A 57,671-nucleotide genomic window follows, 5' to 3' on the forward strand; every position below is an offset into this window, starting at 1 on the left:
ACCGCCGTGAACGTGTCCGGGACCGTGACGTGCGATCCGCCGGACGAATGAGCTGACGGTGCGGCGCTCACCGCGCGCGACCGGACGTCGCGCCGGGTCGTCGCTCGCGCCGGGCGCCGCAGCGCGCGCCGGGTCGTGCCCGCGCCGGGCCCGCGAGCCCGGCCGTTCGTACCCACGGGAGCGAGCGCGGCCACAAACGACGACGAGGCGAAGCCGATACGGCCCCGCCTCGTGTCGTGCAGCGAGCTACGTGAGGTCTGGCGAGCTCACCAGCCGCGGTGACCGCCACGGCGCGGCCCACCGCCGCCCCCGCCGCCCCCACCACCGAAGCCGCCGCGACCGCCGCCGCCGCCGCCACCGAAGCCGCCACGGCCACCGCCGCCGCCGCCACCGGGAGCGCGCTCACGGGCCTCGTTGACCACGAGCGGACGCCCGCCCATGTTGTGGCCGTTGAGGTTGGTCATGGCTTCCTGCGCGTTCTCGTCGGGCATCTCGACGAAGCCGAAGCCTCGCGAACGCCCCGTCTCGCGATCCATGAGCACGGAGGCTGAGTTGACCTCTCCGTACTGCTCGAACAACTGACGCAACTCATCATCACCGGTCGAATAGGGGAGGTTCCCCACATACAGGCGCATTCGCGCACTCCAGACTTCCGAGACTACTTCAAACGCGCAGACGGGACCGCTCTCGGAACCAGTTCACTGCCAGCGCTGACTCCCTCGCCCGAACCACTCGGTGGAGGGATCTATCGAACGGCGATGATACCACCGTCGAGCCAGCCGCAGCGATGATCTTGCGGATTTCTCGACACTCGCCGCCCGCTTGTCCGTCTAACCCCCCGTGACCGATCCACAGGCCCCCAGCCACCCCTCAACCCAAACACGACCCGGACAACTCCGCCCCGCCCGGGTCGCGCGCAAGGTCGTCGTCCTGAGCGTCGGGATCGTCATCCTCGCCGTGGGCGCCGCCATCTCCCCCCTTCCGGGACCGGGCTTTACGATCCTCGGCCCCCTCGGGCTCGCGATCCTCGCCACCGAGTTCGCCTGGGCGAAACGCCTCCTCAAAAACTTCGACGACCGCACCGCCTTCCTCGACAAGCCCTGGCTCGCCTCCCCCTGGACGGTCGCCCTCCTCATCCCCCTCATCGCCGGGTTCTGGATCGCCGCCTACCTCGTCGCCAAGGCCAACCCCGAGCACGCCAGCACCACCTGGATGCTGTCGGGCCTCCTCTTCCTCCCCATCTCCGGCCTCGCGACCGTCATCGCCCTGACCGCCAGACGCCGCTGGCTCGCGCGAAAGAACGCGTGATCTGACCCCCCTCCCGCTCGCGGGAGGGGCAGGGGGAGGGTCTTCTCACCCGCGCCCTCCGCGCGTTGAACATCCCTCTTGCTTCCCCCTCCCCACCCCCCTTCCATTCCCCCCGTGGACATCCTCTGCAACCCGTTCGCCCTCGTCGGCGGCTTCGACCAGCACCCCTCGCTGCTCTGGGCCTACGCCGGCTTCCTCGCGCTCATCGCCGTCTTCCTCGCCCTCGACCTGGGCGTCTTCCACCGGCACGCCCATGTCGTCTCCTTCAAAGAGGCCGCGGTCTGGACCACCGTCTGGATCACCTGCGCGCTGCTCTTCAATGTCGGCGTCTACTTCCTCTACACCCACCATGTCTTCGACCTGGGGCTCGATGTCCCCGTGCTCGGCAGGCCCGGCGTCACCGAGACGCTCGACGGCGCCCGGGCCGCCAAACTCTTCTTCACCGGCTATGTCATCGAGAAATCGCTCTCGCTCGACAATGTGTTCGTCATCGCCGTCGTCTTCGCGTCGCTGGGCATCCCGCGCGAATACCAGCACCGCGTGCTGTTCTGGGGCATCCTCGGCGCGATCGTCTTCCGCGCGATCATGATCTTCGTGGGCGCCGCCCTCGTCGCGCGCTTCGCGTGGATCTCCTACCTCTTCGGCGCGATCCTCATCGGCACCGCCATCAAGATGGCCCTCGTCCGGTCAGACGCGCACGACCCCTCCACCAGCGTCGTCGTCCGGCTCTTCAAGAAGTTCTTCCCCCTCTCCGACCGCGTCGACGGCCAGCGCTTCTTCACCCACGAAAACGGCAAGCGCTTCGCCACCCCCCTGCTCCTCGCCCTCGTCCTCGTCGAGTTCACCGATGTGCTCTTCGCGATCGACTCGATCCCCGCGATCTTCGCGATCACCGCCGACCCGTTCCTCGTCCTCACCAGCAACATCTTCGCGATCCTGGGCCTCCGCGCCCTCTACTTCTGCCTGGCCGCGGCCATCACCTCGTTCCGCTACCTCAAGCCCGCCCTCGTGGTCGTGCTCCTCTTCGTGGGCGTCAAGATGATGCTGGTCCACACCGCATGGAAGATCCCCACCGATGTCTCGCTGGGCGTGATCCTGGGCACCCTGGCCGTCGGGGTGGCGGCGTCGCTGCTGCTGCGGAGAGACGAGAAGACGGGGGATGTGGGGGTGGGGGATGTGGAGGACATGCTAAAATAACCGCACGAGCGCACCAGCAATCAAACTCGCAACAATCCCGAGACCCAAGCCGGAAAAAAGCCACGCCCTAATCTGCGCACGCTTCGCGATTCGATGAATTTCTCTACCCCAGACAAACACATTTCTGGGAAACAGGAATTTGATTGCAATCGCGGCAAGACTTGCAGCAGGGGCCGAAGCGATTATGAACAAGATAAACAATAATGACGACCATCCGTACAACCGGGATCCTCTAATGTTAAGATGATAGATGCGATCATCAATCATTGCCTCAATCATGCGATGATGATCCCCCGCTTCGCGGGCCGACAGGAGCGATTGCACAATTACATCAACCTCGCCACGAACCATTCGAACTGCAAGCGAACCCAACAAAAGCACCATAAATGCAAGGAATCCTATGCCAATAAACACCCGGATTCCAAATTGCGTCGCGGCCGGGGGCCACCATGATATAATGTCCCGTTCAAGATAATCCGTGACTCGTCTAAGCAATGATTCAAGCTCAGCACGATGCTTGCCCTCGACCATCACACGAACCCCCGACACGGACCCAAGACTGATCTCAAACTTGGTGCCACCATCCATAGTCGCTAGCAATTCGATCTTCGTGATCCGGTCCGCGTTCCCGTTTTCAAGCCCAACAACATCGACTGCTTCGCCAAATTCAACAACACTATCATTCGCAAGATGAACACGATACTTTAATTCGTCCCCCGTGCCAAGATCGTCGCGAAAGAATTGATCAATCTTCTTGATCGCCTCGGCGTCGAGCCGAAATCCTCTCGAATACTTGCGCTCAAAATGTATACTTGTAGCCGCCATTGCAACCGCCTCCTTTGTAGTGAGCAGGCTTAGGGGGGGTCCTCGCCACCCAACTCGTCTGCCTGCCAACATATCAGGCCAAGACGGGTCAGGATTTTGCGTCCATGTATGACCCAACCAGTCGACCAATCACATGGGCTATAAGCGCCCCGGCAAACAAGGCCCCTAGCATTCCAACGAGTTTCAGCCCGGCACGGTACGCCTCAAGCTGGCGAATGCTCGATGCCGGAGCAAGGATCTCCACTCGGTTTTCCGCGACAACCTCGTCCGAGTTGACGAATACAATCGGTTTCACGCTGCTCAACAAACGGACCGACCACGCTGAACGCATCCAAGCATTTAGTCGAAATGCTTCTCCCGGCCGGAGATCGCCAAGTGAAATACGCTGATCTTTATCGACCGAGACGGGATCTTTCTGATGTCCATAAATGTAAGCCGGTGATTCGAAGATGATGCCTACATTGGACAACTTCTCCTTGCCGGTGTTGGTGATTACAACAGACGCTGCCTGGTATGTTCCATCTACACCCCTGAGTGCCGCAAGTTCTTTTTTAGTTCGCACCAGCCTCGCCAATATCATCAAATTATCCTGATTTTCGGGAAGAACTCCTCGCTTGGCGAACTCAATCCTCAGGTCATCGTCGTCGGCGTCGACGAGAGAGAAGGATGCTTCAAGAGTAGAATCTGTACCGCCGGCTTTGTTGCCAAGGGCATTCGCGATATCAAGAATACTTTTCTGCGCGCGATGATCCGAAACAATGTCCATATAACTGCCGACGGCCGGGGGGATGTCGAATGTGGCGGTCGAGACGCGAGCCTCCATCCTGTGTCGTGGCGTTGACCACAGCCCAGAGATCGCGGGCCCTAGAGCCAATAGCGCAACCCCCGCAATTATACTTGCAAGTACCATAACGCCAAGGTCTGAGACGAGTCGTCCCTGAGTTTTCAATGTAATACCCCTCGCTGTAGATAATAGTCGTCTATGTGAGCCTCCGCAGCATACAGCGCCCTCTTCTGCCTCTCAACCTCGGCTAGGAAGTACGGGTTCTCGCTCGCACCCACCTCGACCACCTCGACGCGCCGCCCGGCGAAGATCGTCTCCAGCGCGCGCATGAGCCCGAAGTACTCGCCGTCGAAGCCCCGCTTCACGCCCGCCTCGAACTCCACCAGAAAGTCCAGATCGCTCGTCGCCGGGTCGAACTCGCCCGTGGCCGCCGAGCCGAACAGCCACAGGTTCCGTACCCGGTGCCTCTCGCACGCGGCCCGGGTCTCCGCCAGCTTCTCGGTGACAACCTGCGCGATCATGGGATCACCTTAGCACAAGCCCCCCTCGGGGAAGAAGACCCTCCCCCTGCCCCCTCCCGCGAGCGGGAGGGGGTCCAGATTGGCCCCGCCTCCCTTCTTCTCCGGGCCTCTTCTCCCCCCTGCTCCCTACTCCCCGCTCCCTACTCCCTTCCGCTCACCATTCAGGCCCGCCCGTGTACCGCCCATACACATCCGCCAGCGCCTGCACCATCTCGCCCAGCGTGCAGTTCGCCTCGGCGCCGGCGACCAGCGCCGGCATCGTGTTCTCGTCCTTGCGCGCGGCCTGGCGAATGCCCTCGAGGGCGCGCTCGACCTCGGCCCCGTTGCGCTTGGCCTTGAACGCCGCGAGGCGCTTGACCTGCTCGGTCTCGACCTCGTCGGAGATGGTGAGGATGTCGATGGGCCGGTCCTCGCTCGAATCGGCGTAGGCGTTGACGCCCACGATGATGCGATCGCCCGCTTCGACCTCTTCGCTGAAGCGGTACGACGCCTCGGCGATCTGGCGACGGAAGTAGCCCTTGTTGATGCCCTCGACGACGCCGCCGTAGCCCCTGGGCCAGGCGCCGCCGCCCATGCGATCGATCTCGTCGATGAAGGCGAGGGCCTCTTCCTCGATCTTGTCGGTGAGGGCCTCGACGAACCACGAGCCGCCCAGCGGGTCGACGACGCGCGTGACGCCGGTCTCGTGGGCGAGGATCTGCTGCGTGCGCAGCGCGACCGTCACCGCCTGCTCGGTGGGCAGGCCCAGCGTCTCGTCCATCGAGTCGGTGTGGAGCGACTGGCACCCGCCCAGCACGCCGGCCATCGCCTGATAGGCGACGCGCACGATGTTGTTGAGGGGCTGCTGCTCGGTGAGCGAGCAGCCGGCGGTCTGGACATGGGTGCGCATGAACCACGAGCGCTCGTTCTTGGCGCCGTAGCGGTCGCGCATCATGCGGGCCCAGATGCGCCGCGCGGCGCGGAGTTTGCAGATCTCTTCGAAGAACTCGTTGTGGCTGTTGAAGAAGTAGGAGAGGCGCGGCGCGAACTCGTCGACATCCATCCCGCGCTTCATGCAGGCCTCGACATACTCCATGCCGTCGCGCAGCGTGAAGGCCAGCTCCTGGGCCGCGGTGCTGCCCGCCTCGCGGATGTGGTAGCCGCTGATCGACACGCTGTTCCAGCGCGGCACCTGGCGGCACTGGAACTCGATCGTGTCGACGACGAGTTTCACGCTCGCCTCGGGGGGATAGATGAACTCGTTCTGGGCGTGGAACTCTTTCAGGATGTCGTTCTGCAGGGTGCCGCCCAGCGTGTCCCACGAGATGCCTCGCTGCTTGGCCATCGCGAGGTACATCGCCCAGATGACGGCGGCGGGGCCGTTGATGGTCTGGCTGACGGTGACCTGATCGATGGGGATGTCGGCGTAGAGGCGGTGCATGTCCTCGATGGTGTCGATCGCGACGCCGCACTTGCCGACCTCGCCGGCGCTGAGGGCGTCGTCGCTGTCGCGCCCCATGAGGGTGGGCAGGTCGAAGGCCGTCGAGAGGCCGGTGTTGGCCTTGGTGCCGGCGCCCTGGCGGAGGATGTACTTGAAGCGCGCGTTGGTGTCGTCGGCGGAGCCGAAGCCGGCGAACTGGCGCATCGTCCACAGACGCGTGCGGTAGCCCTGGGGGAAGAGCCCTCGCGTGTAGGGGAACTGCCCGGGCGCGCCGATGTCGCGCTCGCTGTGCTTGAGCGATTCGGGCAGGCCGTCGCCCCCGAGGGCGGGCGGCCCGTAGACGGGATCAAGCACGAGCCCGGAGATCGTGACGGCGTGGGGATCGAGGTTGTCGAGCCCGGGGCCGGCGAAACGGGTCGAAGCGGAACCGTGGGGCATAGCGGTGGTCATGGCGTAGTTTAGACGGGGTGGGCGGGGCGCCGGGCGCGGGACGGCAGGGCTCCGAGGGAAGCGCATGTCCGGTGGAACGAGGGGGTTTGGGCAAAAAGACACGCGGGCCCCTCTCGGAGCCCGCGTGTTTCATTTCAGGATCGTGATCAGTGTTCACTCAGCGACGGCGGCGCGCGCCGACGAGCATGAGCCCGGCGCCGCCCATCAGGCCGGCGAGGGGGGCGGGGATGACCGCCCCTTCGAGCTCGAAGTTGGCGTGGTAGGTCTCGCCGCCGAAGAAGCTGACATTGATGTTGTCGGCGTAACCGAGGAAGTCGTTGTCCCAGCCGGAGCCGGCCTGGATAGACATCCCGACGACGACGCTGTCGGCGCTGAGGAGGGGGCTGCCGCCGAAGGTGGCGCCGTTGACCCAGTCCTCGAGGGTGACGCCGAACTGCTCGACGGCGCCGCCGGTGCGGAACATCCAGAAGTTGCCGGCGGTGGCGTCAACGGTGACCCACGAGTCGATGGGGACGCCGGGGCCGTTGCTCGGGTAGCCGTTGTAGGCGGCTTCCCACTTGAGGGTGACGCCCTGGCTGCCGTCGGCACTGCGCACGGCGAACTCAAGGGCCGGGGCGCGGAAGCCGGCGGTGGTCGTCGACGAGTCGACGAGGAAGTCGAACGAGATGCTGCCGGCGGCGAGCTGGCCCAGGGTGCCGAGGAAGGGCCCGGTCTGGAAGCGCGTCGAGCCGAAGGTGGCGGCGGCCTTGTCGCCCGACGCGCCGGTGCGCAGCTCGAGCGAGCCGTTGCCCGAGCGGGGGCGTGCGCCGGAGATCGTGGCGGAGCCATTGCCAGCGGTGCCCCACGCCGACCACCCGCCGGTGGTGCCGAGGTTGCTGATGTCCAGGTTGGTCACGTTGGCGGCCAGCGCAGACGCGCCGACCGTCGCGGCGAGAGCCGCGGCTGCAATCGTCATCTTCATCATCTCTCTCCTCGTTCCAGTGAGCACCCGGACGGACCCTTCACACAAGTCCGCCGGGAGACCGAAGATAGCAACACCCGAACCGGGGTCAATGGTTTTCCCGAAGAGGCAGGCAAAACACCCGGGATTGCCTCCGCCCGCACTCGCCAGACTGCGCAGGTTCACGCGCCGGCCCGGTTTGTGTCGCCCTCCGGTTCCGGCGACAATCCGGAACGATGATCTGGAACCCGCGCCCGTGAGCGACACGAATCACCGTCTGACCCTGATTTCCCCGGCGCGGATCGCGCTGATCTACGCCCTGTTCGCGGTGCTGTGGATCCTGCTGTCCGACCGGGCGTTGCACGTGATGGGGCTCGAGCCGGAACGCTCGAGCCGCATTCAGACGGTCAAGGGCGTTGTGTTCGTGCTCGGGTCGGCGGTTCTGCTGTTCGTGCTCACGCGCGCCGCGACCGGGCAGGCCCGGCGCGCCGAGCGCCTCGCGCAGGAGCACGACGAGCGGTACCGCGGGCTGGTGGAGACCTCTCCCGACGGGGTGTTCATCAGTTCGGACCGCAAGATCGTGTTCGTGAACCCAGCGTTTGCGCGGATGCTCGGCGCCGCCACCCCCGACGACCTCCTCGGGCGCGATGTCCTCTCGTTCATCCATCCCGACTATCACGAGATCGTGCGCGATCGGATCAGGCGACTGTACGAGAATCACGAGGCTGTTCCTCTGATCCAGGAACGCTTCCAGCACGCCGACGGGAGCTGGGTCCCGGTGGAAATCGCCGCGAGCCCCTTCACCTACGAGGGCCGGCCCGCTGCGCAGGTCGTGGTGCGCGATGTCTCGGAGCGCGCCCGCGCCGAACGCGCTCTGCGCGAGAGCGAGCATCGCTTCCGCAAGATGGCCGCCAACATCCCCGGCGCGATCTTTCGGTACATCCTCGCCCCCGACGGGACGGATCGGCTCGACTACATGAGCCCAGGGTGCCTCGCGATCTGGGAGGCCGATGCGGAGGAGATCGGCAAGAGCGCCTCCCTGCTGTGGGAGGTGATCGACGCGGACTATGTCGAAGGGATGAAGGAGTCGGTCGAGTTGTCGGCGACCACCGGCCAGCCCTGGTCGTTCGCGTGGCGCATCACGACGCGAGCGGGGACGCGCAAGTGGCTTCAGGGATTCGGGCATCCCGAGCGATTCCCCGACGGTTCCGTCGTGTGGGACAGCGTGATCTTCGATATCACCGAGAACAAGCAGGCGCAGGAAGCGATGCACGCGGCGGAGCGCCGGCTGAACTTCGTGCTGCAGAACAGCACAGACGGCTTCCTGATCATCGATTCCCGGTTCCTCATCCGCACCGCGAACCCCGCCTTCGACCGCATGGTCGGGCAGCCGGCGGGTTCGTCGGTTGGGAAAGGCCTTTTCGAGGTGCTGCCCAAGTCCGTCGATTCGATGTGGAAACGACTCTTTCAAGCCGTGATCGAGACGGGCAAGGCAGAGCGGGTCGAGAGTTACTGCGAAGTGCTCGAGAAATGGTTCGACGCTCGCGTCAGCCCCGCGCAGGACGGGTTGGCCATCTTCCTCAGCGACATCACCGATCGCAAACGCGCCGAGCAGCGCCAGCAGCTGATGATGCGCGAGCTCGACCATCGCGTGAAGAACAACCTCGCGGCGGTCCTCGCGATCACCGAGAGCTCGCTGCGCGACGCCGACTCGCTCGATCAGTTCTCCAAGTCCTTCGTCGGGCGCATCCGCGCCATGGCCGCCATGCACTCCCTGCTCGCGGAGCAGCGCTGGGAGGGCGTGGGGCTCCTCAGCATGCTCCACAAGGTCGTCGCTCCGTACGCGACCGACCATTCTCCCAACCGGATCTCGATGACCGGGCCCGATCTGCTGCTGCCCAGCAACGCCGCCCCGGCGATCTGCATGACCGTCCACGAGCTCGCCACCAACGCCGCCAAGCACGGGGCGCTCTCCTCGGAACACGGGCGCGTCGAGATCGCCTGGGAATTCGACCCGAACTCACGCGATTTCCGCTTCCGCTGGGCCGAGCGGGCCGGGCCCCCGGTCCCCGAGAACATCGAGCCCGGCTTCGGCATGGACCTCCTCCAAGGCGTCGTCCCCTACGAGCTCGACGGCGAGACCACCGTCCGCTTTACACGCGAGGGACTCGAAGCGACAATCTTCGTACCAGGCGCCTCGATGCGCGCGGCGGCAGTGATCTCGCACCCAACGCCGGAGGCATCGAGCTAACCATGGCCTGCTTCAGCATCGAACAACTCAACCCCCTCCGAGGCATGCGACTCCTCCTCGTCGAGGACGACTTCCTCATCGCCCAGTCCATCAAGAGGATGCTCGAGGACTTCGGCTGCGAGGTCGTCGGCCCCGTCCCCTCCCTCGACGAAGCCACGCGCATCGCCTCGTCCCCCGAGGTCGAGGGCGCCGTGCTCGATGTCAACATCAAGGGGGGCAACTCCGGAGTGATCGCCCGCGCCCTCGAGCGGCGCGGCGCCCCCTACCTCTTCATCACCGGGTACACCAGCCCGCCGCTCAACGAGGTCGATCTGCTCGACCGCACGCGCTTGCTCAAGCCCATCGACCAGAACACGCTGCGATCGGCCCTGCTCACCGAGTTCTTCCCCGAGAACTGAGCGGAGCGATTACTTCTTCGCGTACTCGAACACGCCGCGACCGGACTTGTCGCCAAGACGCCCCGCCGTCACGAACTGGCGCAGCAGGGGGCACGGGCGGTAGCGCTCGCTGTTGAGCCCCTCGGCCAGAACATCCATGATGTGCGCGCAGGTGTCGAGGCCGATGAAGTCGGCCAGGCGCAGCGGGCCCATGGGGAAGTTGCAGCCGAGTTTCATGATGCCGTCGATCGCCTCGGGCTCGGCGACGCCCTCCATCAGCGCGTAGAACGCCTCGTTGATCATGGGCATCAGCACGCGGTTGCTCACGAAGCCGGCGCGATCGTTGGCCTTGAGGGGCGTCTTGCCGAACGCCTCGCTCAACTTGATCGTGCGCTCGACGACCTCGTCGCTCGTCTGCAGGCCCTTGATGACCTCGACCAGCCCCATCACGGGCACGGGGTAGAAGAAGTGCATGCCGACCACGCGCGACGCAGCGCCGCCGGTCGCCGCGGCGATCTCGGTGATGCTGATCGAACTCGTGTTCGTCGCGAGCACCACGCGTTCGTCGGTGAAGAGCGCGGCGAGGTTCCGGAAGATCTCCTTCTTGACCTTCGCGTCCTCGACGACCGCTTCCACGACCCAATCGGCGCCCTTCATGCCGTCCATGGTCTCGACATAGGCGACGCGCTTCAGGGTCGCGTCGGCGTCTCCCTGGGACATCTTGCCCTTCTCGACGGCCCGCGCAAGGAGCTTCTGGTGCGTGGCGCGGCAGCGCTCGAGTTGCTGGGCCGACGCGTCGAACACGACCGCCTCGAACCCGGCGACGGCGGCGACCTGCGCGATCCCCCCGCCCATCTGCCCGCCGCCCACGACCGCAACCTTCTTCACGCCGACATCGGACATCGTTATGCTCTCCAAGCGCCGTTCGTTTGATTTGCAAACACATTGAGACTTGCAGACGAGGCAGATGATATGCAGCACTATCGGGTCACTGGGGCGAGCCGCGAATCCGGCCAGGATCTCGTCGTTGAAGTTGTAGCGCCGAGCCCTTCGGAAGCGGAGCGGATGGCACTTGTCAAAGGCGTTCTCGCCTCCAAGGTGGATGAAGTCTCACCCGCAAGCCATGCCAAGTCCTCTCACACGGGCCACCGCCTCAAGCGGTCACGCAGACACCCAATCGCCCTAGCCCGGCAGTGCCTACTGCTCGTCGCATGCGGCATCGAGGCGATACTCGTGGTCCACTCGTTGATTTTGCTTTACTTGCTAGCTGATTCGTTGATGCGCAGCCGGAAACATTACCACAGCACAACTACGTGGCTGTCAGAGAACTTGGCGGGGATTCCCAGTTTCTTGATCGCGATCGAGCTCGCTGCTGTCGCAGCCATCGCGATACTGATCACCCGAACAATCTCTCACCAAGGGATTCGCTCCCCCCTGTAGTCATACAGCCCCCCGCGCATGTCATCGGTGAGGTTCTCGATCACGCGGACGAGGCCCTCGGCGCTCTCCTTCGGGGTGATCGCGGCGTTCTCTCCGCCCATACGCGTCTGGACCCAGCCCGGGTGCAGGTTGACGACCATCACGCCGTCGGAAGCGAGGTCGAGGGAGGCGAGTTTGGCGAGCATGTTGAGGGCGGCCTTGCTGGCGCGATAGCCGTAGTAGCCGGCGCCGGTGGTGGCGATGCTGCTCATGATGGTGGAGATGTTGACGACCGTGCCGCCCTCGCCCGCGCTGCCCGCGCGGATGTTGGGCAGGAGGGCCTGCGTCACTCGCATGGGGCCGATGGCGTTGACGCGGAAGAAGGTCTCGAGCGCGTCGCAGTCGAGGTCGTCGAGCGTTCCCGGCTCGTCGCCGACGCCGGCGTTGTTGATGTGCAGGTCGATGGGCCTGTCGCCCAGCGTCCGCGCGAGAGCGCGCACGCTCTCCGGATCGGCGTGGTCGAGCCGCAGCGTCTCGGACGCGGCGGCCTTGAGTTCGGAAGCGTCGTCGGGATCGCGAGCGGTCCCGATGACGGCGTATCCCCGTGAGCGGAGCGTGCGGACGAGTTCGAGCCCGATGCCGCGGTTGGCGCCGGTCACGAGCGCGGTGTGTGTGGCCGTGCTGGTCATGCTGACACCTTAGCCGGCGTCGTCGCGGCGGATGCACGCATCCAGTTGAAACCCGGGTTCAGACTGCCGGGCCCGACTTGCCCCTCACCAGGCCCATGACGAGCCCGACGAGGAACAGGATGAGGAAGATGAAGAACAGGATCTTCGCGATATCGGTGGCTGCGCCGGCGATGCCTCCGAAGCCGAAGATAGCGGCGATGATCGCGACGATGAAGAAAACGACTGCCCAGCGGAGCATGCGCGACTCCTTTCTTTGGCGTCGGATCGGCCCGGGCGCGTCGCCCGGCGCCGTGTGACGCATCAACAGAATTGTCGGTCTGCAAGATGAAGGCAGCGTCGGAGGGGGCATGAGCCCGGATTCATCTTGACGCGCGTGCGGGTTCGGCTGGAAGCGCCCCGCGCCGATCCGTGACCGGCGCGGGGCTGCGCAGGATTCATCGGTTCTGTGTCACGGCACGCGTCTGCGTCGCAGCGCGACGAGGCCGGCGAGCGACAGCAGCGCGCCGGCGCCGGGCGTGGGGAGCGAGATCGTGTCGATGCAGATGCGATCGAGGATGACGCCCGGCGCGAGGTCGAGCACGATCAGATCCCAGTCCGGGTTGGGGCGGATCTCCCAGTCCATGAAGTAGGTCGTCGGGCCGGTGAAGACCGGCTGCTGGGTGATGACGCCCGGCAGCGGGTCTGTCGAGTCGCCCTTGTAGCCCTCGACGAGCGAGACGAACGGGGGAACGGAGCCCTCGAACTCGATCTGGATGCGGATCCACTTGACGGGCTCCTGATCGACCCAGTTCTGGACCTTGAAGAAGATCTGCCCGCCGCTCTGCCCGGCCTGGAGCGCGCCGTCGGAGTTGTCGAAGCGCGGGATCCACGCCCAGTTGCCGCCGGAATCGACCTCGGCGTGGGTGGCGAAGCCGTCGAAGAGCGTCTCGCCGCCCGTGCCGCCGACCGTCTGCAGGATGTTGGGGGTGATGGACTGCAGGTTGTCGGGCTGCGTCTCGAACGCCCACTGCGCCCAGACGGAGAGGGGCTCGCCTCGCCAGATGGGCGGGCCGACCACGCACGCGGGATCGACCTGCGCCGACGCGCTCGACGCGAAACAGACCGCGCCGAGCGCCACGCTCGCGCGACGAACACAGGTAGCAGTCATTGCTACTCCTCCTTGGATGTGTGCATCCTTCCTGACCCGCACGCGTGACCCTGTGCGCAGGTCCTCTCTCGCGTGCGTTCCTTCACTGTACCAGATCACGCCCAAACAGCAAGAAAAATCCGATATGCACAAGCGTCTGTTAATCAGATACTTGCATCGATCAACACGAAAAAACCCCGGCGGTTGCCGGGGTCGGTCGTGGCTGTGTTGCGCGGGCGATGTCGCTCAGCGCTCGATGACCATCGCGACCGCGTTGCCGCCGCCCAGGCACAGGGCCGCGACGCCGCGCTTCTTGTCGAGACGGTTCATCTGGTGCACGAGGGTGGTGAGCACGCGCGCGCCCGACGCGCCGATGGGGTGGCCGAGCGCGACCGCGCCGCCGCAGACGTTGACCTTCTCGGGGTTGATCTCGGCGGCCTTCATGTTGGCGAGGGCCTGTGCCGCGAAGGCCTCGTTGATCTCGAAGAGGTCGACGTCGTTGACGGTCTTGCCGATCTTCGCGAGGGCGGCGGGGACGGCCTTGCCCGGCGCGGTGAAGAGGTCCTTGGGCGCGACGCCGGCGGTGCTGTACGACGCGATGCGCGCGAGGATCTTCAGACCGAGTTCGTTGGCCTTCTTCTCGGTCATGATGACCAGGGCCGCGGCGCCGTCGGAGATCTGGCTCGCGTTGCCGGCGGTGACGGAGCCGGCCTTGTCGAACGCGGGGCGGAGTTTGGCGAGGGTCTCGGCGCTGGTGTCGGCGCGGAAGCCCTCGTCGTGCTCGACGCCGCCCTGGCGCGACATGACCTGCTCGGCGCTGAGCGCGACGATCTCGTGCTTGAACCAGCCGTTCTTGGTCGCCTCGGCGGCGCGCAGGTTGGAGCGGACGGACCAGGCGTCCTGCTCGTCGCGCGTGATCTTGAACTGGCTGGCGGTGTGCTCGGCGGCGTTGCCCATGGGCCAGCACTCGAAGGCGCAGGTGAGCCCGTCGGCGGCCATGTGGTCGACGAGTTTGGCGTCGCCGTACTTGATCCCGGCGCGCGCGTAGACCATGTGGGGCGCGAGGGACATGGACTCGAGCCCGCCCGCGACGCCGGCGTCGATGTCGCCGGCCTTGATGGCCTGCGCGATGAGCATCGCGGCCTGGAGGCCCGAGCCGCAGACCTTGTTGACGGTCCAGCAGTTCATGGAGTCGGGCAGCCCGGCCTTGAGAGCGGCCTGGCGCGCCGGGTTCTGGCCCACGCCGGCCTGCAGGACGCAGCCCATGACCACTTCCTGGATGTGGTCTTTGGCGGCGGGGGCGTCGGCGAGGGCGCCCTCGATCGCGTACGAGCCGAGCACGGGCGAGGGGACCTTCGAGAGCCCCCCCATGAACTTGCCGATTGGGGTGCGCTTGGCGGCGACGATCACGGGCGTGCGGTCGGACATCTCTGGGCTGCTCCTCGATATGGATGGGGCGGTCGCGTCGGGCGCCCGCGGTCTAGGGTATGCCGGGACCCACCTTTCCTCGCAGCCGGTGATCGGAATGACACAGACAGAGCAGGCAGCCCGGGTCGGGCCCGTCGTGGAAGCGGTCGAGGCCACGATGACCCGAACACTGACCGAAATCGGCGTGCTGGCGCTGGGGGCGCTGATCGCGCTGGCGGCGCAGTTCGCGCTGCGCCGGGTGCTGACACAGGTCGCGAAGCGGACGCCCTTCGGGCTGGACAGCATCCTGATCCGGCATCTGGACTGGCCCACGCGCCTGCTGATCCCCACGCTGGTGATGCTCTCGATGAGCACGCCCATGGCGCTGGGCGGGTATGTCGGGGCGGTGCGCCACGCGCTGTCGCTGGCGCTGATCGGGGGCGTCGCGTGGGCGGTCGTGGCGGCGATCAACGCGCTCGAGGAGTTCCTGCTCTCACGCTACGACATGAGCGTGAGCGACAACCTGAACGCGCGCAGCAAGCACACGCAGTTGCGCGTCGTGGTGCGCACGATCGAGATCTTCGCGATCGTGGTGGCGATCGCGGTGATGCTGATGACCTTCCCTCGCGTGCGCGAGCTGGGCACGAGTCTGCTGGCGTCGGCCGGGCTGGCCGGGCTGGTGGTGGGCCTCTCGGCCCGGCCCCTGCTCGAGAACATCATCGCGGGCCTGCAGATCGCGCTGACCGAGCCGATCCGGCTGGACGATGTGGTGATCGTCTCCGGGGAATGGGGGCGGGTCGAAGAGATCACCGCGACCTATGTCGTGGTGCGGATCTGGGACCAGCGCCGTCTCATCGTGCCCCTGTCGCACTTCCTGACGAACCCCTTCCAGAACTGGACGCGCACGAGCGCCGAGATGCTGGGGACCGCGTTCCTCTTCCTGGATTATCGGGCGCCGATCGACGCGATCCGGGCCGAGCTGCAGCGCTTGTGCGACGCGAGCGACAAGTGGGACAAACGAGTGTGCGTCGTGCAGGTGACCGACACGAAGCAGCGCGAGATCGAGGTGCGTCTGCTGGTGTCGGCGGCGAACTCGGGGGACCTCTGGGACCTGCGCTGCGCCGTGCGCGAGGGCATCCTGACCTTCCTGCAGCGAGAGCACCCCGAGGCGCTGCCCACGACGAGGGTTGCGTGGGAAGATGGGAAGACCACGCTCCGAGAAGTCGAGCCGGGGCCCGATCATCCCCGGGGATGACCCGGGCAAAAAATCGAGCAGCGGACGGATAGGTCTTGACACCACCCCGGTCGGGGTGCGATGCTACATGCTCTTGTGGGAAAGGAGTCAGGCATGCACAGAACTGCTTTGAAGGCGTGCGCCGGTTTGGCGCTCGCGATGTCGTGCACGGCGCACGGCGATGTGATCAACGACTGGAACAGCGCCTACCGCGATGCGATCCGCGTCATGGGAGGCGGCCCGGGCCACATCTCGCGCATCGGCGCGATCATGAACGTGGCGATGTACGACGCGGTGAACTCGATCAACACGACGCACACCCAGTATCGCAACCGCATCGGCGGCTACGAGCAGGCGTCGATGGAGGCCGCGATCGCGCAGGCGGCGCACCGCGTGCTGAGCGCAACGGCGAGTCTGACGCCGGAACTGCAGACGCAGTACGACAACCTGCTCGCGTCGCACCTGAGCTCGATCGGCGACGCGAACGCGCGCAACCTGGGCATCGCGCTGGCGAATCAGATCGCCGACGACATGCTGCCCTGGTGCGACACGGACGGGTGGGACAACGAGATCAAGTACACGCCCGGCGCCGCCCCCGGGAACTGGAACCCCACCTTCCCGAACTTCAGCGACCCCTACGGCCCGCACTGGGGCAATGTCCGTCCCTGGACGATGGATCAGGGCGATCAGTTCCGCCCGCCCGAGGCGCCCGCGCTCACCAGCGAGCGCTACACGCAGGACTTCAACCAGGTGAAGGAACTCGGCGCGCGCAACAGCGCGACGCGCACCGCCGACCAGACCGAGATCGCCTATTTCTGGGCGAACGACATGGACGGCACCTTCAAGCCGCCGGGACACCTCAACTACATCACCCAGGTCGTCGCCGACGACCAGAACCTGTCCCTGCAGGACAAGGCGCGACTGTTCGCGATGGTCAGCGTCGCGATGGGCGACGCGGCGATCGTCGCGTGGGACGCCAAGTACAACACCGACATGGATCTGTGGCGCCCCATCGAGGGCATCCGGCGCGCCGACGAAGACGGCAACGCGGACACCATCTCCGACCCGACCTGGGAGGCCCTCGCGATGTACACGCCCCCCTTCCCGGCGTACACCTCGGGACACGCCACCTTCGCCGGCGTGCACGCCGGCGTGATGGCGGCCTTCTTCGGCTCAGACAACATCTCGTTCACCATCGGCACCGACGACCCGGACGCGATCGGCGTGCTGCGCTCGTTCGACTCGTTCAGCCAGGCGGCGTTCGAGAACGCGATCAGCCGCGTGTATCTGGGCGTGCACTGGTGGTTCGACGGCGAGTTCGGTCTCGAGAGCGGATACAACCTCGCCGACTGGATCTCGGCCAACTACTTCCAGCTGATCCCGGCGCCCGGCGCCACCCTCGCGCTGGGCGGGATGCTCGGCGTCGCGGCCCTGCGCCGACGCCGCTGACCCCCCTGTCCCCCTGAGACACCCCCTGCGCGGGCGAGGCATCCTCGCCCGCGCTTTCTTTTTTGCCGCGAGCCGGGGGTCGCCCCCTACCCTTGGTCCCTTCGTTTCACCCTGAGGAGAGCCCCATGCCCGCCGCCGAAGCCCCCGCCGCGCACGCGTTCCAGGTCACCGACACGCACATGATCCTCCCGGCCGACAGCAACCAGGCCCTGGGGATCGCGCGCTACGCGATCGATTTCGTGCGTGGGAAAGACGCGAAGGGCGCCCGCTTCGGGCAGCCGGACGACTCGGTGTTCGAGCGCGTCAACCTGTTCCACGTCGACGCCACCTTCTGCGGCCTGTCGGCGATCGCGCTGGGCACCAACGCCCCCACCGTGCTGCGCGCCGAGGCGCTCGAGTACCCCGACCCGAAAGGCGCGACGATCTTCGGAGACTCCACGCGCGTGAAGCCCGAGAAGGCGGTCGTCGCCAACTCGTCCGCGGTGCGCGAGTGGGACAGCAACGGGACGAACTTCGGCTACAACCCCGCGCTGGGGCACACCGCGGGCGAGTTCGGGCACAACGACTTCTACCCGGTGGCGATCGCCGCGGCCCAGACGATGGGGCTCGACGGCATGACGACGCTGCGCGGGCTGCTGGCGATCGACGAGATCCGCGGGCGTCTGGCCGAGGTGTTCTCGCTCAAGTCCTACAAGATCGACCACGTGGTGCACGGCGCGATCGCGTCGGCGGCGGTGTACGGCGCGATGACGGGCGCGACCGAAGAGCAGATCGAGAGCGCGATCGGCATGGTGGTGGCGCACTACATCCCGTGGCGCGCGATCCGGGCGGGCAAGCAGCTGAGCGACAGCAAGGGCGCGTCCGCCGCCATCAGCAGCGAGGTGGCGGTGCTGAGCGCGATGCGCTCGAAGCGCGGGTTCCTGGGGCCTCGCGACATCTTCCGCAACCCCGAGGCGATTTTCCGCTTCTTCGAGCCGACCACGCAGGGCAAGGAGCGCTGGAAGGAGATGGCGCCCGCGCCCTTCGACCTGCACCTGGGCCACAGCGGGGATGATTTCGCGGTGATGGGGATGCACTTCAAGCTGGGGCTGTATGAGCACCAGTCGGCAGGCGCGCTGCAGGGCGTGATCGATCTGGTGAGCAAGTCGCCCGAGCTGCTCAAGGGCGCCCCGGGCGAGAGCGTGAAGACGATCACCATCCTGGCGTACGAGCCGGCCTTCGGCATCATCGGCAACCCGATGAAGATGGACCCGAAGACGCGCCAGAGCGCCGACCACTCGATGGCGTACATCGTCGCGACGCTGCTGCGCAAGGCGTGCGAGTTCGCCGCGAAGAACGGCGGGTCGCTTCCTAAGGGGGGCGGCGCGCACGACGCGGTCTGGAAGGCGCTCATGCTCGAGCCGGCGGACTACAAGGAAGACGCGAGCGCGATCTTCAACCCGGTCACGCGCTCGATCATGCAGAAGATCCGCTTCGAGCACGGCGGCCCCGAGTACGACGCGAAGTACCCCGACGGCATCCCGACCTCGCTCAAGATGGAGGACGCTTCGGGCAAGGTGCACGACTCGGGGCTGGTCATGTACCCGGCCGGGCACGCGCGCAACACGACGGCGGACCTTCGCGACATCCTGCGTCACAAGTTCGCGCTGATGGCGCGTCTCTCGAGCGACTCCACCGAGGGGCTGGTCGAGCGGTTTGAGAACCTGGAGAAGATGAGCGCGTCGGACGTGGCGCACCTCAACGACTTCACACTGGCGAAGCGCGGGGGTTTCGGTTGATCGCTCCGGCGGCGCCGGTCCGGTAAGCGTCTGTTTGACACACATTTACGTGGTTTTTGACGACCTTCGGCGCTCGACTCCCTCGGTTTGGGTTGTACTCTGTCCCCAGCCGACGAGAGAGAGTGTTTCAGGAGATGGAGAGGGTCCCGGCGGGCCCGGCGTCGGCGAAAGGTCACCACGGAGAGAGGATTCCAATGGTTCGTACATTTGTTGCATGCGCGGCGATCGCCGCGTGCGCTGGCGGCGCGTCCGCCGCGACGATCAAGGCCAAGTACATGGGCCTCGGTCAGAACACCGGCACGTACAACATCTCGATGACGCACTCGCAGGGCACGATCTCGGCGAATGTGAACGCGGGCGCCCTCAAGCACCAGGTGCAGGGCGACTCGGAGCTGTTCGCTGGTCAGATGCTGCGCACGTTCTGCATCGACATCGCGCAGAACGTCGTCGGGCAGGTCAAGACCTACGACGTCGTCAGCGTCGCTTCGGCCCCCGAGCCCGACGCCCCGACGGGCGCGATCGGCACGATCCGCGCCGGCTACCTGCAGTCGCTCTACGCCAACGCGATCGAGGCTGGCCTCATCGACCGTCGCGGCAGCGCGACCGACGCGATGACCAACCAGCAGGCCGCGGCGTTCCAGCTCGTGGTCTGGGAGCTCGCGTTCGAGGACGCCGGCATCCTCTCCGCCGCCGTCGGCCTGGGGAACTACAAGGACCTGCTGAAGGTTGACGCCTTCAAGGTCACCAACAGCATCAACGCGACGGTCTTCAACATGACCGACCTGTTCTTCGGGTGGGCCTTCGCTGGCGATTCGCTCGGCGGGCTCCGCGCGATGGTCAGCGGGACGGCGCAGGACCAGCTGGTCATCATCCCGCTTCCGACCGGCGGCGCGCTCGCGCTCGCTGGCCTCGCCGGCGTCGCGATCCGTCGTCGTCGCTGAGGCAACCCAATCCCATTCACGCGTTCGCCATGACCTTGCGAACGCGTATGCCGCGGCGTGTCCTCCATGTACGAGGGCCCGCCGCGGCTTCTCTTTTGCCCCCCGGAACTTTCCATCCCATGATCAGGGCACCTTGATCCCGCCCAAACTTCTCCCAGATTCCCAGGGTAGTCCCCTAAACCACGCCCTCGTCATGACTTCTAGGGCATTCCCGAGTTATGGGATGCCACTTTGGGGTGTATGCTCTCGGCGCCGCTGAGTAAGAAATTTCTCGTGTGAGGAAGAGAGAGGCGCCCCCGCCTGACTCAGCGGGTCAGAGGATTGGAAAGGAACGGCAGATGAAACTCATGTGGATCGCCCTCGCGGCAGGCGCCGCGATCGCGACCGGGGCCTCGGCCTCGACGGTCATCGCGAAGTACGACAACGTGCTCTACAGCCGCGGCGGCACCTTCACCGTGCAGCTCGATCGCAACGGCGGCCCGGTCATCGGACCGTCGAATGTCGGCGCCGGCGGCCTGCAGCACACCTTCCGCAACGACTCGCAGCGGTTCGCCAATCAGACGCTGACGACCTTCTGCGTCGATCTCGGGCAGAACGTGGCCGGGTCCTACTCCACCTACAACGTCGGGACCGTCGCCGGTGCGCCGGTGCCGGCGTCGCCCGCTGGCCTCATCGGCGCCACCCGCGCCGGCTACCTGCAGTCGCTCTACTCCAACGCGGTCGGCGCTGGCCTCATCGACCTGCGCGGCAGCGTCATCACCAGCGCCATGTCCACCAACCAGGCCACGGCGTTCCAGCTCGTCGTCTGGGAGCTCGCGTTCGAAGACGAGGGGAACCTTCTGACGACCGCGATGAACGGCTACTCCCTCGCGAGTGTCTTCGGGGGCGGCGAGTTCACTGTGGCCGGCAATACCACCAGCAACACCAACTGGCTGAACTCGCTCGGAGCCGACGCGATCTTCGATCAGTTCTTCGGCTGGGCGTTCGCTGGAGACTCGTTCGGTCGCCTCGCGGCCATGACCAGCGGCATCCGTCAGGACCAGCTCATCATCATCCCGCTCCCCACCGGCGGCGCGCTCGCGCTCGCCGGCATCGCCGGCATCGCGATCCGTCGTCGTCGCTGAGCGACAACACGATCCCATTCGCGGCCGGCTCCCAAGAGCCGGCCGCAACCATCGCGGCGCGCCCTCCACGACAGAGGGCTCGCCGCGTTGTTCTTTGGTCGATCCGACGAAAAACCCCGGCAGTTGCCGGGGTTCTGGGGGTTCTCGCAATCTGGACACACCCGCTCAGCGCCGCCGGCGCAGGCCGAGCGCGAGGCCCGTCGCCAGCAGGCCCGCGCCGCCCGGGGTGGGGATGACGCGGAAGTTATCGATGTCGAAGCGGGCGTTGATGTCCTGACCCGCGAGCGACGCGGGGACATTGAAGCCGATCTGGATGTTGCCGATGTTGCTGAAGATCGACTGGTAGTTGCCGCTGCCGAACGAGATGATGTCGGGGCTGCCGGGGGTCAGGTCGACGACGATGGTGGTCCACTGGTTGGGCGCGATGACGGTCTGCGACTCGGTCGACGCGCCCGGGTTGTTCGCCGGGGTCGCGAAGCGCCCGGTGAGCGTGATCGCTTCGGAAAGGTTGTGGCGGATATCGAAGGAGACGCCCGTCACGCCGGCGGCGATCCAGTCGCCGACATACGCGCCGTTCGACGAGTTGAAGTTCGCCTGCGCGCGGATCACGGTGGGCGGGAAGCCGCCGACGCTCGTGCCCGAGAGGTTGAACACGCTCGACGCGTACGACGAGCCGTCGGGCCCGCCCGTGGAGAACCACTCAAGGACCGCGCCGCCGTTGAAGTTGCGCCAGTTGGCGGAGTCGGCGTCGAAGGTCTCGACGAAGCCGACGATCGACGCGCTCGAAGCGGACGCGAGCAGGACAGGGACGGCGAGCAGGGCCAGAGTGGAACGCATGGGTCTCTTCCTTCAACGGGGCGCAACAACAATTGAGACTGAGTCTCAGCATAGCGCCGTCCGGCTCGGGGCCGCAACTGTTTGACAGGAATAATTCCTGTGCAACAATCTGCGCGATCAGGCCGCCGGTACGGGGGGTTTGCGCGAGCGAGCAGCGTCGGTGACATCTTTCGGGCGCTCCCTACGATGGGCGATGCCCGAACAGAACACACCCGCGAGCGCCCCCGACCCGACGATTTTCTCCGCGACCCACGCCGCCATGCGTCTTCGCGACGCGATGAAGCAGCGCTGCGTCGCGCTGCCCGGCGCGTACAACGGGCTGGTGGCGCGCGCCGTCGCCGACGCCGGGTTCGAGGGCGCGTACATCTCGGGCGCCGCCGTCAGCGCGTGCGCCGGGTTGCCCGATGTCGGTCTTGTCTCGCTCGACCACTTCTGCCGCGTGATCCGCGAGGTGTTCCGCGCGTCGGGGCTGCCGATCATCGCCGACGCCGATACGGGGTTCGGCGAGGGCGAGATGGTGACGCGCGCCGTGCACGAGTACCACCACGCCGGCGCCGCCGGTCTGCACCTTGAGGACCAGGTGTTCCCGAAGCGCTGCGGGCACCTCGACGGCAAGGCGCTGGTCCCCACCGAGCACATGGTCGAGAAGGTGCGCCGGGCCGCCGACGCGCGCGACGCGTGCTCTGCAGGGGCGTTCATCGTCTGCGCGCGCACCGACGCGGCGGGCGTGCAGGGCGTCGACGCCGCGATCCAGCGGGCCAGGGCCTATGTCGGGGCCGGCGCCGACATGATCTTCCCCGAGGGCCTGCAGTCCGAGGCGGACTTCGCCAAGGTCGCCGACGCGCTCCGCCCCACCGGCTGCTTCCTGCTGGCGAACATGACCGAGTTCGGCAAGACCCCGATCATCCCCCTCAAGCGTTTCGGGGAGCTGGGCTACCACTGCGTGATCCACCCGGTGAGCACGCTGCGCAGCGCGATGGGCGAGGTCTCGCGGATGCTGGCGTCCCTGCGCGAGCACGGGGATGTGGGGGCCTCGCTGGGGCAGATGCAGAGCCGCGCCGACCTGTACGGGCTGCTCTCCTACACTCCCGGGCAGGAGTGGGTGTTCCCCGGGCCCCGCCCGTGGACGAACCCCTGACCCGCGCGCAGGACGCGAGCGAAACCGGCGACAGCCCCGGGCGATCCCTCAGCCCGACACGCCGCAGCGACACATCACACACCGACGACACGCACTCGACCAGGAGCACGATCCATGACCGCATCGACCGAGACCAAGCCCAAGCCCGCCGCTGTCCCCGGGGCCGGCCTCGAGGGGATGATCGCCGGCGACAGCGCTATCTGCTCGGTCGAGCAGGACGAGCTGATCTATCGCGGGTACACCATCGAGGACCTTGCGAACAACGCGACCTTCGAAGAGGTCGCCCACCTGCTGCTGATCGGGCACAAGCCCTCGCCCGCGGAACTCACCGCGTTCAAGAAGCAGCTCGTCGAGCAGCGCGCCCTGCCGAAGCTCGTCGTCGATGTCATCGAGAAGACCGCGCGCGAGCCCGCCGCCCACCCGATGGATGTGCTGCGCTCCGCGGTCTCCGTCCTTGCTCACCTCGACCCGCTGTGCCAGGACAACTCGCCCAAGGCCGAACTCGCCAAGTCGATCTCGCTGACCGCGAAGATCGCCACGATGATCGGGCACATCCAGAATGTGATCGACGGGCGCGACCTGATCCAGCCCGACCCCTCGCTCGACCACGCCGCCAACCTGTTCTTCATGATGAAGGGCGCCAAGCCCACCGCCGAGGAAGCCAAGATCCTCGATGTCTCGCTGATCCTCTACGCCGAGCACGACTTCAACGCGAGCACCTTCACCGGTCGCGTCATCGCGGCCACGCTCTCCGACCTGCACGGCGCCGTCACCGGCGCGATCGCGGCCCTCAAGGGCCCGCTCCACGGCGGCGCCAACGAGCAGGCCATGGAGATGCTCAAGGAGATCGGCTCGCTCGACAAGGTCGACTCCTTCATGGCCGACGCCTTCGCCACCAAGCGCAAGATCATGGGCTTCGGCCACCGCGTCTACAAGAACGGCGACCACCGCGCCGCCCTGCTCCACGCCCTCGGGCGCAAGTACGCCGAGAAGAAGGGCGGCGAGGCGCTCAAGTGGTTCGAGATCGGCGAGCGCACCCAGAAGATCATGAACGACCAGAAGCGCATCTTCCCCAACGTCGACTTCCCCTGCGGCATGACCTACTACGCGATGGGCATCCCCGTGCCCCAGTACACGCCCATCTTCGTCGCCGCGCGCATCACCGGCTGGGCCGCCCACATCATGGAGCAGCACCAGAACAACCGGCTCATCCGCCCGCTGAGCAACTACACGGGGCCTGCGATCCGCAAGTGGAACGGGTGAGCACCCTGCCAAAATCTCGCTGACAAAATCACAACCGCCCCGGTCACAAAGATCGGGGCGGCTGTCTTTCCCGCACGAGGAAAAATGACTCGTGGGTGGATGATGCTTTGTTGTCTCAGTGGAGGGTCAGAAGACCCTCCCCCTGCCCCCTCCCGCAAGCGGGAGGGGTGAAAGAAAGAACTCCCCTGCTGCCCGCTCCCGGCTCCCTCCCGTGTGCCTTATGCCCTGTGCCTCGTGCCTTCTCAGTGGCGCTTTCGACGGAACGCCACGATGCCGCCCATCGCGGCGAGGAGGCCGGCGCCGGGGGTGGGCACGGCGTCGACGCGCAGGGCGAAGAGCATGTCGTTGTAGTCGAAGTCGGACTTGTTCCTGAGGAAGATGTCTTCGACGCCGATGATGCTGTACGAGCCGTAGTCGGTGGCGACGCTGGAGTTGGTGCGGAAGAAGTCGACGCCGTCGGTGAGGTCGTTGCGCGCGAAGGAATCCTTCTGCGCGTTGCCGCTGCCCTTGGTGATGATGTACGCGAAGAAGAGGGAATCGCCGGCGTTGAACTGGCCGAGCCCGACGCTGGTGTTGGCCGGCGTGCCCTTGTTGCTGAAGACGAACTGGCCCAGGCCGAAGGCGTCGCTCGAGGCGGCGTAGGTGATCGTCTCGTCGCCGGATCCCTTGTGCCCGACGAAATACAGCGAGCCGGTGGCGCCCGCGTCCGAACTGAGGAACTTCGCGACGACCTCGCCGCGCTGGTTCATCTGGTACACATCGCCGCCTGCGATGCCGGCGTGGGCCGAGCCGGCGAAGGCGGCGAGGGCGAGGGTGGTGAGGCCGAGGTTCGTGCGGGTGTTCTTCATAGGTGACTCCGAGACCGTGCTCGCGTGCCCGCCAGCCGGCGCGTCTGCGTGGCCCGCGCGACCCGAACCCGACAGCCGGGCTCGACCCTCGCGCGGCGGACGCCGCCGGCGTGCGCTCCCCCGATGCACGCCTTCACCATGGAGTGTGCGAAACGCGCGGCGACGATCCAAACGACGCGCGGCGCGCGCGGTCGCTCTGCGCGGGCGCGGCGGATAACGCGCGCAGCGTGGGCCCGTGCGAGTGTGTCGTGGGTCGCGCGGTTATTCGGGCGCGGGGGCGGGGGCGGGGGCCGGGGCTGGCTTGTCGAACACCAGGGCGGTGTCGGCCGGGAGCTGTGTGACGCGGATCGCCTTCCAGCCCTTGAGCGAGCCGTCGTCGGCGTCGTAGCTGACGCGGAAGACGATCTCGACGATGTCGCCTACCGAGACGCCCTCGATGACCTCGGGGGTGGCCGGGGGGAAGGGCATCTGCATGGCGTTCATCCCGACGGGCGGCTGGTTGTGGTTGCGCTTCCAGCTGGGGATGGGCTCGTGGTAGACCTTGAAGTCGCTGGCCGGTCGGGCGGGGTCGGGGAGGTCGACGACGCGCCCACGCACGGTGAAGTCGGCGATGAGGCCCTCGTCCACCTCGGAAGCGACCTGGGACGAGTGCTTCCGGCAACCGGAGAGCGGGCTGAAAGCGACAACGCCGCCGGCCAGGAGGCCGACGGCGAGGATGTGGTTCGTCAGGTTCCGTGCCATGCCCGATCGTAGGTCGACCGGGGCCGGTGTCACGCCTTTTCGATCTTGAGGTACTCGGCGACCGAGTTGAGATCGGGGGCGAACTTGGGCAGGAAGGGCATGGTCCAGGTCTCGCCGGTCTCGGCGCGAACGATCTTGGCGGCGCGCTCGCGCACGCACCAGGGGCGACCGCCGCGAGAGCGGACGAGCAGGTTCTGCATGCGCTCGCGGTGGGCGCGGGTCATGGCGCGCTTCGAGGCCGGGTCGAGGCGCATGAGACGGACGAGCGTGCTCTCGGCGCCCTTGGACCGCGGCGACGCGGTGATCGTGCAGCGGATGTGCTGGCCGACGGAATAGGAAGCGGGAGTGATCGTGTCGGGCATGGGGCGCCTCTGGAGCGGGTCGTCGCGGGCCGAAGGGGGCTTCGGGTGTCGGGACGGCAGTGGGGGCTGGGTTCGATGACAACGCGACGGCGCAGCCCACCTGCGCGGCCGGCGTTTCGGGGAGGGTGACTGTAGCCCTCCCCGTCGCGTTGTCTAGACTCCCCCTGCCATGACCGACCCCACCAGCGGGGCCGCCGGTAACCCGGGCGGCCAGAACCAGCCAGTCTTCAAGTACGACCCCTCCCAGCCCCACCTGGTGAGACCCAAGCTGCGTGCCGTGCGCGGTTTCGGCGCTCAGCGCGAGGGCCAGCAGCTGCTGGGGCTGTCGGACGCCCGGCAGATCTCGGACAAGGTGGTCTTCACCGCCCCCGCCGCCCAGTTCATCCTCCCCCACCTCGACGGGGCCAACGACCTCGACACGGTCGTGAACAAGGTGAACGAGCAGGTCGCCTCGATGGCCGCCCAGCAGGGCGCCAAGGTGCAGGGCAAGCTCGAGCGCTCGTTCCTCGAGTTGTTCGTCGCCCAGCTCGACGACGCCGGCCTCCTCGAGGGCCCGTCCTTCGAAGCGATGCTCGTGAAGGTGCGCGAGCAGTTCGATTCGTCGAAGACGCTGCCCCCCAGCGTCACCGCCAACTTCGCCGACGTCCTCGCGATGCAGGAGCTGGGCCAGGACGCCAGCGAGTCGGCCAAGGCCGAGATCGGCGCGACGAAGATGCGCGAGCAGTTCGACCTGTGGATCGCCGAGGCGTTCAAGTCGGTCGACAACCCCTCGTTCGACCACCTCCCCGCCGCCGTCATCGCGCCGCACCTCGACTACGGGCGCGGGTGGATGAACTACGCCCATGTGTACGGGCGCATGCGCGTCGTCGATAAGCCCGATCGCGTGATCATCCTCGGGACCAACCACTTCGGCATGGGCACCGGCGTCGTCGGCTGCGACAAGGGCTTCGAGACGCCCCTGGGCGTCACGCCCCTCGCGGACGATGTGCTCGCGGCCCTGCGCCGGCGTCTGGGCGAGGACGGCGAGCGCCGTCTCCTCAAGGACAAGTACGACCACGAGCGCGAGCACTCCATCGAGTTGCAGGTCGCCTGGGTCCAGCATGTCTTCGGCCCCCCTGTCGGCGATGTCGAGGGCAAGCAGGTCCCCGTGTTCGCGGCCCTCGTCCACGACCCGGCGCGCAACAGCGGCCAGTCGTACGACGGCTACGGGCTCGACTTCGACCCCTTCGTCGAGGCGCTGCGCGCGACGATCGAGGAACTGCCCGGGCGCACGCTGGTGATCGCCTCCGCGGATCTCTCGCATGTCGGCCCGATGTTCGGCGATCGCACGCCCCTCCACGGCGACGAGGCCACCAACCCCCAGGGCATCGCGGCGCGCAACAGCGCGATCCAGCACGACCAGGCCATGCTCAAGCTCGTCAGCGAGGCCAAGCCCGACGAGCTCATCGCCAGCATGGCGTGGCAGGGCAACCCCACGCGCTGGTGCTCGATCGGCAACATGGCCGCGGCCATGAAGGTCGTCGGCGCGACGCCCGAGCGCACCAAGATGCTGAACTACCTCGCGGCGATGGACCAGCAGGGCATGGGCATGGTGTCGTGCATGGCCGCGGCGGTGGTGTGACGCCCTTCCAGATCCTGGCGATCGCCGGCGCTGTCGTGCTCGTGCCCATCGGCGCGATCTCGCTGGCGCGCTGTCGTCTGGGCGCGCGAGAGACCTTCGACGAAGCCGACCTGCCTCGCCTCCCTCGCGCGCTGGGCGGGGCGCACCTTTCGGTCAACACGCTGGCGCTGAGCGGGCTGGCGGCGCTGGCGACGGCCTACCACCTGCTGGCGCACGCGTTCGGCTGGGCGACGCTCAAGGCGCCGCTGTCGGTGGCGCTGGGGGTGGGCGCAGCGGTCGTGGCGCTCTCGGTCGCGACGGACGCGCTGACGCGCGAAGATCCCGACAACGAGGAGCCCCGCGCATGAAAGCGGTCGTGCAGCGCGTCTCACGGGCGCGCGTGTGGGTGGACGAGGGACCGGGCGCCGGGCACGACGAATCGATCGCGCGCGGGCTGATGGTCCTCGTGGGCGCAGAGCGGGGCGACGCGCCAGGCGCGTCGGACTGGCTCGCCGACAAGATCGCCAACCTTCGGATCTTCGAAGACGAGCAGGGCAAGATGAACCTCTCGGTCCTCGACCTGCACCCGAAGGGCGATGTCATGATCGTCTCGCAGTTCACCCTCGCCGGCGACGCGCGCAAGGGCAACCGGCCCTCGTTCGTGAACGCCGAAGCGCCGGACCTGGCAGCGCCCCTGGTCGATCGCGTCGCGGCGCGTCTGGAGTCCGTCCACCGGCTGAAGGTCGCGCGGGGCGTCTTCGGCGCGTCCATGCGCATCGAGCTGGTGAACGAGGGGCCGGTGACCATCCTCCTCGACCGGCCCCCCCCACCCGGTCCCGGCCAGCCCTGAGCCGCGGAAATACACTCCAGCCGATGACGACCCAGCACCCCGACACCCCGCACGCCCAGGTTTTGATCGTGGAGGACGAGCCCGACCACGCCGAGGTGATGGCCGAGGCGCTGCGCCGGCCCGGGCATGTCTGCACGATCGTCAACGATGTCCCCTCGGCGATGCAGGAGCTCAAGGGGGGCGTGTTCGACGTCATCGTGACCGACCTGCGGATGCCCAACTCGTCGGGGAAGCTGGGCGTCGCGCCGGACGGGGGCAACGCCGGGATGATCGTCCTCAAGCACGCGCGCCAACTCCAGCCCGACGCCGAGACGATCATGGTCACGGCGCACGGGGATGTGCCCACGGCGCGGGCCGCGTTCAAGGAGGGCGTCTTCGACTTCATCGAGAAGCCACTGGACCTCGAGCTCTTCCGCTCGCTCGTGAACCGCGCCGCCGAGACGGTGCTGCTGCGCCACCAGTCGGGCGAGCTCACCGAACTCGTGCAGCACGACGGGTTCGAGGGCATCATCGCCGGCAGCGAGCCGATGCGCCGCATCCTGCAGACGGTGAAGACCGTCGCGCAGGCGAACATCCCGGTGCTGATCACCGGCGAGAGCGGCACGGGCAAGGAGTTGATCGCGGCGGCGATCCACAAGAACTCGCCGCGCAAGGACAAGAAGTATGTGACCTTCAACTGCGCCGGCCAGAGCGAGAGTCTGCTCGAGGACGCGCTGTTCGGGCATGTGCGAGGCGCCTTCACCGGCGCCGACAAGGAACGCGAGGGCGTCTTCGAGTACGCCGACAAGGGCACGCTCTTCCTCGACGAGATCGGCGACATGCCCATGACCATGCAGGCCAAGCTCCTGCGCGTCCTCGAGAGCGGCGAGGTCGTCCGGCTGGGCTCCAACGCGCCGAAGCACACCGATGTCCGCTTCGTGAGCGCCACCAACAAGGACCTGCGCGGGTCCATCAAGGAAGGCGCCTTCCGCGAGGACCTGTTCTTCCGGATCAACGCGGCCCACATCCACCTGCCCCCCCTGCGCGAGCGGCGCGAGGACATCCCGCGCATCGTCCGCCACGCCGTGGCGCGATTCGCCGGGCAGATGCGCGCCAGCGAGCCGCCCCCGGAAGTGACCGACGCCGCGATGCTCCGGCTGACGGCGTACACCTGGCCGGGCAATGTGCGCCAGTTGCTCAACGTGGTGCAGAACATGACGGTGATGTGCCTGGGCGGGGGCGACTCGGCCGTCGATGTGCGCCACATCCCCGACGACATCCGAATCGGCGACGAGCACGAGGACGAGTCGGGTGATGGCTCCGGGGGCGCCGGGGGCTCCGGGGGAGCCGGGGTGGGGAGCGGTTCGCTCGCCGGCACGCCGCTGGAGCAACTCGAGAAGCGCGCGATCCGCGAGACGCTGCGCCTGACCGGGGGCAACCGCGAACAGGCGGCCAAGCTTCTGGGCATCGGGGAGCGCACGCTGTACCGGAAACTGAAGGAATACGGGCTGCGCTGAGGGTCGCTGGTCAGTGCTCGACCGTCGCGTACGCGCGGACGGGGAACGAGCCGAGCCCCTTCACCTTCGCCGGCGCCGCCGTGAAGCGGAAGCGTTTGCCCACGAGCGCCTCCACGCCGGTGAGGTTCTCGACGATGGGGATCTCGGCTTTCAGGAGGATGGTGTGGGCGGGTCGCGCGAGGTCGGCGAAGTCGTCGGCGTTGATGGAATCGATGCCGAAGAGGGCGGCGCCGGCGTCGCGCAAGGCCTCGGCCCCGTCGGCGCTGAGGGCCGGGTGGTTCCCGGCGCCGTAGCTCTGCGAACCCCAGTGCGCGTCCCATCCGGTCAGAAAAATCACGGCGCGCCCGCGCAGGTCCAGGCCCGCCAGGTCGTGCCGGTGGATGAGCGGTCTGTCGCGCAGCGGCAGGGTCTTGCGCACGTCGAAAAGCACGCCCGGAAGGTCGACGAGGCGCTCGAGCGGGAAGTCCCACGAGCCCGCCATGCCCTCGTGCCGGTGGTAGGGAAGATCGATGTAGGTCCCGGTGTTCTGAGGCAGTTCCACGCTCGCGATCTGGAAGGAAACGCCCGGTGAATAGCGGGACGCCGACTGCTCGCGCGTCCAGAGATCGGCGACGCGCACCGCCGGCAGACGCGGGTCGGTCGTCATGGCGTGGTGGATGACGTGGCTGAGATCGATGACTGTGGGCATGGGGGCATTGTCGTGCGAAACGGGGCGTCGTGCGCGCCGATCGGGAACGGTTTCGGCGCCCGACCAGGGGATGCGCGGGGCCGACGCCGGGAGGGGCTTGCCAACATTCCGTGGTCGCGCTTCACTTGACGCGCGACTTCTGGCATGATTCCATGCATGGAAGCATTGACCCTGACGCTCCTCGCGGGCGTCGCCCTCATTCTGGCATATGTGACCTACGGCCGGTGGTTGGCACGACTCTTCACGCTCCGAGAAGAGTCGACAACCCCGGCCGTTTCTCTGCGCGATGAGAAGGACTTCGTCCCCACGAAGAAGTCGATCGTCTTCGGGCACCACTTCACGAGCATCGCGGGAACGGGACCGATCGTCGGCCCGGCGATCGCCGTGATCTGGGGCTGGCTGCCCGCGATCCTGTGGGTGGTGTTCGGCTCGATCTTCATCGGGGCGGTGCACGACCTGGGCTCGCTGGTCGTCTCGCTGCGCAACAAGGGGCGCACCATCGGCGACATCGCGGGCGACCTGCTCGGCCCGCGCGTGCGGTACATCTTCCTGGGCGTGCTCATCATGGGGCTGTGGATCGTGCTCGCGGTCTTCGGGCTGGTGATCGCCGCGGTGCTGAAGCAATTCCCCGGCGCGATCGCGCCGTTCCTCTTCCAGATCCCCCTCGCGGTCGTGATCGGGGTTGTCGTCCACCGGCGCGGGAAGTCCATCCTCGGGCCTTCGCTGGCGGCTCTCATCCTTATGTACGCCAGCGTGGTGTGGGGCGACTTCGGCCCGCTGCACTCCTTCAACGAGTTCCTCGCGAGCCAGCCGACCTGGGTGTGGACCGTCGGGCTTCTGGCCTACGCGTATGTCGCGAGCGTGCTGCCGGTGTGGGTGCTGCTCCAGCCGCGGGACTACATCAACGCGCTGCAACTGCTGACGGCGCTGGCGCTGCTGGTCGCGGGCATCGCGGTAGCGGGGATCTTCGGGGGCCTGACGACGCCGATCGGCGACGCGGCGGCGCAGCGCGTGCCTCTGGAGATCGTCGCGCCGGTGGTGGACTGGAACCCGAGCGGCGCGCCGCCGCTGATCCCGATCCTGTTCATCACGATCGCCTGCGGCGCCATCAGCGGGTTCCACTGCCTGGTGGGCAGCGGGACGACGAGCAAGCAGTTGTCGTGCGAGACGCACGCGCGGGCGATCGGCTACGGCTCGATGCTGACCGAGGGGTTCCTCGCGGTGCTGGTGATCGTGGCGTGCGCGGCGGGGCTGGGGCTGGGGGTGCGCGCCCCGCTTGAGTGGGCGTGGGGCGGTCCCCGCTCCGCCGCTCCAGATGGCGTGGAACGCACATATATGATGAGTCAGTTGGACATCCCCGCGCCCGGATCAACACCTTCAAAACTCTTCACCCTACGGGTGTGGGAAGACTGGCAGAACAAGCCAACCTTCGAAGACGCGACACTGGTGCGGAGGGAAGCGTGGCTCTTCGAAAGCCCGCCCGAGGACTTGAAGATCGTCGGGCTCAGGGCCGCTGACTACAGGACGAGCCCTGTCACCGCGTTCGCGCCTTCGATCTTTGAAGCCACGGGGGACGACCCGGTGTTCTTTCTCAGCGATCTGCCCAGCGTGCTGAAGGAAGATTTCACCGCTGCGACATCTCTCGGCGCCGTCCGCGTCGACCCCGACAGCGCCACGGCGCACCTGCAGGGCCAACTCGCGTTCCTGAAACGCTACCAGTCCTGGTCCGCCGCCGGTTCGCTCTCCGCGATGGTCGGCGCGTTCGTCGACGGCGCCGCCAACCTGATCGCGTCGATGCGGATCCCTCGCGAGATGGCGGTGGCGCTGATGGGCGTGCTGGTGGCGTCGTTCGCGGGGACGACGATGGACACCGCCTGCCGCCTGCAGCGCTATGTCGTGCAGGAACTGGCGCGCGGGCTCCTGCCGCGGGTGAAGGGCCCGGCGTGCGGGCGCTGCGGCTACGACCTGCGCGGCGTCAACCGGACCGAGAACCAGTCCGTCCGCTGCCCGGAGTGCGGCGAGTCGGCGCGACTGATCGCCGAGGGCCAGAGCGAGCGGATGGCGCGTGTGGCGTCGCCCTTCAACCCGATGCGCTGGCTCGCGACCACGCACGGGGCGACCCTGTTCGCGGTGGCGACGGCGGCGATGCTGGCGGCGATGCCAGCGCCCGGGCAGTCGTGGTCGCTGGCGACCGCGGGAACGGGCGGCCTGATCCTGTGGCCGCTCTTCGGCGCCACCAACCAATTGCTCGCCGGGCTGGCGTTCGTGGTGATCGTCGCGTGGCTGCGCGCCACCGGGCGGAAACTGTGGTTCGTCCTCCCCCCGATGGCGCTGATGCTCGCCGTGCCGGCGTGGGCGATGGTCTGGCAGGCGTTCGTAGGCGACGACACGACGGCGTCGTGGCTCGCGCAGCGCAACTGGGCGCTGGTGGCGATCGCGTCGCTGGCGCTCGCGCTCGAAGCGTGGCTCGTCGTCGAGGCGCTCGTGCTGATGCGAACGGCGCGCCGCGCGAACGCGTGACGCGCGCACGGTGGAGAAGCTGTCGCGAGACGCTGCGCCGGAAAAAGAAAACCGCCGGACGAGGGCTCCGATCCCCGTCCGGCGGCGTGCCACGGCGAAGCCGCGGAAGACACTGCAGAGGCCCGCAAAGGCCCGCTCAGGTCGCGTCGATAGCGTAGCCGAACCGCTCCGGGGGTCAACGGAGGAGCCCAACCTTCCTCGGGAGAAAGTTGTAAGTCTATATTTTGCAGATATTTACACTATATGGCGGAAATACGCCATGTGGATCGACCATCGCGACCCCTATTAAAGGGATCCATCGGGCGAGCGCAGGAATCTCCTGATCGTCAGGTCATCGATCCGGGACTCGATGGCGTCGATCTGGTCGTCCAGATCGGCCGGGTGGGCCTCGGCTGGGGCGTCTTTCTTCAGCTCCCGGAGCGCCTTGGCCGCCGATTCGAGGGATTCGATATCCCCGGCGGCAGAGAGGATCTTCACCCGCTCAAGCACCGAACGCCAATGCGCCAGCTCCTCGGGGGTCGGGGGCGACGGCGGCGCGATCGCGGGGGTCTGGGAGACGACAGGGGTGGGGATCGCGCCCGTCGACGCCGGGTCGGCCTCCGGCGCCGCTGTGGCATCCCCCCGCACGCCCGGGCTGGCGGTGCGCGTCGCGGTGGCGGCCCATATCGCGACGCTCAGCAGGGCGGCGCACAGCGCAACGGTCGCCGCCGCGACGGCTTCGCGCCGGGCAGGGGATTGCTTGCCGGGGGCGCGTGAGCGCCCGGCCCGGGGACTCGGCGAAGATGCCTGCTGGCTCGGCTGGAAGAGATCGAAGACCTGGACGGGCGCTGAAGGCATCGCTGCCGGGACAGGCGCGTCCTCGAAAGGCCGCGCGTCGGGCGTCTGGACACCCGGTGGCTCCGTGCTCCGTGCGACATCGAGACCGAGCCAGTTCCGGTCCGGATCGACGAGAAACGACTGCCCGCAGGACTTGCAGTAGTGGTGCTCCTGCCGGGCCAGGGCCGCGCAGGCGTGACAGACGCCCAGCAGATGGGCGACGCCGCGGGTCTCACAGGCCTTCTGCCAGAACTGTCGGGTGGTGGGACCTCGCAGGACGGTCTCGCGCGTGACGCGGCCCCTGCGAATCAGCTGTCGGAGGGTTTCGATCGAGCATCCGGGGCGATGCGGGTTGTCCTCGTCGCGGATCTGCCAAGGCCCCATCGCGTTCTGGGTCGCGATGAGAGACAGGGGCTCGAACAGCCCGCGGCACTCGGAGCACTCCTCGGCCCCGGCTCGCTCGCGATGGCCGCAGTACGGGCAGACCTGCAAGGCCGACGCCGGAGAGGCCGGACGCGCGGGCCTGGCCTGCTCCTGCTCCTGCTTGGTGTCGGTCGCAATGGCGGCGGCGTCGTTCATCGCGGATTCTTCGCTCCCAAGGTGTCCGACGCGACTTCTCGCGTCCTGTGCGCTCCGCCTCGACCGGCGGGGGCGGTTTGACTCACGCCAGCGGCGCCCCTGTCATCACCCATGAACGATTCTCGGGCGTTTTCGCCGACCGGTTCACCACGCGGGCGTGTCTGTTGGATCCTGTTCGCAGGCGCGGGCCTCGCGGTTTGCTCCCTGGCCGGATGCGAGAGCGGATCGTCGAGCGCGCCGGCCGCGACCGGCCCTCGCCTGGCCACTCCGGCGTCCCAAGGGGCCGCGGGGGGCCCGGGCGCCGCACCCTCCACGACCGGCGCCCCGGCGCAGCGACCTGCGGCGATCGTGGCGGGAACGCCGATCGCGTGGGACGAGCTGCGCCCCGCGATGGTCGAAGCCGCAGGCGCCGCCGCCCTCGAAGAAGCCGCGCTGGACGCCCTCCTGCGCCAGGAACTCGCGGCGCGCGGCGTGCGCTGGTCGGACCTCGATATCGAGCGCGAGCGCTCGCAACTGCTCGCGCAGCTCCGCGAGAGCGCGCCGCGCTCCTCACGCCGCGCCGGCGAAGCCGACGCCGACTTCGCGGTGCGCCTCCTCGAAGAGCTCCGCGCCGTTCGCGGGCTGGGCCCGACGCGGTTCGAGGGGTACCTGCGGCGCAACGCCGCCCTGCGGCTGCTGGTCGCCGATCGCGTGACCACGAGCGACGCGACGCTGCGCCAGGCGTACACGCTGCGCTACGGCCCGCGCGTCACGGCGCGCCTGATCACGGCCCCCACGCTGGACCGCATCGTCGAAGCCGGCCAACGACTCGACGCCGGCGAGCCCTTCCCCGAGGTCGCGGCCCTGGTCTCGACCGACGAGAGCGCCTCTCGCGGCGGGCGCCTCGAGCCGATCAGTCTCGCCGACCCGACCTATCCCCAGTCGCTGCGCACCGCGCTGGGCGCCCTTCGCGACGGGGAGTGGTCCAACCCTATCTCCCTCGACAACGGCTTCGCGATCGTGCTGCGCGAGGGCGAACGCACGCCCCCCGATGCGCCGACGCTCGCGCAAGCGCGCGACGCCCTCGCCGACGAGACGAGGGCTCGCCAGGAGCGGATCCTGATGGGCGAGAAGGCCCGAGAACTGCTGACGGGCGCGAGGATCACGATCTTCGACGCCGGCCTGCAGCGCGCCTGGCGCCAGCGCGCCGGCGAATAACACGCCGGGCCGCGCAATTCCCCGAGGAATCACCGGGTTGTTCGACGGGCGCAAAGGCCGGGCGCCATCAGCCCGATCAGGGGTCTGTCCCGCTGTCACTTCACCCGGAAGGATGCTCGCGTGCGTGCTTTCTGGCGCCAACCGAGGGCCCAGGATGGGCCCAAGCTGCCGTCGATGCGCCTGGAATGGCAGGCGATCTTCTGCGCGCTGGCGTTGATGCTGTTCACCGTGGGCGCCATCAGCGCGCTGCAGGCGCGCGCCGGCGACCGCTGGGTCACCACCGAGCTGACCCGAGAGGCGCAGGACAACGCGCGCCTGTTCGTGCACAAGTTCGCCGAGATGACGCTCGCGTCCCACGACGCCGCCGCCGAGGCGCTGACGAAGATCACCTTCGAGGACCCGCACATCGCGTTCGTGCTCGTCACCGATCTGGAGGGTCGCGTCGTCGCCAAGCGCACGCGCGACCCGAGCGCCGCCGAGTCGCACCGGCTCGCGACGCGCTGCTGCGCGGGACGAGCCCCCTGCGAGACCTGCACGCTCGTGCCGATCGTGGGCGTCAACGAGCACGAGGGACGCGCCGCGACCGTCGCTCTCTGGAACGCCGACGGCACGGCGTTCGGCCACGCGACGCTGGGCATCATCGACCCCGCCTATACCGACGCGCGCCGCGACCTCGCGCGCGTCGCGCTCGTCGCGGGCCTTTCGGTCTGCGCCATCGCCACCCCCTTCGTCGCGATGGGCGCGCGCCGGCTCGCACTCCCGCTCCGCCGGCTCGCGCTCGCGGCGGAGCGCCTCGCCGACGGGCTGAGCCCCGAGCCCATCCCCCTCAAGGGCCCGCTCGAGATCGCGTCGGTCGCGCACTCGTTCAACCGCATGGCGTCCTCGCTCGAGGAGGCCAACGCCGCGATCCTCGCGATCAACGCCGACCTCGAGCACGCCGTCGAGCAGCGCACCGGCGAGCTGAACCGGCTCAACGAGCGCCTGCGCGTCGAGCTCGCCGAGCGCGCCCAGTTCTTCCGGACCATCAGCCACGACCTCGGGGCCCCGCTGCGCAACACCGCCGGGATGCTCGCCCTCCTGCGCCGAAAGCACGCGGAGCGCCTGCCCCCCGACGCGACCGAGCGCCTCGATCGCATCGGCGCGTGCATCGAGCTCGAGCTCGACATGATCCGCGACCTGCTCGAGGTCTCTCGCGTCGGCGCGACCGAGGAGCACCCCGAACGCGTCGAGTCCGAGTCCGTCGTCGACGAGCTGCGCGCGGCGTTCGAGCACGACCTGCGCTCCAAGCGCATCCAGCTCGTCGTGCGCCGGCCCCTGCCCACGCTCCACCTCGAGCGCGCACGCCTGCGCCAGGTCCTCCAGAACCTGCTCGACAACGCGATCAAGTACATGGGCGATTCGCCCAAGCGCTTCATCGACATCGTCGCCTGGACCGACGAGTCGGGCGCGACCTTCTGCGTCGCCGACACCGGGCCGGGCATCCCCCACGCAGAGCACGAGTCGATCTTCGACATGTTCCGCCGCGCGTCGACGGCGACTCCCGACATCAAGGGCTCGGGCGTCGGCCTCGCCGCCGTCAAGGGCATCGTCGAACGCTGGGGCGGGACCGTGCACCTCGACAGCGACCCGGGGCGCGGGTCGCGGTTCGTGTTCACCGTCCCCTCCGAGCGCGTGGTGACAACCGACGCGCCGGGGGCCGCGTCCGAGAACCGCGCGAGTTCGGGCGGACGCTGAGCGTCGCGCCGCCCGCGGCGCGCCGTCCAACAAGCCAACGACAAACCCGGGTTCAGACCGCGACCGCGTCCGCCGATCATCTCGGACGACGCCCACGGTTTCGGGCGTCCCCGCGACGAGGGGTCTCCTGACGCATGCCCGACGACCAGCACACAACCCCGCGCATCCTGCTCATCGAAGACGACCCGAACACCGCGGCGCTCGTCATGGAGGCGCTCTCGGACCACTTCGGGAGCCCCTGCGTGCACCACGTCGCACGCGTCGGGGGAATCGACGCGATCGACCTCTCCGACTTCGACCTTGCGCTGTGCGACTTCAACCTGCCCGACGGCACGGCGCTCGACGCGCTCAGCGTCATGCGCGAGCGCAGGCCCGGCATGCCCGTGATCGTCGTCACCGCCGAGAACAGGTCCGAGACGCTCCTCGACACCATCCGGCTCGGCGCCGCCGATTACCTGCTCAAGACCGCCGAGCTGGTCTCGACGATCCCGCTCGCCGTCGAGAAGAACCTCACCCTCGCGCACGCGCAGCGCGAGAACGAGCGCCTGCAGGCCGCCCTCGCCGAATCCCTCGAAGAGATCACGCACAAGAACGAGGAGCTCCAGCTCCTGGTGCGCCAGCTCGAGACCGCCGCCACCACCGACCCGCTCACCGGGCTCGCCAACCGCAGGCGCCTCTCCGACCGGCTCGAGCAGATGTACGCCGAGGCGGTCCGCTACAACACCGACCTGGCCTGCATCCTCCTCGACCTCGACGGCTTCAAAGAGATCAACGACACCCTGGGCCACCACGCCGGCGACGACCTGCTCGTCCAGATCGCGCGCATCATCGCCCGCGAGGCGCGCGCCTCCGACCTGCCCGCCCGCTTCGGAGGCGACGAGTTCGTCATCCTCCTCCCCCACACCTCCTGCGACACCGCCGTCGCCCTCGCCCAGCGCCTCGTCGACACCTTCTCTCGCATGAGCCCCCCCGGCGCGCGCTCGCACGGCGCGCTCCAGAACTGCGGCATGTCGGTGGGCGTCTCCTCCGTCGCGACCAGCAAGCCCTCCAGCGGCGAAGAACTCATCCACCACGCCGACAAGGCCATGTACGCCGCCAAGGACGCCGGGCGACGCTGCATCCGCGTCTGCGGGCCCGACGGACGCACCGCCGTCCCCCCTCGCAACCTCGCCGCCTGAACTCGCCGCCCGGAGAGACGACCTCCCCCGGCGACTACCATCGCCCCTATGGCCAAGGGCAGGAAAAAGTCGCCCGAACCAGAGGTCGTCAACCGGCGCGCACGCCACGAGTACTTCATCGAAGACACGCTCGAGGTCGGCGTCGCCCTCGTCGGCTCCGAGGTCAAATCCATCCGCGAGGGCAAGTGCTCCCTCGCCGAGGGCTATGTCCGCGCGCAGCTCGAACCGCTGCGCCTCGACCTCCACGGCGTGCACATCCACGAGTACCCCCCCGCCGCCGGACACAACCACATCCCCACGCGCTCACGCCGACTCCTCGCCCACAAGCGCGAGATCGCCAAACTCGCGCGACTCTCCGCGCAAAAGGGCGTCACCATCGTCCCCCTGCGCATGTACTTCAAGGACGGATGGGTCAAACTCGAGATCGGCACCGCCCGCGGCAAGTCCCACTCCGACAAACGCGAAACCCTCAAGGAACGCGACGCCCAGCGCGACATCCACCGCGCGATGAGCAAACGGATGTGAAGGCAGCAGGGAGTGGGGAGCAGGGAGCTGGAAGAGAAGAAGGGTGGCGTGGTACGGCGCAGCCGTGCCACGAGCGCTGACTGATGTGTCGCGACTCCTCCTCCGCCTCCTCGCCCCGCTCGCGGGGAGAGGACGGCGAGCGCAGCGAGCCAGGTGAGGGGTGTGTCCCAGAAGGCACGAGAGATGAGGCACGAGTCACAAGGGAAGATCGCCAACTCGAGCGCACCGTGCAGATCGGAACCCCTCACCCCAGCCCTCTCCCCTCAGGGGAGAGGGGGCAAGAACAGCGCTCCCCCTCTGCGCCCTCTGCGTCCTCTGCGGTGAACTGCTATCTCGCCGCCGGCTCGTTGAGGATCATCTCCGCGTACGAGTTCATCGCGTCGCGCAGTTGCTCGAACGACTCCAGCACGTACAGGATCGGCTGATAGTGGTCGATCTCGAACGAGGTGTTGCACACCTTCTCGAGGTTGAACGGGCGCCGGTCGACATCGGGAGACTCGAGCGAGTGGTGGCCCTCGCCCTCCGACGAGATCAGCCCGCTGCCGTACAACTTCAGCCGCCCGTCCTCGCGGATGAGCCCGAACTCGACGGTGAACCAGAACAGGCGCGCGAGGCGCTCGGTGTGGACGGGGTCGTGGGTGTGGAGCGCCGCCTGGCCGTAGGTCTGGAGGAAGTCGGCGAACACCGGGTCGGCGTGGAGGGGCACGTGCCCGAAGACATCGTGGATGATGTCGGGTTCGGGCAGGTAGTCCATGCTCGTCTTGGGGCGCACGCTGACGGTCGTAGGGAACTGTCGCTGCGCGAGGAACGCGAAGAAGGACTTGGCCGGCAGGTACCCCGGCACGCCGCGCGACTGCCAGCCGGTCATCGGCTTGAGGTTGGCGTTGACCTCGCGCAGGTCGGGCACCTGGTTGCGGTTCAGGTTGATGATCGCCAGGCCCTTGAGGAACACGTCCGACGCGGCGGTCTCCAACTGCTTCATCCGCTTGTCGAACAGGATGCGCCAGACCTCGTGGTCTTCCTCGGAGTACCGGTCCCAGTGCTGCGTGATGACCATCGACTCGATGTCGATCTGGTCGGCGTGCAGCCCCTCCGACGCCTCGGCGGCGGCGATCGCGCGACGGGCTTCTTCGGAATCGATCACACGGTGCTGGATGCTGGACATGGCGGCCTCCTGCCGAACGCGGATGACAGTGTCATCGGATTATACGAGCCGCGGGGCGCGGGGATCGATCACCCCCCGTGGCACGGCCGCGCCGCACCACGCCACCCATCTTCTCTTCCTGCTCCCCGCTGCCTGCTCCCCACTCCCTTCCCCGTCACATGTCGAACAGCAGGCGCGCCGGGTCCTCGATGCACTCCTTGATGTGCTTGAGGAAGCCGACCGCCTCGGCGCCGTCGACGATGCGATGGTCGTAGGAGAGGGCCAGATACATCATGGGGCGGACGACGACCTCGCCGCTGCCCGGCTTGTCGGGGTTCTCGATGGGGCGCCGGATGATGTTGTGCATGCCCAGGATGCCGCTCTGGGGCGGGTTGAGGATGGGCGTGCTCATCATGGAGCCGTAGACGCCGCCGTTGCTGATGGTGAAGGTGCCGCCCTGCATGTCTTCGAGGGTGAGCTTGCCGTCGCGCGCCTTGACCGCGAGGTCCTTGATCGCCGACTCGACGCCGGCGAACGAGAGCGTCTCGCAGTTGCGCACCACGGGAACGACCAAGCCCTTGGGCGTGCCGACCGCCACCGCGATGTCGCAGTAGTCGTGCTTCTCGACCTCGGGGCCCTTCTCGCCCTCGACGATGAACGCGTTGACGAGCTGGTACTTCTGCAGCGCCGAGACCGCGGCCTTCACGAAGAAGGACATGAACCCCAGCCCGATGCCGTGGCGCTTCTCGAACGCTTCCTTGTGCTTCGAGCGAAGCGCCATCACGCCGCTCATGTCGCACTCGTTGAAGGTCGTGAGCATCGCGGCGGTGTGCTGCGCCTCGACCAGGCGCGTCGCGATGCGCTGGCGCAGGGGCGTCATCTTCTCGCGCGACGACGAACGCGACCCCTTCTTCGCCGGGGCAGCGGGGGCCCCGGGGGCGCCGGGGGCGCCGGCGGACGCCGTCGCGCCGTTCTGGTGGCTCTGGATGAACGCGAGCACGTCCTGCTCGCGCACGCGGCCCGAGGGGCCGGTGCCGGCGATGGAGTGCAGATCGACGCCGCGCTCCTGCGCGATCTTGCGCGCCAGGGGCGTCGCGTGGACATCGTCGTCGCCGCCGGCATGCTCGAGCGGTCCCCGGTTGGGACGCCCGGGGAGCTGGTGCTTGGCCGGGTCGTTCTGAGGGGCGGCGGGGGCCGCGACAGGGGGCGTCGCGACGCCTGTCGGCTTGGCCGGCGCGCCTGCGCCGACAGGGGCGGGCTGCGCCTTCTTCTCGCTCGCCGGTTCCGCGGCCTTCTGGGGCGCGCCGGCGGGCTTGCTCGCCGACTCGTCGATCGCCCCGACGACCGAGCCGACCTGCACCGTGTCGCCCTCGGCCGCCTTGTGCGACACCGTGCCGGCGGCGGGCGCAGGCAGCTCCATCGTGATCTTGTCGGTCTCGAGCTCGAGGACCGGCTGGTCGCGCTCGACGAACTGCCCGTCGGCGATGAGCCAGGACGCGATCACGCCTTCGGTGATCGATTCGCCAAGCGCTGGGATCACGATGTCGGTGGCCATGGCTGCCCTTCGTGGGTCCGTTCGGCGGGGCGACATCGCGCCGCGACGCGCCGAGCGGCGTTGGTTCTCGTGTCGGGGTCAGTGTAGGTCGAACGGCTCGCGTCGTGGGCGAGGAGGGGTCACTGCCGGCGCGCGTTCGACGCCGCCGCCGGACGGGCCGACGAGGGGGACGGCTCCTTCGGGGCGCCCTCCATCTCGGCCGACTCGTCCATGACGCCCTCGATCTCCACCGCCGTCGGCGCGTTCTTCTCGCCGGGCTTGGGGCCGATCGCGCTCACCAGGATCGCCTCCTGCTGCTCCTTGTGCTTGCGCTTGGAGCCGACGGCCGGGGTCGACGAGTCGCTGCGCCCGATGTAGTTCACATTGGTCACGCGACCCCCCGTCTTCTCGCGCAGCATCGCCTCCATGAAGCGGTACGCGCCAGCGTTGCGCGGCTCCTCCTGCGCCCACACCACCTCGGCGCCGGCCGGGTAGCGACCCAGGATGTCCCGCAGCATCTGCTCGTGCAGCGGGTAGAGCTGCTCGACGCGCACGATCGCGACATCCCGGCGACCGATCGCGTCGCGGCGCTCGCGCAGCTCGTGGAAAAACTTGCCCGAACAGAAGATCACGCGCGAGACCTGCTTGCGAGACGCCTCGCGATCGGCGCGGTCCTTGTCCCCCGCCGCCAGCGACGGGTCGAACGCCGGGTCGTCGATCAGCTCCTGGAAGCGACCCTCGACCAGCTCGCGCACGACGCTCGTGTTCACGCGCAGCATGCTCTTGGGGGTCATCACCACCAGCGGCTTGCGGAACGGGCGACGAACCTGCCTGCGCAGCAGGTGGAAGACCTGCGCCGCGGTCGAGGGGTACACGACCTGGTAGTTGTCGTCGCCGCAGAGCTGCAGGAAACGCTCCAGACGCGCCGAGGAGTGCTCGGGGCCCTGGCCCTCGTAGCCGTGGGGCAGGAGCAGCACGAGCCCGCTCCAGCGCTGCCACTTGATCTCGGCCGACGCGATGAACTGATCGATCTGGATCTGCGCGCCGTTCACGAAGTCGCCGAACTGCGCCTCCCACAGCACCAGCTGGTGCGGGTCGGTCAGCGAGTACCCGTACTCGAACCCCATGCACGCCTCTTCAGACAGCGGCGAGTCGTACACGCACAGGCGCGCCTGGCGGGGCTTCCCGTCGGCGCCCGGCTCGCCCACCACGCGGTCGGTCTGGGGGTCGCCCACCTCGCGGATGAAGTTCAGCGGCATGTACTCGGCGCCCGTCTCGACGTCGCGCAGCAGCGCGTGGCGCTGGCTGAAGGTCCCGCGACGGCTGTCCTGGCCCGACAGACGCACCGGCGTGCCCTCGACCAGCAGCGACCCGTACGCCAGCGACTCAGCGGTCGCGTAGTCAATCTCGGCGTCGAGCGAGTCGGCGGCGGCGGCGCGCTGCTCGAGCAGTCGCTTCAGCTTGCGATGGACGTGGAACCCCTCGGGCGCGCGACCCATGGCGCGGGCCACCTCCTGCAGCTCCGACAGCGGGACGCCCGTCTGCACCGGCGCGTGGCTGTAGGCCTTGCCAAAGCCCTGCCACTTGCGGCTTCCGGGATCGATCGTCGGATCGAACGGCTTGGAGCGCGACGCGACCTGCGCCTTGTCGTACGCCGCGTCCAGCTCGGCGCGCACGCTCGACATCTCGTCCTCGGTGATGACCTTCTCCGCGAGCAGGCGCTCGGCGTAGGTCTTCATCGCGCTGGGCTTCTTGTTGATCAGGTCGTACAGCAGCGGCTGGGTGAACGAGGGCTCGTCGCTCTCGTTGTGGCCCCAGCGCCGGTAGCACAGCATGTCGATGAAGATGTCCTTGCGGAAGCGCTGGCGGTACTCGACCGCGAGGCGCGCGACGTGCAGGCACGCCTCCGGGTCTTCGCCGTTCACGTGGAACACCGGCGCCTGGATGATCTTGGCGACATCGGTGCAGTAGCGCGAGGAGCGGCTGTACTCGGGAGAGGTCGTGAACCCGATGAGGTTGTTGATGACGACGTGGATCGAGCCGCCCACGAAATAGCCGGGCAGCTGCGAGAAGTTCAGCGATTCCGCGACGACTCCCTGGCCGATCATGGCCGCGTCGCCGTGGATGATCACGGGGATGACGCGCGTGCGATCGGCGTCGCCCTTGGTGCGCTGCTTGCCGCGGGTGCGCCCGAGCACGACGGGGCCGACCGCCTCGAGGTGGCTGGGGTTGCTGGCCATCGCGAGCCAGAGGCGTTTGCCGGCGCGGGTCTGGTACTCGCCGGAGTAGCCCCGGTGGTACTTCACATCGCCGCCGCCCTCGACGAAGTCCTCTTCCCAGGTGTCTTCGAACTCGGTGAAGATCTGCTCGTTCGTCTTCCCCAGGATGTTGCGCAGCACGTTGAGACGCCCGCGATGGGCCATGCCCATGACGATCTCTTCGGCGCCCTGTTCGGCACACTCTTCGACCGTCGCGTGCAGGATGGGGATCAGCGACTCGCTGCCTTCCAGAGAGAACCGCTTCTCGCCCGGGTAGCGCGTGTGCAGGAACTTCTCGAACGACTCGGCCGCGACCAGCTGGTTCAGGAGCACGCGCCGGTCGTCGGCGCTCAGCGAAGGCCGGTTGGCGGTGCGCTCGAGGCGCTCAGCGATCCACTGGCGCTCCGCGTCGTCCTCGATGTGCATGAACTCGACGCCGATGGGCCCGCAATAGGTCTGGTCCAGCGTCGCGACGATCTCGCGCAGGGGGCGGGGCGCGTCGAAGGACATCCCGATCGCCTCGAAGGGCGTGTCGAGGTCGGCGTCGCTCAGCCCGTGGGCGTAGGGCGACAGCAGGGGCGGCATGGGGCGCTCGCGCCCGAAGGGATCGATCGCCGCGGCGATGTGGCCCTGCGACCGGTACTGACGGATCAGCTCGGCGACGGCGGCGACCTTGTGCCCGCTCGCGCCCTGGCCCTGCGGCGCAGACGACGGGGCGCGCGAGGGACCAGCCCCTGCGAAGGTGCCGTGTTCAAGGGATCCGAGTTCCCCACGCGCCAGTTCGAAGCCCTCGAAGAACCAGCGCAGGTCGACCGGGACGGAGTCCGGGTCCTGGCGGTACAGGGCATACTGCGCGTCGAGATACTCGGCGTTCCAACCGTTCAGGGAGCGGCCGACGGCCTTCGGTGCGGAACCCATGGCGGGGTTGTCGGTCCTGTCGAGCGGCGGGCGGATGACACATCCGATGCCCGGCCCGAGGTCTGGGCGTGATTCTGAGTCTAGAACGCCGCCCGTCCGGGGCGAGCGTCTGCACGAGGGTTTTTCCCATCGGGCGCGCCCCCGGCGCGCACCGAGGGCGGGCATTCTTCACGGAACCTGAACCGCCCTCTCGGGCAATTGTGAAGACGGCAGCGGTAAGGTTGCACCGATCCTGCGTCCACCGACCTTTTCGGATGGTCACCAGCTTCGTGTGGAGAATTCTCGAATGCACAAGTTCCTCAGCCTTCTTGCCGTCGTGGGCATCGCCGCCCTTTCCGCCGCCCCGGTCGCGGCCCAGATCCGCGTCGACCCCGCGCTGCCCGAGTACACCCCGGTCCAGGGCGTGTCCGGGTCGCTCAAGAGCGTCGGCTCTGACACCATGAACAACGAGATGACCCTCTGGGCCGAGGGCTTCCTGGGCTTCTACCCCAACGTCAGCATCGAGATCGAGGGCAAGGGCTCCTCGACCGCTCCCGCCGCACTCATCGCGGGCACCGCCCAGTTCGGGCCCATGAGCCGCGAGATGAAGGGCAAGGAGATCGACGACTTCGAGAAGAAGTACGGCTACAAGCCCACCGGCCTCGCCTCCAGCATCGACATGCTCGCGGTCTATGTCCACAAGGACAACCCGATCGCCCAGAAGGGCCTCACCCTCCAGCAGGTCGACGCCATCTTCTCCAAGTCCCGTCGCGGCGGGCACCCCAACGACATCCGCACCTGGGGCGACCTGGGTCTCACCGGCGAGTGGGCCAACCGCCCCATCTCCCTCTACGGGCGTAACGCCGCCTCCGGCACCTACGGGTACTTCAAGGAAGTCGCCCTCTTCGGCGGCGACTACAAGGATGAGGTCAAGGAGCAGCCCGGCTCGTCGTCCGTCGTCCAGGGCGTCGCGACCGACAAGTTCGCCATTGGCTACTCCGGCATCGGCTACATGACCGCCGACGTCCGAGCCGTCCCCCTCGCCGCAAACAGCGGCCAGACCCCCGTCACCGCGACCCCGGAGAACGCCTACTCTGGCGAGTATCCCCTCGCCCGCTTCCTCTATGTCTACATCAACCACCGCCCCGGCGCGCAGCTCGACCCCCTCCGCCGCGAGTTCGTGAAGTACATCTTCTCTCGCCAGGGCCAGGAGGACGTCGTCCGTGACGGCTACTTCCCCGTCACCAACGTCGTCGCGCAGGAGCAGCTCCGCTCCGTCGGCATCCGCTGACGAACACGGGCGATCCGTCGCCCGAGCCGGCATCGAATCTTCGCCCGCCCACGGCTGACGCCGTGCGGCGGGCTTTCCCTCCGCGACGAACTCTCTCTCGACTCCGCACCCGTCGCGAGTGAACCCGAGCACCCCTTCATGACCGACACCCAGCGTGACGCGAAACCCGATCGTTCGCGCAAGACCTCGCTCAGGGTCCTGCTTTCCGACCGGATCGCTCGCGCCGTCATCGCCATCGGAGGCATCGGCACCATCGCCGCCGTCCTCACCGTGGGCGTCTACCTCGTCTGGGTCGCGGTCCCCCTCTTCTTCCCCTCCAGGGTCGGAGAGGCAGAAGTCCTCACACGCGTCGAGTCCTTCGAACCCAACGGCATGGCCCGACTGGGCATCGACGAGTACGAGAACCTCTCCTGGCTCCTCCTGCCCGACGGCAGCTTCGAGATCTCGCGACTCGACACCGGGGATCTGCTCGAGCGCGTCTCCCCCACCGGCGATGTCGTCCCCACCGCCTTCGCGCACCACCAGCAGGCGTCGCAGATCGCTTTCGGCTTCGCCGACGGCACCGTGCGCCTCGGCTCCATCGGTTTCCAGTACACCTTCGTCGACCTCGACGACGCCCCGGAAGCCCTCCGTTCGCTCGAGCGCGGCCAGGTCGGCGCCGACGGACCCTCTCTCTACCAGCGCGTCAACGACGAGCAGTTCCGCGTCCAGCGCTTCCGCGTCGAACTGGGCGAGCCGGCCACGCTGAGCGAGGGCCACGCCGTCCGACTCCTCGACCTCTCGGTCCGCCCGCTCGGGCCCATCCTCTCGGCGTTCACCTCCGACGGCGCGCTGCACATCAAGGTCATCTCCCAGCGGCGGAACATGCTCACCGGCAGGACGACCATCTCCCTCCTGGGCGGGCAGGTCTCCCTCTCCGACGAGGTCTCGGGACGCGGCGAGCCCAAGGCGCTCATGCTCACCGGCGTCGCCGACAACGTCTTCATCGTCTGGGCCGACGGGCAGCTGCTCCGCTACGACATCCGCGACGCGACCGCGCCCTCGCTCACCGAGGTCGTCGATGTCATCCCCGAAGAGGGCGCGCGTCTCGCCACGCTCTCCTTCCTGCTGGGCAAGGCGTCCATCGCCGTGGGCGACACCAAAGGCAACATCGGCGTCTGGTTCCGCGTCAAGCCCGACTCCTCGCCCAACCCCGACGGCTCCGACCTGGTCCGCGCGCACTTCTTCCCGGGGCTCGGCTCGCCGGTCACCACGCTGGGCGTGTCGCACCGCACGCGCAAGGTCGTCGCCGGCTTCGAGGACGGCACGATCGCGCTCTTCCAGGTGACCGCCACGCGCGAGCTGGCGCGCGCCTCCAGCCCCGGCAACGCGCCGGTCAAGCTCCTCGCGATGGCGCCCAAAGAGGGCTCGATCTTCGGCATCGCGGACGCCTCGATGCTCCGCTGGAACATCGACGCCGCCCACGCCTCGATCACCCCTGCATCGATCTTCGGGCGCGTCTGGTACGAGGGCTACGAGGGGCCCCGCCACGTGTGGCAGTCCTCGTCGGGCACCGACGACTTCGAGCCCAAGTACGGGCTCGTTCCCCTCATCTTCGGCACGATCAAGGCCACCGTGTACTCGCTGCTGTTCGGCGCGCCCCTCGCGCTGCTCGCGGCGATCTACACCAGCGAGTTCCTCAACCCGCGCACGCGCCTGCGCATCAAGCCGCTCATCGAAATGATGGCGAGTCTGCCCAGCGTGGTGCTCGGGTTCCTCGCGGCGCTCGTCTTCGCGCCCTTCGTCGAGAACGTCGTCCCGCAGGTACTCGCGCTCTTCCTCACGCTCCCGATCACGCTGCTCGCCGGCGCGCACCTCGTGCAGCTGCTCCCCGAGCGGATGATGCGGAGCGCCGACCGCGCGCGCCTCCCGCTGATGCTGCTGTGCCTGCCGCTCTCCGTCGCGCTCGCGATGGGTGTGGGCCCGCTCTTCGAGTCGCTCTTCTTCTCGGGCGACATCAAGCTCTGGCTCGACGGGCAGGTCGGCAACGGCGCCGGGGGCTGGCTGCTGCTGCTCATCCCGCTCTGCGGCGTGACGGTCGCGTTCGGATCCGCCCGCTTCGTGCGCCCGCTGCTCCGCGCCAAGGGCGGCGGCTGGTCGCGCCGGCGTCTCGCGGTCGCGTCCCTGGGGGTGTTCGTCGGCGCCGTCGTCGCGACGCTCGCCATCGCGATCGCGATCTCGCAGGGCCTCGCCGCCGTCGACCTCGACCCGCGCGGCTCGTTCGTCGACACCTATGTCCAGCGCAACGCGCTGGTGGTCGGCTTCGTGATGGGCTTCGCGATCATCCCGATCATCTACACGCTCGCCGAGGACGCGCTGTCGAGCGTGCCCGAGCACCTGCGCTCCGCGTCGCTGGGCGCAGGCGCGACGCCCTGGCAGACCGCGACGCGCGTGGTCATCCCGGTCGCGATGTCGGGCCTGTTCTCGGCCCTCATGATCGGCTTCGGGCGCGCCGTGGGCGAGACCATGATCGTGCTCATGGCCGCCGGCAACACCCCGGTCATGGACTGGAACATCTTCAACGGCTTCCGCACGCTCTCGGCCAACATCGCCGTCGAGCTGCCCGAAGCGGTGCGAGGCAGCACGCACTACCGCATGCTCTTCCTCGCGGCGCTCGCCCTGTTCGTGATGACCTTCATCGTCAACACCTTCGCTGAACTCATCCGCCAGCGGTTCCGCAAGAGGGCCTTCCAGCTATGAGCGTCCAGCCACAGGGACAGCCCGCCGGGACCCCCTCCGACGCGCACGCACGCGCGATGGAGCTGCGCCGCTCGTCGGCGTCGGTGAACTCCATGCTCGCCCAGGGGCGCCCCATGCTCTGGGTCACCGGCGGCGCGCTCTCGGTCTGCATCGTGATGATCCTCGGCCTCCTCGGGCTCGTCCTCTACCAGGGCGCCTCGACCTTCTGGCCAAGGGCCGTGACGCGCGTGCAGCTCCACGACGGGCGCGTCTTCATGGGCGAGGTCACGCGCGACGGGTGGTACACCCCCCGCCAGGACGAGATCGACGCCTTCGGCGACGCCGGCAGAGAAGCGATCGCGCAATCCTTCGAGGACCACGACGGGCGCGCCTATCGACGGCTCTTCCGCACCGCCAATTTCGACGTCTCCGGGTCGCACTTCACCTGGGTCAGCGACTACCAGGTCGCCGAAGAAGACCGCCCCGAGTGGGCGATCCTCTTCGAGCGCCAGTCGTGGGGGCGCTTCTTCGGCACGCCCGTCGCGTTCATCCTCGACGGCGAGCAGGCCGCGACCGACCCCACCGAGATCTGGTCGCTTTTCCGTCAGAACCACCCCGAGGTGCGCGCCCGCTTCGCCGAGCGCGTGAACATCGAGAAGCGCCAGATCGGGCGCATCAACCGCGCCCAGGAGCGCGAGCGCCTCCGCCTGCGCGACGTCGAGATCCGCTCCGGACGCGACTCGGCGCAGTACCGCGAACGCCTCGAGCGCCTGCAGCGCATCGAGGCCGACGCGACCGAACGCTTCGGCGTCTACCGCCAGCGCATCAACGCGCTCAACGCCGAGAACAACCGCTACGCGCTGCTCATGCGCACCGCCGACGGGCAGGAGGTCACGCTCCGCCTCTCCGAGATCGTCCGCGCCTTCACGCCCAACCGGCTCTCGTTCGCCGACAAGGTCGGCGTCTACCTCTCGCGATGGAGAGAGTTCCTCCTCGACGACCCGCGCGAAGCCAACAGCGAGGGCGGCGTATGGCCCGCCATCTTCGGCACCGTCACGATGACCATCATCATGTCGGTCGCCGTCGTCCCCTTCGGCGTGCTCGCCGCCCTGTACCTCCGCGAATACGCCAAGGGCGGCGTCGTCGTCTCCGCCGTGCGCATCGCCGTCAACAACCTCGCCGGCGTGCCCTCCATCGTCTTTGGCGTCTTCGGCCTGGGCTTCTTCTGCTACCTGATGGGCGGGACCATCGACCAGATCTTCTTCCAGTCCAAGCTCCCCAGCCCCACCTTCGGCACCGGCGGCATCCTCTGGGCCTCGCTGACGCTCGCGCTGCTCACCCTCCCGGTCGTCATCGTCGCCACCGAAGAGGCCCTCGCCGCCGTCCCGTCCTCGATGCGCGACGGCTCCTACGCCTGCGGCGCCAGCAAGTGGCAGACGATCAAGCGCATCGTCCTCCCCCGAGCCATGCCCGGCATCATGACCGGCACGATCCTCGCCATGGCGCGCGGCGCCGGCGAGGTCGCCCCCCTCATGCTCGTGGGCGCCGTCAAACTCGCCCCCGAACTCCCCATCGACTCCGAGTTCCCCTTCATCCACCCCGAGCGCTCGTTCATGCACCTGGGCTTCCACATCTTCGACCTCGGCTTCCAGAGCCAGAACTCCGAGGCCGCCAAGCCCATGGTCTTCACCACCACACTCCTGCTCATCTTCCTCATCGCGACGCTCAACCTCACCGCCATCGCGCTGCGAGGCCGACTCCGCCGCAAGTTCAAGTCCGCCGCGTTCTGAGCCGCCACCCCGAGCCGACGTTCGTCCGGAGACCCGGAAGGAATGCCCACCGTGCACAGCCCACAGGTCGACAAACCAGCGCCCCAGATGCGCGGCGTCACGACGGCCATCGCCGACGGTATCGTTCAGGAACGCATGGACTACGAACGAACCGAACAAGACTCCGTCCTCCGCTCCATCCTCCGAGGCGAGAAGCCCGACCCCGTCGTCCACGCGCCGGCGCTCGAGTGCGACCCCGTCCTCGAGGTCCAGCGCTTCAACCTCTGGTACGGCGCGTCCCAGGCGCTCCACAACATCTCCATGAAGTTCCCCCGGGGGCAGGTCACCGCTCTGATCGGCCCCTCCGGCTGCGGCAAGTCCACCCTCCTCCGCTCCATCAACCGCCTCAACGACCTCATCGACTCGGTCCGCACCGAGGGCGACATGACCATCAACGGCGACCCCGTCTACGGGCGCAACATCGATGTCATCGAACTGCGCAAGCGCATGGGCATGGTGTTCCAGAGGCCCAACCCCTTCCCCGTGTCCATCTTCGAGAACGTCGTCTACGCGCTGCGCATCGACGGCGTGCGCGACAAGCGCGTCCTCGAGCAGGTCTGCGAGGAATCCCTCCGCGGCGCCGCCCTCTGGGACGAAGTGAAGGACCGCCTCAAGGACAGCGCCCTCGCCCTCTCGGGCGGCCAGCAGCAGCGACTCTGCATCGCGCGCGCCATCGCCGCCCGCCCGGAGGTCCTCCTCCTCGACGAGCCCTGCTCGGCGCTCGACCCCATCGCCACGCTGCGCATCGAGGAACTCATCAACGACCTCAAGGGTCGCTACTCCGTCATCATCGTCACCCACAACATGCAGCAGGCGGCGCGCGTCAGCGACTTCACCTCCTTCATGTACCTCGGGCGCATCGTCGAGTACGGACCGACCGAAGAGATCTTCATGCGCCCGCGCCTCCGCGACACCAACGACTACGTCACCGGACGCTTCGGCTGACCGTCACACCCGCGCGATCGCCCCGCCCCTCTACCCGGCGGACGCGACCCGCGCGTTCTCATAAAGACACGCTCACGCCAGACCAATCTTGAAGAGAGCCCACCCCATGAGGAGCACCACCGTGTCTTCCATCAGCGCCATCGTTCTCGCCGCAGCCGTCTCCATCGGCTGCCAGTCCTCCACCCAGCAATCCTCCACCGGCGGGTCCGCCGTCCTCGCCTCGTCGTCCTCGACGCAGGCCGCGAAAACCCCCAGCGCGACCGGCGCGTCCCTCAAGCACCCGCTCGCCCCCGAGTTCGCCAAGCCCGGCTTCCTCACCCTCCTCGAGGACGGCCGACTCTGGATCTTCAAGGACGGCTCCAAGGAGTTCGCTGAGTTCCAGAAGAACGGCGAGCTCGCCAAGCACGTCGTCTACCCCGGCCAGGGCCCCGGACGCATGACCCTCAAGGCCCCCGACCGCGACACCGTCCTCGCCTACCTCTGCTCCAAGCCCGGCTACATCGCGATCACCGAGAACGGACGCACCTGGATCTTCCGCGACGGCTCCAAGGAGTTCGCCGAGTTCCAGAAGAACGGCGAACTCGCGAGGCATGTCGTCCGCCCCGCCGCCGGACCCATGCGCTCGACGCTCCGCGCGCCCGACGCAGAGACCCTCGACTCCTGGATGTACTCCAAGCCCGGCTTCGTCACGCTGCTCGAGGACGGTCGACTCTGGATCTTCAAGGACGGCTCCAAGGAACTCGCCGACTTCCGCAAGCACGGCGAGCTCGCCAAGCACGTCGTCCGTCCCGGCGCCGGCCCCAACCGCATGACCGTCAAGGCGCCCGACGCGAGCGTCATCGACGAATACATGCTCTGGCAGCCCGGCTTCATCACCTTCATGGAAGACGGGCGCCTCTGGGTCTTCAGGCAGGGCGCCAAGGAGTACGCCGACTTCCAGAAGCACGGCGAGCTCGCCAAGCACGTCGTCCGACCCGCCGCCGGACCCAACCGCGTCACGATCAAGGCCCCCGACAGCGAGACCGTCAACGCCTACCTCGCCGTCGCCCTCGCGAACTGATCGCGATAACGCGCCGACGGACCTCCCCAAGCCCGCACACGCCCCGATCCTCGCGATCGGGGCGTTCTTTTTTGCGCGACGACGCCCGCAGACGCACCGGATTCTCACACTCGCCGCGCGCAGCCACCCGTTCCGCCGATGTATCCTGCTCCGACACTTTCCACACACGCCCCAGAGCACCACGCCATGCGCCACTTCGACCTCGCCGTCCTCGGCGCCGGACCCGCCGGCTCCAAAGCGGCCATCCAGGCCGCCAAACTCGGCAAATCCGTCTGCCTCGTCGAGAAGCAGCGCGTCGTGGGCGGCGCGGCCATCAACACCGGCACCATCCCCTCCAAGTCCCTGCGCGAAGCCATCCTCTCCTACACCAGCGTCGAACGCCTCCCCGTCTATCGAGACCCCTTCCGCGCCTCGGCCGACCCCGATCGCAACGGGCGCGCGTCGCGCTTCGACCACCTCACCGCCTTCTGCGCCAAAGTGATCGCCGCCGAGGTCGATGTCCTCTCGCGACACCTCATCGCCAACGAGATCACCGTCCTCAACGGGCGCGGCTCCTTCGAATCCGCCAACACCCTGGGCGTCACCAACGACGACGGGCGCACCGAGATGGTCACCGCCGACAAGATCATCATCGCCACCGGCACACGCCCCGCCCGCCCCGACCACATCCCCTTCGACGATCGCAACATCGTCGACTCCGACACGCTCCTCAAACTGCCCTCGGTCCCGCGCTCCCTCATCGTCGTCGGAGGCGGCGTCATCGGCACCGAATACGCCTCCATGATGTCGCGCCTCGGCGTGCGCACCACCCTCATCGAAGGGCGCGACCGCGTCCTCGAGTTCCTCGACGACGAGATAGGCGAGGCGCTCCAGTACACCCTGCGCCAGGGGGGCATGACCCTGCGCCTGGGCGAGAAGGTCGTCAAGATCCGCGTCATGGACCCGCCAGAGGGCACGCGCGTCAACATCGACAAACTCGCCGAGATCACCCTCGAATCCGGCAAGACCCTCCACGCCGACTGCGTGCTCTACGCCGTCGGTCGCCAGGGCAACACCGACAAGCTCAACCTCGTCGCCGCCGGGCTCAGCGCCGACAGCCGGGGGCGCATCGAGGTCAACGACCGCTACCAGACCAGCGTCGAGAACATCTACGCCGTGGGCGATGTCATCGGCTTCCCCGCCCTCGCCAGCACCTCGATGGAGCAGGGACGCCTGTGCGCCTCGATGATGTTCGGCAAGCGCGTGAAGTCCACGCCCCGGCTGTTCCCCTACGGCATCTACGCGATCCCCGAGGTCTCGATGGTCGGCTGGACCGAGCAGCAACTCACCGAAGAGGGCATCCCCTACGAGGCCGGCATCGCGCACTACCGCGAGATCGCGCGCGCGCAGATGATGGGCGACGAGACCGGCATGCTGAAGATGCTCGTCCACCAGGAGAGCCGCACCGTGCTGGGCGTGCACACCATCGGCATGGGCGCGACGGAGCTGATCCACATCGGACAGGCCGCGATGGCCTTCAACGCGACGGTCGATTACTTCGTCGACGCCGTGTTTAATTACCCAACCCTCGCCGAGTGCTACAAGGTGGCGGCGTTCAACGCGGTGAACAAACTGGCGAGCGTGGTGTGATGTCTCATTTTTGAGACACTCGGGGCCGGAAAAGCACAGATTTGTGACACGCGGGCACTAACTTGCACAACTTTCGCGCCACGAGCGATTTTGGTCTTGCGTCTATCTCTCTCTCTCTAGATTATGCATGAATGCGGCGACACCGGGTCGTGGCATGAGGGCAATCTTCGGGAGAACTCAGATGAAAGCAACGATTCTCGCCTCCATCGGCGTCCTCGGCTTCGCGCTTGCAGGGTCTGTCTGGGCATGCTCGCCTGCCTGAGGAAATCAACCGAACGGCCAAGCCGTTTGCACGGTGAATGTCCCTGATCACGGGTCAATGATCATCGAGTGCACTGGTCCCGCATGCCCGGACGGTAAGGTTGTCGGTCCGTGCTTCATCAGTTCGGGTGGAATCGTCTTGAGTTGTGGCTGCCACTGCTATGTGCCAGACAGCCAAGGGCCGGGGGGGTTCGATCCTGATCCAGGCGAACTTCCCTGATCTCGATGTGATTTGGAGCTCCATGTGAAAGCGCGCTCTCGCACCATTGCTGCAACCTTCTTTGCAATGCTAGGTGTCGCTGCTGCTGCCTGGGTCGTTGCAGGCCCATCGATCGTGAGGTGGTGGAACAAACCAACGCCGACACCCATCGAATATCATGCCGTCGATACGGAACTCGAAGCGCCGGAGTACGCCACACTGACTTCGGCTATTCAACTACTTCCAGCACTTGATGCCCTCGCATCGACGCTGCAAAGCGCGTCCATACCGAGCAATTCGAACACACTGACAAGTTCCGATCGCGCCGCGATCGCGCGCGAGACCGCCGCCGCCCTGCGCCCCCTTCTCTCCGGCTCGAAAGACGACTACCTCGCGTGGCTCCGCGCCTCCGGCGCGTTGCACCCGATCCTCGACGATGAGAGCAACGCGTCGTCCGAACAGTTCATGATCATCTGGACGCACAACGGGTCCGGGTTCGCTGGCTCACCAATTGACGCCGCCAAACCACGCATCAGAGTGCGCTACCTCAACGGCCGGGGCCCCTTCGAAGCGCCGGAAGACGAACTGCGCTTTGGGCATTATGCGGCCTCGAACCGCTTCCCCCGACTCCCCGCAGAGGGCCAGCGCATGGACGCGATCGTCGAGAGCATTGTGCCTGTCATGCATATCAACAAAACGACCGGCGCCGCGTCCAACACCATGCTGGGCTTCTGGATGGCGCGCCACCGCCCCGGCGACCCGTGGCGCCTGTGGCGCATCGCGGTCTACGACTTTGAGCGCCCCAGCCGCGCCTTCGTACCCGTGTACTAAGGGAACCGCCATGCGCCGCGCGCTCACGCTCATCGAGGTGCTCGTCGCGATCGGCGTGATCGGGCTGCTCATCGCCCTGCTGACGCCCGCGCTCGTCGGTGCGCGCTCCCTCGCGCTCGAAGCGGTGAGTCTCAACAACGCGCGCCAGTGCTGGTCTGTGGTCGAGCAATACGCCGACGCCAACCAGAACGCCTACCCGCGCTGCAGGCCCAACACTCCCTACGGCCCGCCGGGCATGGGTGGCATCGGGTCGTCCACCGAGGTCGGCGCGTCGTACCTCACGACGGCGCACTGGTACGCCGTCGTACGCGACATCGCGCCGTTCCACGAGTTCCGCCCCGTGTTCACGAGCCCCGGGCGCACAGACCCAGAGAACTCCGGCTTCATCGCGAGTTACTTCTTCATGCCCGCCTTCACGGTCAAGGGCACGGTCTGGACGCCCGCGGCACAGTCGATGCCGCCCGAGCGCCTCGCCGAGTTCGCCACCGAGGTCCGGCGCTCCGAGGTCGCGTTCCCCGCGACGAAGGTCGGCATGTACGACTGGCATACCTCGTACCTGCGCAAACGCCCGCCACTGGTCGACGGCATGCCGACCCACAAGACCCCCATGGTCTTCGCCGACGGGCACGCCGAGTCCCTCAACCCCCAGAACGCGAGCGACCCCCACCCCAACGCGCACCTCCCCGAAGAGCGACCCCGGCGCCTCCACGACACCGCCGCGGGGGCGCAGGGGCGCGATTACTGATGTCGCGCTTCGCCGTCCCGACTCTCCGCCTGCGGCATTCTCGTCAACCGCTCATGCGGTTCTCCGGTGCGCTGCTCTCGGCATTCGTCCCCTTCGTGATTGTCTGCGTCGTAACTCTCCCTCTCTCACATCATCTGAGTGATCGCTACCCGTGGCTGCTTCCTGCGCTCGCGATCACACAATTCACGCTCATTTTCGTCATGTGCGCTGCCCTCGCCGTCGGCTCGTGGGTCGCGCTGCGCACGCCCCTGGAGACCCACGCCCTCGCCGCCGAGCCCGACCGGCGCGACCGCGCCACGCTCCGCCCCCTGCCCCCCGTCACGCCCCGGTACTGGTTCGCGTGGGGCGCGCTCGGCGTCCTCGGCGCGCTCGCGGCCGTCGGCGCGATCGTCTACTTCGTCGTCGAACTGCGCACGCTGGCGTGACACCCACCGCCGAGAGGCGTTCGGGGGCTCTTCCGGGGCATCCGGGGGCTTTGCCCTCAGAAAGTTCTTGACCCGGCGCCCCGATTCCGGGACAGTGGCTCCGTCCCCGGGGGCCAAGGAACCCGTCATGCGCCACGCGATCGCTTCGTTCACGCTCCTCCTCGCCGCCTGCTCCGCGTCGGCGCACGCGCAGTCGTTCAACATCGAGTTCGGCGATCCCGCGTCGTCGCCCTCGTCGTCGTACGCCGCCGCCGGGCTGCCGGGGGTGTGGAACACCTTCCAGGTGATGCCCT

General features: G+C 67.7%; 50 protein-coding genes (1 of these 50 running past the window's edge). 30 read left to right on the forward strand and 20 right to left on the reverse strand.

Annotation, left to right across the window (positions count from 1 at the left end):
- Positions 1-266: 266 nt before the first annotated feature.
- Positions 267-635 (reverse strand): RNA-binding protein, encoded by a 369-nt coding sequence (locus tag KF684_12775; protein MBX3353799.1) that lies wholly within the window; start codon positions 633-635, stop codon positions 267-269.
- 205 nt (positions 636-840) lie between these two features.
- Here KF684_12775 and KF684_12780 point away from each other — a divergent pair, with 205 nt between their 5' ends.
- Together KF684_12780 and KF684_12785 are read left to right on the forward strand one after the other, a co-directional pair.
- Positions 841-1,308, forward strand: coding sequence for a PGPGW domain-containing protein (locus KF684_12780; protein ID MBX3353800.1), 468 nt, complete (start codon positions 841-843; stop codon positions 1,306-1,308).
- 114 nt (positions 1,309-1,422) lie between these two features.
- Entirely contained in the window at positions 1,423-2,505 is a 1,083-nt protein-coding gene (locus KF684_12785) for a TerC family protein (GenBank protein MBX3353801.1), read from the forward strand.
- On the opposite strand, the gene KF684_12790 is transcribed toward KF684_12785, so the two are convergent.
- The 5 genes from KF684_12790 to KF684_12810 all read right to left on the reverse strand — a co-directional run bounded on the left by KF684_12790 (position 2,497) and on the right by KF684_12810 (position 7,466).
- The gene (locus tag KF684_12790; protein MBX3353802.1) at positions 2,497-3,330 is read right to left on the reverse strand and encodes a hypothetical protein; all 834 of its coding nucleotides are present in this window, start codon (positions 3,328-3,330) and stop codon (positions 2,497-2,499) included. The genes KF684_12785 and KF684_12790 overlap by 9 nt on opposite strands.
- Positions 3,331-3,418: 88 nt before the next feature.
- Complete coding sequence (locus KF684_12795) at positions 3,419-4,153, reverse strand: hypothetical protein (GenBank protein MBX3353803.1); 735 nt, start codon at positions 4,151-4,153, stop codon at positions 3,419-3,421.
- Between the two features lie 122 nt (positions 4,154-4,275).
- On the reverse strand, positions 4,276-4,635 hold the full coding sequence (locus tag KF684_12800) for a nucleotidyltransferase domain-containing protein (protein MBX3353804.1): 360 nt from the start codon (positions 4,633-4,635) through the stop codon (positions 4,276-4,278).
- A 154-nt stretch (positions 4,636-4,789) separates the two neighbouring features.
- Positions 4,790-6,505: a methylmalonyl-CoA mutase gene (locus tag KF684_12805; GenBank protein ID MBX3353805.1), complete on the reverse strand. Its 1,716-nt coding sequence runs from the start codon at positions 6,503-6,505 to the stop codon at positions 4,790-4,792.
- A gap of 157 nt (positions 6,506-6,662) precedes the next feature.
- Positions 6,663-7,466, reverse strand: a complete 804-nt coding sequence (locus tag KF684_12810; protein ID MBX3353806.1) for a hypothetical protein — start codon at positions 7,464-7,466, stop codon at positions 6,663-6,665.
- A gap of 235 nt (positions 7,467-7,701) precedes the next feature.
- Here KF684_12810 and KF684_12815 point away from each other — a divergent pair, with 235 nt between their 5' ends.
- Positions 7,702-9,696, forward strand: coding sequence for a PAS domain S-box protein (locus KF684_12815; protein MBX3353807.1), 1,995 nt, complete (start codon positions 7,702-7,704; stop codon positions 9,694-9,696).
- A 2-nt stretch (positions 9,697-9,698) separates the two neighbouring features.
- The gene (locus tag KF684_12820; GenBank protein MBX3353808.1) at positions 9,699-10,094 is read left to right on the forward strand and encodes a response regulator; all 396 of its coding nucleotides are present in this window, start codon (positions 9,699-9,701) and stop codon (positions 10,092-10,094) included.
- Between the two features lie 9 nt (positions 10,095-10,103).
- Here the strand turns inward: KF684_12820 and KF684_12825 are convergent, their stop codons facing one another.
- The 5 genes from KF684_12825 to KF684_12845 all read right to left on the reverse strand — a co-directional run bounded on the left by KF684_12825 (position 10,104) and on the right by KF684_12845 (position 14,735).
- A complete protein-coding gene (locus tag KF684_12825) occupies positions 10,104-10,976 on the reverse strand; it encodes a 3-hydroxybutyryl-CoA dehydrogenase (GenBank protein MBX3353809.1) in 873 nt (290 codons plus the stop codon).
- 509 nt (positions 10,977-11,485) lie between these two features.
- Positions 11,486-12,181: an SDR family oxidoreductase gene (locus KF684_12830; protein MBX3353810.1), complete on the reverse strand. Its 696-nt coding sequence runs from the start codon at positions 12,179-12,181 to the stop codon at positions 11,486-11,488.
- 58 nt (positions 12,182-12,239) lie between these two features.
- Positions 12,240-12,419 (reverse strand): DUF1328 domain-containing protein, encoded by a 180-nt coding sequence (locus tag KF684_12835; GenBank protein MBX3353811.1) that lies wholly within the window; start codon positions 12,417-12,419, stop codon positions 12,240-12,242.
- 210 nt (positions 12,420-12,629) lie between these two features.
- Positions 12,630-13,328: a hypothetical protein gene (locus KF684_12840; protein ID MBX3353812.1), complete on the reverse strand. Its 699-nt coding sequence runs from the start codon at positions 13,326-13,328 to the stop codon at positions 12,630-12,632.
- Between the two features lie 225 nt (positions 13,329-13,553).
- Positions 13,554-14,735, reverse strand: a complete 1,182-nt coding sequence (locus tag KF684_12845) for a thiolase family protein (protein MBX3353813.1) — start codon at positions 14,733-14,735, stop codon at positions 13,554-13,556.
- 97 nt (positions 14,736-14,832) lie between these two features.
- On the opposite strand from KF684_12845, the gene KF684_12850 reads away from it, so the two are divergent.
- The 5 genes from KF684_12850 to KF684_12870 all read left to right on the forward strand — a co-directional run bounded on the left by KF684_12850 (position 14,833) and on the right by KF684_12870 (position 21,240).
- Positions 14,833-15,969, forward strand: coding sequence for a mechanosensitive ion channel (locus KF684_12850; GenBank protein MBX3353814.1), 1,137 nt, complete (start codon positions 14,833-14,835; stop codon positions 15,967-15,969).
- A 93-nt stretch (positions 15,970-16,062) separates the two neighbouring features.
- Positions 16,063-17,397, forward strand: a complete 1,335-nt coding sequence (locus KF684_12855) for a vanadium-dependent haloperoxidase (GenBank protein ID MBX3353815.1) — start codon at positions 16,063-16,065, stop codon at positions 17,395-17,397.
- Positions 17,398-17,522: 125 nt separating this feature from the next.
- On the forward strand, positions 17,523-19,175 hold the full coding sequence (locus KF684_12860; GenBank protein ID MBX3353816.1) for an MmgE/PrpD family protein: 1,653 nt from the start codon (positions 17,523-17,525) through the stop codon (positions 19,173-19,175).
- Between the two features lie 194 nt (positions 19,176-19,369).
- The gene (locus KF684_12865) at positions 19,370-20,116 is read left to right on the forward strand and encodes a hypothetical protein (protein MBX3353817.1); all 747 of its coding nucleotides are present in this window, start codon (positions 19,370-19,372) and stop codon (positions 20,114-20,116) included.
- Positions 20,117-20,454: 338 nt separating this feature from the next.
- Complete coding sequence (locus KF684_12870) at positions 20,455-21,240, forward strand: hypothetical protein (GenBank protein MBX3353818.1); 786 nt, start codon at positions 20,455-20,457, stop codon at positions 21,238-21,240.
- Between the two features lie 165 nt (positions 21,241-21,405).
- Here KF684_12870 and KF684_12875 read toward each other — a convergent pair whose 3' ends face one another.
- Complete coding sequence (locus KF684_12875) at positions 21,406-22,077, reverse strand: hypothetical protein (GenBank protein MBX3353819.1); 672 nt, start codon at positions 22,075-22,077, stop codon at positions 21,406-21,408.
- A 193-nt stretch (positions 22,078-22,270) separates the two neighbouring features.
- Here KF684_12875 and KF684_12880 point away from each other — a divergent pair, with 193 nt between their 5' ends.
- A complete protein-coding gene (locus KF684_12880) occupies positions 22,271-23,215 on the forward strand; it encodes an isocitrate lyase/phosphoenolpyruvate mutase family protein (protein MBX3353820.1) in 945 nt (314 codons plus the stop codon).
- Positions 23,216-23,329: 114 nt separating this feature from the next.
- Positions 23,330-24,478 carry a citrate synthase gene (locus KF684_12885; protein MBX3353821.1) on the forward strand — a complete coding sequence of 383 codons (1,149 nt, stop codon included), beginning with the start codon at positions 23,330-23,332 and terminating at the stop codon, positions 24,476-24,478.
- Between the two features lie 242 nt (positions 24,479-24,720).
- Here KF684_12885 and KF684_12890 read toward each other — a convergent pair whose 3' ends face one another.
- The 3 genes from KF684_12890 to KF684_12900 all read right to left on the reverse strand — a co-directional run bounded on the left by KF684_12890 (position 24,721) and on the right by KF684_12900 (position 26,429).
- Positions 24,721-25,326, reverse strand: a complete 606-nt coding sequence (locus tag KF684_12890) for a hypothetical protein (protein ID MBX3353822.1) — start codon at positions 25,324-25,326, stop codon at positions 24,721-24,723.
- Positions 25,327-25,587: 261 nt separating this feature from the next.
- Entirely contained in the window at positions 25,588-26,067 is a 480-nt protein-coding gene (locus tag KF684_12895; protein MBX3353823.1) for a copper-binding protein, read from the reverse strand.
- A 29-nt stretch (positions 26,068-26,096) separates the two neighbouring features.
- Positions 26,097-26,429: a hypothetical protein gene (locus KF684_12900; protein ID MBX3353824.1), complete on the reverse strand. Its 333-nt coding sequence runs from the start codon at positions 26,427-26,429 to the stop codon at positions 26,097-26,099.
- Between the two features lie 169 nt (positions 26,430-26,598).
- On the opposite strand from KF684_12900, the gene amrB reads away from it, so the two are divergent.
- From amrB to KF684_12920, 4 genes are read left to right on the forward strand one after another with little or no spacing between them, the layout of a single operon-like run.
- Entirely contained in the window at positions 26,599-28,050 is a 1,452-nt protein-coding gene (amrB, locus tag KF684_12905) for an AmmeMemoRadiSam system protein B (protein MBX3353825.1), read from the forward strand.
- The gene (locus KF684_12910) at positions 28,047-28,397 is read left to right on the forward strand and encodes a hypothetical protein (GenBank protein ID MBX3353826.1); all 351 of its coding nucleotides are present in this window, start codon (positions 28,047-28,049) and stop codon (positions 28,395-28,397) included. Before amrB ends, KF684_12910 begins: the two co-directional genes overlap by 4 nt.
- A complete protein-coding gene (dtd, locus tag KF684_12915; GenBank protein ID MBX3353827.1) occupies positions 28,394-28,879 on the forward strand; it encodes a D-tyrosyl-tRNA(Tyr) deacylase in 486 nt (161 codons plus the stop codon). Before KF684_12910 ends, dtd begins: the two co-directional genes overlap by 4 nt.
- 23 nt (positions 28,880-28,902) lie before the next feature.
- Positions 28,903-30,375, forward strand: a complete 1,473-nt coding sequence (locus tag KF684_12920) for a sigma-54-dependent Fis family transcriptional regulator (GenBank protein ID MBX3353828.1) — start codon at positions 28,903-28,905, stop codon at positions 30,373-30,375.
- 10 nt (positions 30,376-30,385) lie between these two features.
- Here KF684_12920 and KF684_12925 read toward each other — a convergent pair whose 3' ends face one another.
- Entirely contained in the window at positions 30,386-31,063 is a 678-nt protein-coding gene (locus KF684_12925) for a cyclase family protein (protein MBX3353829.1), read from the reverse strand.
- Positions 31,064-31,219: 156 nt separating this feature from the next.
- Here KF684_12925 and KF684_12930 point away from each other — a divergent pair, with 156 nt between their 5' ends.
- Positions 31,220-33,583 carry a carbon starvation protein A gene (locus tag KF684_12930; protein MBX3353830.1) on the forward strand — a complete coding sequence of 788 codons (2,364 nt, stop codon included), beginning with the start codon at positions 31,220-31,222 and terminating at the stop codon, positions 33,581-33,583.
- A 285-nt stretch (positions 33,584-33,868) separates the two neighbouring features.
- Here the strand turns inward: KF684_12930 and KF684_12935 are convergent, their stop codons facing one another.
- Positions 33,869-34,978 carry a hypothetical protein gene (locus KF684_12935; protein ID MBX3353831.1) on the reverse strand — a complete coding sequence of 370 codons (1,110 nt, stop codon included), beginning with the start codon at positions 34,976-34,978 and terminating at the stop codon, positions 33,869-33,871.
- A 348-nt stretch (positions 34,979-35,326) separates the two neighbouring features.
- Between KF684_12935 and KF684_12940 the strand changes: the two genes are divergently transcribed.
- The 4 genes from KF684_12940 to smpB all read left to right on the forward strand — a co-directional run bounded on the left by KF684_12940 (position 35,327) and on the right by smpB (position 39,612).
- A complete protein-coding gene (locus KF684_12940; protein ID MBX3353832.1) occupies positions 35,327-36,175 on the forward strand; it encodes a peptidyl-prolyl cis-trans isomerase in 849 nt (282 codons plus the stop codon).
- A 120-nt stretch (positions 36,176-36,295) separates the two neighbouring features.
- On the forward strand, positions 36,296-37,909 hold the full coding sequence (locus KF684_12945) for a HAMP domain-containing protein (GenBank protein ID MBX3353833.1): 1,614 nt from the start codon (positions 36,296-36,298) through the stop codon (positions 37,907-37,909).
- 356 nt (positions 37,910-38,265) lie between these two features.
- Positions 38,266-39,087 (forward strand): diguanylate cyclase, encoded by an 822-nt coding sequence (locus KF684_12950; GenBank protein ID MBX3353834.1) that lies wholly within the window; start codon positions 38,266-38,268, stop codon positions 39,085-39,087.
- Between the two features lie 48 nt (positions 39,088-39,135).
- Complete coding sequence (smpB, locus tag KF684_12955; protein ID MBX3353835.1) at positions 39,136-39,612, forward strand: SsrA-binding protein SmpB; 477 nt, start codon at positions 39,136-39,138, stop codon at positions 39,610-39,612.
- A gap of 328 nt (positions 39,613-39,940) precedes the next feature.
- Here the strand turns inward: smpB and KF684_12960 are convergent, their stop codons facing one another.
- The 3 genes from KF684_12960 to KF684_12970 form a co-directional block, all read right to left on the reverse strand.
- Positions 39,941-40,777: a phenylalanine 4-monooxygenase gene (locus KF684_12960; protein MBX3353836.1), complete on the reverse strand. Its 837-nt coding sequence runs from the start codon at positions 40,775-40,777 to the stop codon at positions 39,941-39,943.
- A gap of 154 nt (positions 40,778-40,931) precedes the next feature.
- Complete coding sequence (gene odhB, locus KF684_12965) at positions 40,932-42,311, reverse strand: 2-oxoglutarate dehydrogenase complex dihydrolipoyllysine-residue succinyltransferase (GenBank protein MBX3353837.1); 1,380 nt, start codon at positions 42,309-42,311, stop codon at positions 40,932-40,934.
- Between the two features lie 119 nt (positions 42,312-42,430).
- Positions 42,431-45,466 (reverse strand): 2-oxoglutarate dehydrogenase E1 component, encoded by a 3,036-nt coding sequence (locus KF684_12970; protein MBX3353838.1) that lies wholly within the window; start codon positions 45,464-45,466, stop codon positions 42,431-42,433.
- Positions 45,467-45,752: 286 nt separating this feature from the next.
- Between KF684_12970 and KF684_12975 the strand changes: the two genes are divergently transcribed.
- From KF684_12975 to KF684_13020, 10 genes are all read left to right on the forward strand, one after another.
- Positions 45,753-46,736: a phosphate ABC transporter substrate-binding protein gene (locus tag KF684_12975; GenBank protein MBX3353839.1), complete on the forward strand. Its 984-nt coding sequence runs from the start codon at positions 45,753-45,755 to the stop codon at positions 46,734-46,736.
- A gap of 138 nt (positions 46,737-46,874) precedes the next feature.
- Positions 46,875-49,475, forward strand: a complete 2,601-nt coding sequence (locus KF684_12980) for an ABC transporter permease subunit (protein MBX3353840.1) — start codon at positions 46,875-46,877, stop codon at positions 49,473-49,475.
- Positions 49,472-51,244 (forward strand): phosphate ABC transporter permease PstA, encoded by a 1,773-nt coding sequence (pstA, locus tag KF684_12985; GenBank protein ID MBX3353841.1) that lies wholly within the window; start codon positions 49,472-49,474, stop codon positions 51,242-51,244. The genes KF684_12980 and pstA overlap by 4 nt, the downstream gene beginning before the upstream one ends.
- 135 nt (positions 51,245-51,379) lie before the next feature.
- Positions 51,380-52,228, forward strand: coding sequence for a phosphate ABC transporter ATP-binding protein (gene pstB / locus KF684_12990; protein ID MBX3353842.1), 849 nt, complete (start codon positions 51,380-51,382; stop codon positions 52,226-52,228).
- Between the two features lie 106 nt (positions 52,229-52,334).
- The gene (locus KF684_12995; protein ID MBX3353843.1) at positions 52,335-53,288 is read left to right on the forward strand and encodes a hypothetical protein; all 954 of its coding nucleotides are present in this window, start codon (positions 52,335-52,337) and stop codon (positions 53,286-53,288) included.
- 186 nt (positions 53,289-53,474) lie between these two features.
- Entirely contained in the window at positions 53,475-54,917 is a 1,443-nt protein-coding gene (sthA, locus tag KF684_13000; GenBank protein ID MBX3353844.1) for a Si-specific NAD(P)(+) transhydrogenase, read from the forward strand.
- 505 nt (positions 54,918-55,422) lie between these two features.
- On the forward strand, positions 55,423-56,208 hold the full coding sequence (locus KF684_13005; protein ID MBX3353845.1) for a hypothetical protein: 786 nt from the start codon (positions 55,423-55,425) through the stop codon (positions 56,206-56,208).
- Positions 56,209-56,218: 10 nt separating this feature from the next.
- Positions 56,219-56,953 carry a type II secretion system protein gene (locus KF684_13010; GenBank protein MBX3353846.1) on the forward strand — a complete coding sequence of 245 codons (735 nt, stop codon included), beginning with the start codon at positions 56,219-56,221 and terminating at the stop codon, positions 56,951-56,953.
- Positions 56,954-57,006: 53 nt separating this feature from the next.
- Positions 57,007-57,378 carry a hypothetical protein gene (locus KF684_13015; protein ID MBX3353847.1) on the forward strand — a complete coding sequence of 124 codons (372 nt, stop codon included), beginning with the start codon at positions 57,007-57,009 and terminating at the stop codon, positions 57,376-57,378.
- A gap of 127 nt (positions 57,379-57,505) precedes the next feature.
- On the forward strand, positions 57,506-57,671 hold the 5' end (the start) of the coding sequence (locus tag KF684_13020) for a hypothetical protein (GenBank protein MBX3353848.1). 620 nt of this gene lie beyond the right edge of the window; only the first 166 of its 786 coding nucleotides appear in the window; its start codon is at positions 57,506-57,508; the stop codon falls past the right edge of the window.

This window comes from Phycisphaeraceae bacterium, assembly GCA_019636675.1.
GTDB lineage: Bacteria > Planctomycetota > Phycisphaerae > Phycisphaerales > UBA1924 > JAHBXC01.

Bases quoted from the DNA above. Each gene is read 5' to 3' on its own strand.
- KF684_12775 (MBX3353799.1), bottom strand. From the start codon at position 635: ATGCGCCTGTATGTGGGGAACCTCCCCTATTCGACCGGTGATGATGAG.
- KF684_12790 (MBX3353802.1), bottom strand. From the start codon at position 3,330: ATGGCGGCTACAAGTATACATTTTGAGCGCAAGTATTCGAGAGGATTT.
- KF684_12795 (MBX3353803.1), bottom strand. From the start codon at position 4,153: ATGGAGGCTCGCGTCTCGACCGCCACATTCGACATCCCCCCGGCCGTC.
- KF684_12800 (MBX3353804.1), bottom strand. From the start codon at position 4,635: ATGATCGCGCAGGTTGTCACCGAGAAGCTGGCGGAGACCCGGGCCGCG.
- KF684_12805 (MBX3353805.1), bottom strand. From the start codon at position 6,505: ATGACCACCGCTATGCCCCACGGTTCCGCTTCGACCCGTTTCGCCGGC.
- KF684_12810 (MBX3353806.1), bottom strand. From the start codon at position 7,466: ATGAAGATGACGATTGCAGCCGCGGCTCTCGCCGCGACGGTCGGCGCG.
- KF684_12820 (MBX3353808.1), top strand. From the start codon at position 9,699: ATGGCCTGCTTCAGCATCGAACAACTCAACCCCCTCCGAGGCATGCGA.
- KF684_12825 (MBX3353809.1), bottom strand. From the start codon at position 10,976: ATGTCCGATGTCGGCGTGAAGAAGGTTGCGGTCGTGGGCGGCGGGCAG.
- KF684_12830 (MBX3353810.1), bottom strand. From the start codon at position 12,181: ATGACCAGCACGGCCACACACACCGCGCTCGTGACCGGCGCCAACCGC.
- KF684_12835 (MBX3353811.1), bottom strand. From the start codon at position 12,419: ATGCTCCGCTGGGCAGTCGTTTTCTTCATCGTCGCGATCATCGCCGCT.
- KF684_12840 (MBX3353812.1), bottom strand. From the start codon at position 13,328: ATGACTGCTACCTGTGTTCGTCGCGCGAGCGTGGCGCTCGGCGCGGTC.
- KF684_12845 (MBX3353813.1), bottom strand. From the start codon at position 14,735: ATGTCCGACCGCACGCCCGTGATCGTCGCCGCCAAGCGCACCCCAATC.
- KF684_12850 (MBX3353814.1), top strand. From the start codon at position 14,833: ATGACACAGACAGAGCAGGCAGCCCGGGTCGGGCCCGTCGTGGAAGCG.
- KF684_12855 (MBX3353815.1), top strand. From the start codon at position 16,063: ATGCACAGAACTGCTTTGAAGGCGTGCGCCGGTTTGGCGCTCGCGATG.
- KF684_12860 (MBX3353816.1), top strand. From the start codon at position 17,523: ATGCCCGCCGCCGAAGCCCCCGCCGCGCACGCGTTCCAGGTCACCGAC.
- KF684_12865 (MBX3353817.1), top strand. From the start codon at position 19,370: ATGGTTCGTACATTTGTTGCATGCGCGGCGATCGCCGCGTGCGCTGGC.
- KF684_12870 (MBX3353818.1), top strand. From the start codon at position 20,455: ATGAAACTCATGTGGATCGCCCTCGCGGCAGGCGCCGCGATCGCGACC.
- KF684_12875 (MBX3353819.1), bottom strand. From the start codon at position 22,077: ATGCGTTCCACTCTGGCCCTGCTCGCCGTCCCTGTCCTGCTCGCGTCC.
- KF684_12880 (MBX3353820.1), top strand. From the start codon at position 22,271: ATGCCCGAACAGAACACACCCGCGAGCGCCCCCGACCCGACGATTTTC.
- KF684_12885 (MBX3353821.1), top strand. From the start codon at position 23,330: ATGACCGCATCGACCGAGACCAAGCCCAAGCCCGCCGCTGTCCCCGGG.
- KF684_12890 (MBX3353822.1), bottom strand. From the start codon at position 25,326: ATGAAGAACACCCGCACGAACCTCGGCCTCACCACCCTCGCCCTCGCC.
- KF684_12895 (MBX3353823.1), bottom strand. From the start codon at position 26,067: ATGGCACGGAACCTGACGAACCACATCCTCGCCGTCGGCCTCCTGGCC.
- KF684_12900 (MBX3353824.1), bottom strand. From the start codon at position 26,429: ATGCCCGACACGATCACTCCCGCTTCCTATTCCGTCGGCCAGCACATC.
- amrB (MBX3353825.1), top strand. From the start codon at position 26,599: ATGACCGACCCCACCAGCGGGGCCGCCGGTAACCCGGGCGGCCAGAAC.
- dtd (MBX3353827.1), top strand. From the start codon at position 28,394: ATGAAAGCGGTCGTGCAGCGCGTCTCACGGGCGCGCGTGTGGGTGGAC.
- KF684_12920 (MBX3353828.1), top strand. From the start codon at position 28,903: ATGACGACCCAGCACCCCGACACCCCGCACGCCCAGGTTTTGATCGTG.
- KF684_12925 (MBX3353829.1), bottom strand. From the start codon at position 31,063: ATGCCCACAGTCATCGATCTCAGCCACGTCATCCACCACGCCATGACG.
- KF684_12930 (MBX3353830.1), top strand. From the start codon at position 31,220: ATGGAAGCATTGACCCTGACGCTCCTCGCGGGCGTCGCCCTCATTCTG.
- KF684_12935 (MBX3353831.1), bottom strand. From the start codon at position 34,978: ATGAACGACGCCGCCGCCATTGCGACCGACACCAAGCAGGAGCAGGAG.
- KF684_12950 (MBX3353834.1), top strand. From the start codon at position 38,266: ATGCGCGAGCGCAGGCCCGGCATGCCCGTGATCGTCGTCACCGCCGAG.
- smpB (MBX3353835.1), top strand. From the start codon at position 39,136: ATGGCCAAGGGCAGGAAAAAGTCGCCCGAACCAGAGGTCGTCAACCGG.
- KF684_12960 (MBX3353836.1), bottom strand. From the start codon at position 40,777: ATGTCCAGCATCCAGCACCGTGTGATCGATTCCGAAGAAGCCCGTCGC.
- odhB (MBX3353837.1), bottom strand. From the start codon at position 42,311: ATGGCCACCGACATCGTGATCCCAGCGCTTGGCGAATCGATCACCGAA.
- KF684_12970 (MBX3353838.1), bottom strand. From the start codon at position 45,466: ATGGGTTCCGCACCGAAGGCCGTCGGCCGCTCCCTGAACGGTTGGAAC.
- KF684_12975 (MBX3353839.1), top strand. From the start codon at position 45,753: ATGCACAAGTTCCTCAGCCTTCTTGCCGTCGTGGGCATCGCCGCCCTT.
- KF684_12980 (MBX3353840.1), top strand. From the start codon at position 46,875: ATGACCGACACCCAGCGTGACGCGAAACCCGATCGTTCGCGCAAGACC.
- pstA (MBX3353841.1), top strand. From the start codon at position 49,472: ATGAGCGTCCAGCCACAGGGACAGCCCGCCGGGACCCCCTCCGACGCG.
- pstB (MBX3353842.1), top strand. From the start codon at position 51,380: ATGGACTACGAACGAACCGAACAAGACTCCGTCCTCCGCTCCATCCTC.
- KF684_12995 (MBX3353843.1), top strand. From the start codon at position 52,335: ATGAGGAGCACCACCGTGTCTTCCATCAGCGCCATCGTTCTCGCCGCA.
- sthA (MBX3353844.1), top strand. From the start codon at position 53,475: ATGCGCCACTTCGACCTCGCCGTCCTCGGCGCCGGACCCGCCGGCTCC.
- KF684_13010 (MBX3353846.1), top strand. From the start codon at position 56,219: ATGCGCCGCGCGCTCACGCTCATCGAGGTGCTCGTCGCGATCGGCGTG.
- KF684_13015 (MBX3353847.1), top strand. From the start codon at position 57,007: ATGCGGTTCTCCGGTGCGCTGCTCTCGGCATTCGTCCCCTTCGTGATT.